The 56,164-nt window shown below is 72.0% G+C and carries 53 protein-coding genes (1 of these 53 only partly in view); 32 read left to right on the top strand and 21 right to left on the bottom strand.

Annotated features, from left to right (window positions below; translation table 11 throughout):
• Positions 1–314, top strand: partial view of an acyl-CoA dehydrogenase family protein gene (locus tag ABZ078_RS16235; RefSeq protein ID WP_356575703.1) — the end only. The gene continues 844 nt to the left of window position 1, outside the view; the window shows 314 of its 1,158 coding nt (coding positions 845–1,158); its start codon lies off the left edge, out of view; it ends in the stop codon at positions 312–314.
• An 8-nt stretch (positions 315–322) separates the two neighbouring features.
• Positions 323–1,114, top strand: a complete 792-nt coding sequence (locus ABZ078_RS16230) for an enoyl-CoA hydratase (RefSeq protein WP_356575701.1) — start codon at positions 323–325, stop codon at positions 1,112–1,114.
• Between the two features lie 51 nt (positions 1,115–1,165).
• Here the strand turns inward: ABZ078_RS16230 and ABZ078_RS16225 are convergent, their stop codons facing one another.
• From ABZ078_RS16225 to ABZ078_RS16215, 3 genes are read right to left on the bottom strand one after another with little or no spacing between them, the layout of a single operon-like run.
• The gene (locus ABZ078_RS16225) at positions 1,166–1,681 is read right to left on the bottom strand and encodes a carboxymuconolactone decarboxylase family protein (RefSeq protein WP_356575699.1); all 516 of its coding nucleotides are present in this window, start codon (positions 1,679–1,681) and stop codon (positions 1,166–1,168) included.
• Positions 1,678–2,397, bottom strand: a complete 720-nt coding sequence (locus ABZ078_RS16220) for an SDR family NAD(P)-dependent oxidoreductase (RefSeq protein WP_356575697.1) — start codon at positions 2,395–2,397, stop codon at positions 1,678–1,680. Before ABZ078_RS16220 ends, ABZ078_RS16225 begins: the two co-directional genes overlap by 4 nt.
• The gene (locus ABZ078_RS16215) at positions 2,394–3,200 is read right to left on the bottom strand and encodes a TauD/TfdA family dioxygenase (RefSeq protein WP_356575696.1); all 807 of its coding nucleotides are present in this window, start codon (positions 3,198–3,200) and stop codon (positions 2,394–2,396) included. The genes ABZ078_RS16220 and ABZ078_RS16215 overlap by 4 nt, the downstream gene beginning before the upstream one ends.
• A gap of 141 nt (positions 3,201–3,341) precedes the next feature.
• Between ABZ078_RS16215 and ABZ078_RS16210 the strand changes: the two genes are divergently transcribed.
• The 14 genes from ABZ078_RS16210 (at position 3,342) to ABZ078_RS16145 (ending at position 17,641) form a co-directional block, all read left to right on the top strand.
• The gene (locus ABZ078_RS16210) at positions 3,342–4,073 is read left to right on the top strand and encodes an SDR family oxidoreductase (protein WP_356575694.1); all 732 of its coding nucleotides are present in this window, start codon (positions 3,342–3,344) and stop codon (positions 4,071–4,073) included.
• On the top strand, positions 4,070–5,536 hold the full coding sequence (locus ABZ078_RS16205; protein WP_356575692.1) for an aldehyde dehydrogenase family protein: 1,467 nt from the start codon (positions 4,070–4,072) through the stop codon (positions 5,534–5,536). The genes ABZ078_RS16210 and ABZ078_RS16205 overlap by 4 nt, the downstream gene beginning before the upstream one ends.
• Entirely contained in the window at positions 5,533–6,738 is a 1,206-nt protein-coding gene (locus tag ABZ078_RS16200; RefSeq protein ID WP_356575690.1) for a CoA transferase, read from the top strand. Before ABZ078_RS16205 ends, ABZ078_RS16200 begins: the two co-directional genes overlap by 4 nt.
• A gap of 57 nt (positions 6,739–6,795) precedes the next feature.
• Positions 6,796–8,172, top strand: a complete 1,377-nt coding sequence (locus ABZ078_RS16195; RefSeq protein ID WP_356575688.1) for an ABC transporter substrate-binding protein — start codon at positions 6,796–6,798, stop codon at positions 8,170–8,172.
• Positions 8,173–8,206: 34 nt separating this feature from the next.
• The gene (locus ABZ078_RS16190) at positions 8,207–8,398 is read left to right on the top strand and encodes a ferredoxin (protein ID WP_356575686.1); all 192 of its coding nucleotides are present in this window, start codon (positions 8,207–8,209) and stop codon (positions 8,396–8,398) included.
• A 31-nt stretch (positions 8,399–8,429) separates the two neighbouring features.
• Entirely contained in the window at positions 8,430–9,797 is a 1,368-nt protein-coding gene (locus ABZ078_RS16185) for a cytochrome P450 (protein ID WP_356575684.1), read from the top strand.
• Complete coding sequence (locus ABZ078_RS16180) at positions 9,794–11,443, top strand: OB-fold domain-containing protein (RefSeq protein ID WP_356575682.1); 1,650 nt, start codon at positions 9,794–9,796, stop codon at positions 11,441–11,443. Before ABZ078_RS16185 ends, ABZ078_RS16180 begins: the two co-directional genes overlap by 4 nt.
• Positions 11,440–12,354 carry an alpha/beta fold hydrolase gene (locus tag ABZ078_RS16175; protein ID WP_356575680.1) on the top strand — a complete coding sequence of 305 codons (915 nt, stop codon included), beginning with the start codon at positions 11,440–11,442 and terminating at the stop codon, positions 12,352–12,354. The genes ABZ078_RS16180 and ABZ078_RS16175 overlap by 4 nt, the downstream gene beginning before the upstream one ends.
• A complete protein-coding gene (locus ABZ078_RS16170; protein WP_356575678.1) occupies positions 12,347–12,847 on the top strand; it encodes a DoxX family protein in 501 nt (166 codons plus the stop codon). The genes ABZ078_RS16175 and ABZ078_RS16170 overlap by 8 nt, the downstream gene beginning before the upstream one ends.
• Before the next feature lie 13 nt (positions 12,848–12,860).
• Complete coding sequence (locus tag ABZ078_RS16165) at positions 12,861–13,685, top strand: NAD(P)-dependent oxidoreductase (protein WP_356575676.1); 825 nt, start codon at positions 12,861–12,863, stop codon at positions 13,683–13,685.
• Between the two features lie 95 nt (positions 13,686–13,780).
• A complete protein-coding gene (locus ABZ078_RS16160) occupies positions 13,781–14,377 on the top strand; it encodes a TetR/AcrR family transcriptional regulator (RefSeq protein ID WP_356575674.1) in 597 nt (198 codons plus the stop codon).
• A 390-nt stretch (positions 14,378–14,767) separates the two neighbouring features.
• Entirely contained in the window at positions 14,768–16,045 is a 1,278-nt protein-coding gene (locus tag ABZ078_RS16155) for an aromatic ring-hydroxylating dioxygenase subunit alpha (RefSeq protein WP_356575672.1), read from the top strand.
• A 16-nt stretch (positions 16,046–16,061) separates the two neighbouring features.
• A complete protein-coding gene (locus ABZ078_RS16150; protein ID WP_356575671.1) occupies positions 16,062–16,391 on the top strand; it encodes a hypothetical protein in 330 nt (109 codons plus the stop codon).
• Positions 16,391–17,641 (top strand): amidohydrolase family protein, encoded by a 1,251-nt coding sequence (locus ABZ078_RS16145; RefSeq protein ID WP_356575669.1) that lies wholly within the window; start codon positions 16,391–16,393, stop codon positions 17,639–17,641. The genes ABZ078_RS16150 and ABZ078_RS16145 overlap by 1 nt, the downstream gene beginning before the upstream one ends.
• Positions 17,642–17,717: 76 nt before the next feature.
• Here ABZ078_RS16145 and ABZ078_RS16140 read toward each other — a convergent pair whose 3' ends face one another.
• From ABZ078_RS16140 to ABZ078_RS16130, 3 genes are read right to left on the bottom strand one after another with little or no spacing between them, the layout of a single operon-like run.
• Positions 17,718–18,452 (bottom strand): alpha/beta hydrolase fold domain-containing protein, encoded by a 735-nt coding sequence (locus ABZ078_RS16140; protein WP_356575667.1) that lies wholly within the window; start codon positions 18,450–18,452, stop codon positions 17,718–17,720.
• Complete coding sequence (locus ABZ078_RS16135; protein WP_356575665.1) at positions 18,442–19,161, bottom strand: enoyl-CoA hydratase/isomerase family protein; 720 nt, start codon at positions 19,159–19,161, stop codon at positions 18,442–18,444. Before ABZ078_RS16135 ends, ABZ078_RS16140 begins: the two co-directional genes overlap by 11 nt.
• 14 nt (positions 19,162–19,175) lie before the next feature.
• Positions 19,176–20,159, bottom strand: a complete 984-nt coding sequence (locus ABZ078_RS16130) for a ferredoxin--NADP reductase (RefSeq protein WP_356575663.1) — start codon at positions 20,157–20,159, stop codon at positions 19,176–19,178.
• A 65-nt stretch (positions 20,160–20,224) separates the two neighbouring features.
• Here ABZ078_RS16130 and ABZ078_RS16125 point away from each other — a divergent pair, with 65 nt between their 5' ends.
• Genes ABZ078_RS16125 through ABZ078_RS16090 form a run of 8 tightly spaced genes read left to right on the top strand, consistent with a single transcriptional unit; the run spans position 20,225 to position 28,645 of the window.
• Positions 20,225–21,787, top strand: a complete 1,563-nt coding sequence (locus tag ABZ078_RS16125; protein WP_356575661.1) for an AMP-binding protein — start codon at positions 20,225–20,227, stop codon at positions 21,785–21,787.
• 35 nt (positions 21,788–21,822) lie between these two features.
• Complete coding sequence (locus ABZ078_RS16120) at positions 21,823–23,001, top strand: amidohydrolase family protein (protein WP_356575659.1); 1,179 nt, start codon at positions 21,823–21,825, stop codon at positions 22,999–23,001.
• Positions 22,998–24,431, top strand: a complete 1,434-nt coding sequence (locus ABZ078_RS16115) for a FadD3 family acyl-CoA ligase (RefSeq protein WP_356575657.1) — start codon at positions 22,998–23,000, stop codon at positions 24,429–24,431. The genes ABZ078_RS16120 and ABZ078_RS16115 overlap by 4 nt, the downstream gene beginning before the upstream one ends.
• The gene (locus ABZ078_RS16110; RefSeq protein WP_356575655.1) at positions 24,428–26,005 is read left to right on the top strand and encodes a methylmalonyl-CoA mutase family protein; all 1,578 of its coding nucleotides are present in this window, start codon (positions 24,428–24,430) and stop codon (positions 26,003–26,005) included. Before ABZ078_RS16115 ends, ABZ078_RS16110 begins: the two co-directional genes overlap by 4 nt.
• Complete coding sequence (locus ABZ078_RS16105) at positions 26,005–26,406, top strand: cobalamin B12-binding domain-containing protein (protein ID WP_356575653.1); 402 nt, start codon at positions 26,005–26,007, stop codon at positions 26,404–26,406. Before ABZ078_RS16110 ends, ABZ078_RS16105 begins: the two co-directional genes overlap by 1 nt.
• Before the next feature lies 1 nt (position 26,407).
• Positions 26,408–27,364: a TIGR03564 family F420-dependent LLM class oxidoreductase gene (locus ABZ078_RS16100; protein ID WP_356575652.1), complete on the top strand. Its 957-nt coding sequence runs from the start codon at positions 26,408–26,410 to the stop codon at positions 27,362–27,364.
• Positions 27,361–28,404 (top strand): CoA transferase, encoded by a 1,044-nt coding sequence (locus ABZ078_RS16095; RefSeq protein ID WP_356575650.1) that lies wholly within the window; start codon positions 27,361–27,363, stop codon positions 28,402–28,404. The genes ABZ078_RS16100 and ABZ078_RS16095 overlap by 4 nt, the downstream gene beginning before the upstream one ends.
• 34 nt (positions 28,405–28,438) lie before the next feature.
• Positions 28,439–28,645 (top strand): hypothetical protein, encoded by a 207-nt coding sequence (locus ABZ078_RS16090; RefSeq protein WP_356575648.1) that lies wholly within the window; start codon positions 28,439–28,441, stop codon positions 28,643–28,645.
• Between the two features lie 82 nt (positions 28,646–28,727).
• Here the strand turns inward: ABZ078_RS16090 and ABZ078_RS16085 are convergent, their stop codons facing one another.
• Complete coding sequence (locus ABZ078_RS16085; RefSeq protein WP_356575647.1) at positions 28,728–30,602, bottom strand: hypothetical protein; 1,875 nt, start codon at positions 30,600–30,602, stop codon at positions 28,728–28,730.
• Positions 30,603–30,710: 108 nt separating this feature from the next.
• Positions 30,711–31,478, bottom strand: a complete 768-nt coding sequence (locus ABZ078_RS16080) for an SDR family oxidoreductase (RefSeq protein WP_356575645.1) — start codon at positions 31,476–31,478, stop codon at positions 30,711–30,713.
• Between the two features lie 54 nt (positions 31,479–31,532).
• Here ABZ078_RS16080 and ABZ078_RS16075 point away from each other — a divergent pair, with 54 nt between their 5' ends.
• Both ABZ078_RS16075 and ABZ078_RS16070 read left to right on the top strand, forming a co-directional pair.
• A complete protein-coding gene (locus tag ABZ078_RS16075) occupies positions 31,533–33,008 on the top strand; it encodes an AMP-binding protein (protein ID WP_356575644.1) in 1,476 nt (491 codons plus the stop codon).
• Complete coding sequence (locus ABZ078_RS16070) at positions 33,001–34,131, top strand: thiolase family protein (RefSeq protein WP_356575642.1); 1,131 nt, start codon at positions 33,001–33,003, stop codon at positions 34,129–34,131. Before ABZ078_RS16075 ends, ABZ078_RS16070 begins: the two co-directional genes overlap by 8 nt.
• Before the next feature lie 19 nt (positions 34,132–34,150).
• Here ABZ078_RS16070 and ABZ078_RS16065 read toward each other — a convergent pair whose 3' ends face one another.
• The 4 genes from ABZ078_RS16065 to ABZ078_RS16050 are packed head-to-tail and all read right to left on the bottom strand — an operon-like array spanning position 34,151 to position 37,273.
• Positions 34,151–34,948 (bottom strand): acyl-CoA thioesterase domain-containing protein, encoded by a 798-nt coding sequence (locus ABZ078_RS16065; protein ID WP_356575640.1) that lies wholly within the window; start codon positions 34,946–34,948, stop codon positions 34,151–34,153.
• Between the two features lie 10 nt (positions 34,949–34,958).
• Entirely contained in the window at positions 34,959–35,756 is a 798-nt protein-coding gene (locus tag ABZ078_RS16060; protein ID WP_356575638.1) for an acyl-CoA dehydrogenase family protein, read from the bottom strand.
• 6 nt (positions 35,757–35,762) lie between these two features.
• Entirely contained in the window at positions 35,763–36,860 is a 1,098-nt protein-coding gene (locus tag ABZ078_RS16055; protein ID WP_356575636.1) for an acyl-CoA dehydrogenase family protein, read from the bottom strand.
• Positions 36,857–37,273, bottom strand: a complete 417-nt coding sequence (locus tag ABZ078_RS16050) for a nuclear transport factor 2 family protein (RefSeq protein ID WP_356575634.1) — start codon at positions 37,271–37,273, stop codon at positions 36,857–36,859. Before ABZ078_RS16050 ends, ABZ078_RS16055 begins: the two co-directional genes overlap by 4 nt.
• A 97-nt stretch (positions 37,274–37,370) precedes the next feature.
• On the opposite strand from ABZ078_RS16050, the gene ABZ078_RS16045 reads away from it, so the two are divergent.
• Genes ABZ078_RS16045 through ABZ078_RS16020 form a run of 6 tightly spaced genes read left to right on the top strand, consistent with a single transcriptional unit; the run spans position 37,371 to position 42,928 of the window.
• Positions 37,371–39,479, top strand: a complete 2,109-nt coding sequence (locus ABZ078_RS16045; protein ID WP_356575632.1) for an ABC transporter permease — start codon at positions 37,371–37,373, stop codon at positions 39,477–39,479.
• Positions 39,460–40,176: an ABC transporter ATP-binding protein gene (locus tag ABZ078_RS16040; protein WP_356575630.1), complete on the top strand. Its 717-nt coding sequence runs from the start codon at positions 39,460–39,462 to the stop codon at positions 40,174–40,176. The genes ABZ078_RS16045 and ABZ078_RS16040 overlap by 20 nt, the downstream gene beginning before the upstream one ends.
• Positions 40,173–40,883, top strand: a complete 711-nt coding sequence (locus tag ABZ078_RS16035; RefSeq protein ID WP_356575629.1) for an ABC transporter ATP-binding protein — start codon at positions 40,173–40,175, stop codon at positions 40,881–40,883. The genes ABZ078_RS16040 and ABZ078_RS16035 overlap by 4 nt, the downstream gene beginning before the upstream one ends.
• On the top strand, positions 40,880–41,317 hold the full coding sequence (locus ABZ078_RS16030) for a hypothetical protein (RefSeq protein ID WP_356575627.1): 438 nt from the start codon (positions 40,880–40,882) through the stop codon (positions 41,315–41,317). The genes ABZ078_RS16035 and ABZ078_RS16030 overlap by 4 nt, the downstream gene beginning before the upstream one ends.
• On the top strand, positions 41,280–41,600 hold the full coding sequence (locus ABZ078_RS16025) for a hypothetical protein (protein WP_356575625.1): 321 nt from the start codon (positions 41,280–41,282) through the stop codon (positions 41,598–41,600). The genes ABZ078_RS16030 and ABZ078_RS16025 overlap by 38 nt, the downstream gene beginning before the upstream one ends.
• Positions 41,601–41,626: 26 nt before the next feature.
• Positions 41,627–42,928: an amidohydrolase family protein gene (locus tag ABZ078_RS16020; RefSeq protein ID WP_356575623.1), complete on the top strand. Its 1,302-nt coding sequence runs from the start codon at positions 41,627–41,629 to the stop codon at positions 42,926–42,928.
• Positions 42,929–43,051: 123 nt separating this feature from the next.
• Here ABZ078_RS16020 and ABZ078_RS16015 read toward each other — a convergent pair whose 3' ends face one another.
• Genes ABZ078_RS16015 through ABZ078_RS15975 form a run of 9 tightly spaced genes read right to left on the bottom strand, consistent with a single transcriptional unit; the run spans position 43,052 to position 56,102 of the window.
• The gene (locus ABZ078_RS16015) at positions 43,052–45,055 is read right to left on the bottom strand and encodes a Tat pathway signal sequence domain protein (protein WP_356575621.1); all 2,004 of its coding nucleotides are present in this window, start codon (positions 45,053–45,055) and stop codon (positions 43,052–43,054) included.
• Positions 45,052–46,878 carry a beta-glucuronidase gene (gene uidA, locus ABZ078_RS16010; protein WP_356575620.1) on the bottom strand — a complete coding sequence of 609 codons (1,827 nt, stop codon included), beginning with the start codon at positions 46,876–46,878 and terminating at the stop codon, positions 45,052–45,054. The genes ABZ078_RS16015 and uidA overlap by 4 nt, the downstream gene beginning before the upstream one ends.
• 23 nt (positions 46,879–46,901) lie before the next feature.
• Positions 46,902–49,280, bottom strand: coding sequence for a glycoside hydrolase family 3 N-terminal domain-containing protein (locus ABZ078_RS16005; RefSeq protein WP_356575618.1), 2,379 nt, complete (start codon positions 49,278–49,280; stop codon positions 46,902–46,904).
• 56 nt (positions 49,281–49,336) lie between these two features.
• Positions 49,337–49,684 (bottom strand): hypothetical protein, encoded by a 348-nt coding sequence (locus ABZ078_RS16000; RefSeq protein ID WP_356575617.1) that lies wholly within the window; start codon positions 49,682–49,684, stop codon positions 49,337–49,339.
• Between the two features lie 5 nt (positions 49,685–49,689).
• Positions 49,690–50,886: a family 1 glycosylhydrolase gene (locus ABZ078_RS15995; RefSeq protein WP_356575616.1), complete on the bottom strand. Its 1,197-nt coding sequence runs from the start codon at positions 50,884–50,886 to the stop codon at positions 49,690–49,692.
• A gap of 29 nt (positions 50,887–50,915) precedes the next feature.
• Entirely contained in the window at positions 50,916–51,764 is an 849-nt protein-coding gene (locus ABZ078_RS15990) for an ATP-binding cassette domain-containing protein (protein ID WP_356575615.1), read from the bottom strand.
• A complete protein-coding gene (locus ABZ078_RS15985; RefSeq protein WP_356575613.1) occupies positions 51,761–53,596 on the bottom strand; it encodes a dipeptide/oligopeptide/nickel ABC transporter permease/ATP-binding protein in 1,836 nt (611 codons plus the stop codon). Before ABZ078_RS15985 ends, ABZ078_RS15990 begins: the two co-directional genes overlap by 4 nt.
• Entirely contained in the window at positions 53,593–54,534 is a 942-nt protein-coding gene (locus tag ABZ078_RS15980) for an ABC transporter permease (RefSeq protein ID WP_356575611.1), read from the bottom strand. The genes ABZ078_RS15985 and ABZ078_RS15980 overlap by 4 nt, the downstream gene beginning before the upstream one ends.
• Positions 54,531–56,102, bottom strand: a complete 1,572-nt coding sequence (locus ABZ078_RS15975) for an ABC transporter substrate-binding protein (RefSeq protein ID WP_356575609.1) — start codon at positions 56,100–56,102, stop codon at positions 54,531–54,533. The genes ABZ078_RS15980 and ABZ078_RS15975 overlap by 4 nt, the downstream gene beginning before the upstream one ends.
• Positions 56,103–56,164 lie beyond the last annotated feature (62 nt).

The raw sequence follows: 56,164 nt of genomic DNA, 5'->3' as shown, positions 1-56,164 counted from the left end.
TGGACCTCCAGGCGTTGCGGCTCCTCGGCTACCGGCAACTCGGCCCGGACCGCGACCCCGCCGAGATCTCCGTGCTCAAGCTGCTCGGCTCCGAGGCGGTCCAGAACGCCTCCCTGCACGCGCTGGAGGCCCACGGTGCCGAGGCGCTGCCGCATCCGGCCCGCACCGGGCCGTACCACCACATGAACAACGAGGACTTCATCTCCAGCTGGTTCGAGCGGTACGCGCGCAGCTTCGCCGGCACGATCGCCGGCGGCACCAGCGAGATCCAGCGGAACATCATCGCCGAGCGCCTCCTCGGCCTGCCCAGGTAGGGAGAGCCATGGACCAGATCCTGTACGAGGCGAAGGACGGCATCGCCACTGTCACCCTCAACCGTCCCGAGGCCGCCAACGCCCAGACCATGGCCCTCCTCGACGACCTGGACGCGGCCTGGACCCGGGCCGCGCGGGACGAGGAGGTGCGGGTGGTCGTGCTGAAGGCGAACGGCCGGCACTTCTCCGCCGGACACGACCTGAAGGACCGCTGGCCCGGCCCCGGCGAGATCACCCTGGAGTGGATCTACGACGCCGAGACGCGCCGCTACCTGGAGTACTCGCTGAAGTGGCGCAACATCCCCAAGCCCACCATCGCGGCCGTCCAGGGAAAGTGCATCGCCGCGGGGCTGATGCTGTGCTGGCCGTGCGATCTGATCGTGGCCGCGGAGAACGCCGAGTTCTCCGATCCGGTGGTGCACATGGGCATCGGCGGGGTCGAGTACCACGGGCACACCTGGGAGCTCGGCCCGCGCAAGGCCAAGGAGATCCTCTTCACCGGCCGGCCGCTGACCGCGCGCGAGGCCGAACAGGTCGGCATGGTCAACAAGGTCGTCCCCCTGGACGAACTCCACGACCACGCCCACGAGTTGGCGGCGCGGATCGCGCGAATGCCGCCCTTCGGGCTGCGCCAGGCCAAGCGCGCCGTCAACCAGACCCTCGACGTCCAGGGCTTCTACGCCGCCCTCCAGGCCGTCTTCGACATCCACCAGACGGGCCACGGCAACGCGCTGAGCGTGGACGGCTTCCCGATCCTGACCCGCCTCGACGAGATGAAGTCCCGCCTGAAGCAGGGCTGAGCCCGCGCCGGAATCGGGCGCGGGCTTCCCGCTTGTCCGTCTGTCCGTCTGCTAGAACCCTCCGTCGTCGAGCCCGGGATCCAGCTCAAGACCGAAGGTGTTGAACGCCATCGCCAGCGTCCCATACGCGCCGACGGTGAACACGAAGTCCAGCAACTGCCGTTCGTCCAGCTCCTTCGCCAGCTCGTCGTACGTCGCGTCGGAGAGCCCGAAGTCGCTGTCCAGCTCGTCGACGGCACGGTTCACCAGGGTGCCGGTGCCCGCCCGCACCTGTGCCAGCTCCTCCTCGGTCACCCCCACCCGCCGGCCGATCAGCACATGCTGCGCCCACTCGTACCGGCACCGGCGCCGCCACGCCACCCGCAGGATCGCCAGCTCGCGCGTCTTCTCCGGCAACGTGTTGCGCGCCAGCAGATGCGTGTTGAAGGTCAGGAACGCCCTGGCGAGAGCCGGATGGCGCACGAGCAGGCCCAGGGCGTTCGACGGGGGCACCCTCCGCCCGCCCGTCAGCGGCCGCAGCGCCTCGGCGTCCCACTCCTCGTACGGCACCGGGGGCAGCCTCGTCATGTGTTGCGGCCCCCGTTCACGCCGATGATCTGGCCGGTGATGTAGCCGGCCTCCTCCGAGACCAGGAACGAGCAGGTCGCGGCGATGTCCTCCGGGTGGCCGACCCGGCGCACCGGTGTGCGGGCGATGTGGTCCTCGATGGTGCCCCCGAGCTGCTCCTTCCGCTCGGCGGCGCGCAGCATCGGGGTGTCGATGAAACCGGGCGGGATCGCGTTGACCGTGATGCCCCGCGGGCCGAGTTCCAGCGCGAGGGACTTGGTCAGCCCGTTCACCGCGGACTTGGCGGCGACGTAGTGCGCCATGAACGGCTGGCCGGCGTGTGTGCTGGAGGAGGAGATGTTGACGATCCGGCCCCAGCGGCCCTCCCACATGTCCGGCAGCGCCGACTGCACGCAGTGGAAGACGCCGTTGAGGTTGATGTCGACGACCCGCTGCCAGTCCTCGAAGGACAGCTTGCCGAAGCGGGTGAAGCCGTCCCGGCCGGCCGCGTTGACCAGCACGGCGACCGGCCCGAGGCGCTCGCGCACCGCGTCCATCGCCTTGTCGACCTGGCCGCGGTCGGTGACGTCGACGCTGAGGCCGTAGCCCTCCTCGACAGGGGCGAGGTCGAACACGGCGACGTTCAGGCCGTCGGCGGCGAGCCGGCCGGCGATCGCCCGTCCGATGCCGGAGGCGCCGCCGGTCACGACCGCCGTCCGTTTCGACGCGGCGCTCATGCGAACGCCTCGTCTCCGACGACGGTGGTGCGGTGCAGCAGCCGCTCGGAGTTCTCGTCGTAGGGCAGGGCCCGGTGCAGGATGCCGGTGTTGTCCCAGACCACCAGGTCGCCGACCTCCCAGTCGTGGGCGTAGCGGAACCGCTCCTGGGTCGTCCAGTCCAGCAGCTCGTCCAGCAGCGCCCGGCTGTCGTCGCGGCCCATGCCGACGACGTGGTCGGCGGTGGTGCCGGTGACCAGGGAGCGGCGGCCGTCCCGGCGGTGCCACACCAGGGACATCTCGTGGGCGGGCTGGGTGCGCCAGGCCGCGAGTTCCTTCTCGCCGGGGTCGGGGTTCACCAGCCGCTGCGCGGCCTCGAAGCTGTGCACCACGCGCAGGTTCTGGTAGCGCTCGCGCTCCTTCTCCGGCAGGTTCTCGTACGCCGCGTAGGTGCTGGCGAACTCGGTGCCGCCGCCCGTCATGGCGACGTGCCGGGCGGTCAGCGTGGTGGCCTTGACCGGCACATCGTCGCTGGTGCCGTCGAGGTGCCAGAAGAACGCCCCCTTGATGTACTTGGCGCTGTCGCTCAGGGCCGGATTGACGGAGATGGGGAAGATCTCCCGGCCGCGCAGCGAGACCACCGCGCCGAGCCGGCGGCTGAAGGCGATCTGCTGCTTGTCGTCGAGGTGCAGCCCGCGCACCAGGAGCACGCCCCGCCACTTGAGGGCCTCGACACAGCGCTGGACGAAGGAGTCGTCGAGCGGGTCGGTGACGCCGGTGAACTCCACCCCGAGAGAGGGACTCAGGGCCTTCGATTCGATCATGGAAACACCTCTTCCGTATGCGAGAACGGTATTCTCGCCCGGCGTGCCAGGGAAGGGTAGAGCATCATGTTCTCCTGTCTGGATCCTTGATTCACGCAAATGGAGAATGTAGTTTCCGAACAGTCGAGCGAGGAGGCTGGTATGCGGTTCAAGGACAAGGTGGCCATCGTCACCGGGGCCGGACAGGGCATCGGTGAGGGCTATGCCAAGGCGCTGGCCGCCGAGGGCGCGCGGGTCGTGGTCGCGGAACTGAACGAGGAGCAGGGGCAGCGGGTCGCCAAGGAGATCGGCGACGCGCTGTTCGTGAAGGTCGACGTCGCCGACCCGGCCTCGGCGCAGGCACTCGTCGACACCGCGATCCGTGAGTTCGGTCGGATCGACTACCTGGTCAACAACGCGGCGATCTTCCACGGCATGCGCCGTGAGGGCCTCGTCACCGTCGACTACGACTACCTCGACCGGTTCCTGAAGGTGAACCTGCTGGGTGCGCTGTACGTCACGCGCGCCGCTCTGCCGCACCTCAAGGAGGGCGCGGCCATCGTCAACCAGTCGTCCACCGCCGCCTGGCAGGCCACCGCCTTCTACGGGCTCGCCAAAGCCGGCATCAACCACCTCACGGCATCCCTCGCCGCCGAGCTCGGCGGCCGCGGCATCCGCGTCAACGCGATCGCGCCCGGTCCGACGGACACCGAGGCGGCCCGCAGCATCATCCCCGAGGAGGTCCGCTCGGCCATGGTGGGGTCCTTCGCCCTCAAGCGCATGGGCACCCCAGCCGACCAGGCGGGCGCCCTGCTGTTCCTGCTCTCCGACGACGCCGCCTGGATCACCGGCCAGGTCGTCGCCGTCGACGGCGGATCGGTGGTGAGGCTGTGAGCGCGCCGGTCGTGAAGTCCCAGCTCGTCGACGGCGAACTCACCGCCGCCGCCGCCACCTTCGCCTCGTACAACCCGGCCACCGGCGAACTCCTCGGCCACGCTCCCGACGCGACGCAGACCGACGCCGAGACGGCGGTCGCCGCCGCCCGCCGCGCCTTCGACACCACCGACTGGTCCACCAACAGGGAGCTGCGGCTGCGCTGCCTGCGCCAGCTGCACGCCGCCCTCGACGAGCACCGCGAGGACCTGCGCGAGCTGACCATCGCCGAGGTCGGCGCACCCCGCCAGCTCACCCACGGCCTGCAGCTCGACGAGCCGATCGGCATCGTGAAGTACTACGCCGACCTGCTGGAGACCTACGAGTTCACCGAGGACCTCGGCGAGACCGAGTCGCGCGGTCGGCGCCACCACCGCTGGGTGGAGAAGGAGGCCGTCGGCGTCGTCGCCGCGATCCTGCCGTACAACTTCCCCAACCAGCTCGCCCTCGCCAAGCTCGCCCCCGCGCTCGCCGCCGGCTGCACGGTCGTCCTCAAGGGCGCCCCGCAGACCCCGCTCACCACCCTCGCGCTCGGCGAACTCATCGCCGGGCACACCGACATCCCGCCCGGCGTCGTCAACATCCTCAGCTCCTCGCGCGCCGAGACCGGCGAGGTCCTCACCACCCACCCCGACGTCGACGCGGTCACCTTCACCGGAGCCACCACGACCGGCCGCCGCATCATGGCCGCCGCGGCCGGCAGCGTGAAGCGGGTCTTCCTCGAACTCGGCGGCAAGTCCGCCATGATCGTGCTGGAGGACGCGGACTTCACCCAGGCCGCCATGTTCGCCGCCTTCACCATCTGCTCCCACTCAGGCCAGGGCTGCGCCCTCACCTCCCGCCTCCTCGTCCCCCGCCAACACCACGACCGGATCGTGCAGTTGGTCGCCGCCGGCATGGAACGCGTCCGCGTCGGCGACCCCACCGACCCGAAGACCGCCATGGGCCCGCTCATCAGCGAGCAGCAGCGCGACAAGGTCGACGGCATGGTGCGCCGCGCCGTCGAGGCGGGGGCGACCCTGGTGCGCGGCGGCAAGCCCGTCGACCCGGGGTTCTTCTACGAGCCCACCCTCCTCGCGCACGTCGACCCCGACAGCGAGATCGCCCAGGAGGAGGTCTTCGGACCCGTCCTCGCGGTGATCCCCTTCGACGACGAGGACGACGCCGTACGCATCGCCAACCACTCGAAGTACGGGCTGTCCGGAGCGGTGCACAGCGCCGACGAGGACCGCGCGATCCGGATCGCCCGCCGCGTCCGCACCGGCACGTTCTCCATCAACGGCGGCAACTACTTCGCGCCGGACGTGCCGTTCGGCGGCTACAAGCAGTCCGGCATCGGCCGGGAGAGCGGCCGCGCCGGATTCGAGGAGTTCCTGGAGGAGAAGGCGTTCGCGCGCGTGGTCGTGCCCCAGGAGCAGCCGTGAGGCCGCTGGAGGGGATCCGCGTCCTGGAGGTCGCCATGTACGGCTTCGTGCCCTCGGCCGGAGCCGTGCTCGCCGACTGGGGCGCCGACGTGGTCAAGGTGGAGCACGCGGTCAACGGCGACCCGCAGCGCGGGCTGCGCCGGACCGGCACGTTCAGGGTGGAGGGCGACCCCAACCCGAACGTCGCCCACGCCAACCGCGGCAAGCGCTCCCTCGGCCTCGACATGGCGACCCCCGAGGGCCGTGAGGTGCTGCACGAACTGGCGAAGGACGCGGACGTGTTCCTCACCAGCTTCCTGCCCGCCGCCCGCGCCCGCTTCGGCATCGACGTCGACGACATCCGCGCCGTCAACCCGCGCATCGTCTACGCCCGCGGCACCGCGCTCGGCCCACGCGGCCCCGAGGCCGGCAAGGGCGGCTACGACATGACCGCCTTCTGGGCCCGCGCCGGCACGGCCGCCAGCATCACCCCGCCCGGCACCGAGGGCCTGATCAGCCCGCCCGGCCCCGCCTACGGCGACACCATCTCCGGCACCAACCTCGCCGGCGGCATCGCGGCCGCGCTGCTGCGCCGCGAACGCACCGGCGAGACGTCCGTGGTGGACGTCTCCCTGCTCGGCAGCGGCCTGTGGGCGATGGGCCACGCCATCGGAGTGTCCCTGCGCCTGGAGCGGCCGTGGGAGGGCGTGGCCCCGAGCGGCCACGGCTCACCCACCAACCCGCTCTCCGGCCTCTACCGCACGGCCGACGACCGGTACGTCTCCTTCGTCATGCTCCAGCCGGCGAAGTTCTGGGCGAACGTGTGCCACTGCCTCGGCCACCCGGAGCTCGCCGACGACCCGCGCTTCGCCACCGCGGAGTCCATCGCCGCGCACACCGACGAGGCGGTGAAGACCCTCCGCGAGATCATCGCGGGCCGCACCCTCGCCGAATGGTCGCGGCGCCTCGCCGCCCTGGACGGCCCCTGGGCGCCGGTCCAGGACACCCTGCAGGCCGCCGCCGACGCCCAGGTGCGGGCCAACGGCTACATCGGCGACGCCGGCGAGCTCGAACTGGTCGCCAGCCCCGTCCAGTTCGACGTCGACGACACCCGCCTCGAACCCGCTCCCGAGTTCGCCGCGCACACCGAGGAGATCCTCACCGAACTCGGCTACGACTGGGACCGCATCCTCGCCCTCAAGGCGAGCGGCGCGGTCACCTGACCCGCACCACTGAAGTCTCCCTCGGACGACGGCGTCCGAGCTCCCCGAGGAGGCACCTTGCGCAGACTGCTGATCGGCACGGTCACCGCGGTCGCGGTGCTGCTCGCCGGCTGTTCCACCCGCTCCGACGACGAGAGCGACACCGCACGGAAGGCGAGCCCCGCCGCCGAGGAGACCGGGACCACGTCGGACTTCGGCACGCTGAAGGACGTGTGCGGGCCGGGCACCGCCAAGCCCTCGACCGTGCGGGGCGTCACCGGCGAGAGGGTCCAGGTCGGCGTCATGACCGACATGGGCTTCAGCAAGAAGTCCGAATTCGTCGACGCCGCCGAGGTGTTCACCTCCTGGTGCAACGACGCGGGCGGCATCAACGGCCGCGAGATCGTCCCCGTGACGCGGGACGCGAAGCTCATGGAGGTCCGACAGCGCACCCTGGAAGCCTGCAAGGCGGACTTCGCACTGGTCGGCGGCGGTGCCGCACTCGACAGCCTGGGCGTCAAGGACCGCCTGAACTGCCTCCTGCCGAACTTCCCCGCCCAGTCCAGCCAGGCCGGCGCCATCGGCTCCGACCTCCAGGTGCTCGCGGCCGGCCCGGTCGCCGGGTACTTCCAGTACTCCGGCTTCTACACCTGGCTGCTGAAGGACAAGTACCCCGACTCGGCACAGAAGGTCGGCGTCATCGCGGGTGACGCCCCCGTCACCAAGGGCATGGCCGCCCAGTTCAAGGAGGCCGTCGCCGGTCTCGGCGGCAAGGTCTCCTACAGCGATCTGTACCCGTCGGCCGGCGTCTCGGACTGGACCCCGTACGCACAGTCGATCAAGAAGGACGGAGTCAGGGGCCTGGTCTTCCTGGGTGACTTCGCGAGCCTCGCCAAGCTGGAGCAGGCCCTGACCAACATCGGCTACGCGCCCGACTGGATCGACGCCAACAGCAACGCCTACGGATCCGCCTTCCCGAAGCTGGCGGGACCGGCCCTGGCCAGGCAGCACAACTACGCCGAACTGTTCGCCACCGCCCCGCTGGAGAGCGCGGCGGACAACTCCGCCACCCAGCAGGTGATCGACCTGTTCGAGAAGTACGCGCCGGGCAAGGAGGTCACGTACCCGGTCCTGCGCGCCTTCTCCGCCTGGCTGATCTTCGCCGTCTCCGCCCGCGACTGCGCCACCCTCACCCGCACCTGCGTCCACGACAACGCGATGAAGCACCAGGAGTGGACCGCGGGAGGTCTGCAGGCCCCGTTCGACCTCACCTCCAAGGAGCCGCCCACGTGCTACTGCGTCGTCGAGGCGACCGCCGAGGGCTGGCGGCCCGCCGACTTCGAGCCGGACAACGGCTCCTTCCGCTGCGACGCCCCCGCCTACAAGTACAAGGGCGACTACGGAAAGCCGGTCACCCTGGCCGACGTCGGCAAGTCCATGTCCGATCTCACCTGATGCCCGGACCTGACCCGAAGGGAAGTTGAAGCACGTGAAGGTACGCGTCGACCCCGAGCGCTGCCAGGGCCACACCCTGTGCGCCATGCGCGCCCCGGAGGTCTTCGAACTGAGCGAGATCGACGGGCACTCCTCGCCGATCACCGAGGAAGTCCCGCAGGCTCAGCAGGACGCGGTGGTCGAAGCCGTCCGGTCCTGCCCCGAACGCGCCATCAGCGTGATCTGAGCGGGCGCGGCAGACCGAGAGGAAGGCAACCATGACCACACCGGACAGCACGGACGACGGGGCCCGCAAGCAGCCCCGCGTCCACTTCGACCGACACGCCCCCGAGTACCGGCACCGGTTCGAGGAGCAGACCCGCGAGTTCCACGCGGGCTGCCCGCTCGCCTGGACCGACACCTACGGCGGGCACTGGGTGGCCGCCGGCAACCGCGAACTGCTCGCCTTCGCCCGGGCCGGCGACAAACTCTCCAACGACCACGACGTGCACGGCGAGCGCCGCGGCTACCAGGGCATCAGCATCCCCGCGCCGCCCCGCGGCAAGGGCCTGCGCGGCGGCTTCCTGGAGATGGACCCGCCCGAGCAGCGCGCCTACCGCACCGCCCTCAACCCCTACCTCTCCCCGGCGGCCGTCAAGCGGTGGATCCCGTTCATCGACGAGGTCGCCCGCGCCTGCCTCGACGAGCGGATCGAGAGCGGCCGGATCGACTTCGTCGACGACCTCGCCAACATCGTCCCGGCCGTCCTCACCCTCGCCATGATGGGCATCCCGCTGAAGAAGTGGGAGCTGTACAACGAGCCCGCCCACGCGGGCGTCTACACCCCGCCGAACTCACCGGAGATGGCCCGCGTGGTGGAGGCGCACATGGCGATGCTCCAGGACATCGCCGCCACCCTCCAGGACGTCCGCGCCCATCCGCGTCCCGGCCTCGTGGACGCCCTCGTCCGCATGGAGATCGACGGAGCAACCCCGCCCGAGGCCGACCTGGTCGGTGCCCTCGCGCTGCTCATCGGCGGCGGCTTCGACACCACCACGGCGCTCACCGCGCACTCCCTGGAGTGGCTCTCCGAGCACCCCGAGGAGCGCGAGCGCATCAGCCGCGAGCGCGACAGCCTGCTCGACCCGGCCACCGAGGAGTTCCTGCGCTACTTCACGCCGGCGCCCGGGGACGGCCGTACCGTCGCGGAGGACTGCGAGATCGCCGGCGTCGAGTTCAAGGAGGGCGACCGGGTGTGGCTGTCCTGGGCCATGGCCAACCGCGACCCGTCCGTCTTCCCCGACCCCGACCGCGTCGATCTCACCCGCGGCGGCAACCGGCACACCGCCTTCGGTCTCGGCATCCACCGCTGCATCGGCTCCAACGTGGCCCGCACGGTCTTCAAGCGGATGCTCGTCCAAGTCCTCGACCGCATCCCGGACTTCGTCTGCGATCCCGAGGGCACCGTCCACTACGAGACCATCGGCGTCATCCAGGGCATGCGCCACCTGCCGGCCGGCTTCACCCCCGGCCGCCGCCTGGGGCCGGGACTGGAGGAGACCCTCGTGACGCTTCAGGAAGCCTGCGACGAACAGGGCCTGGCCGCCCCCGTCACCGTCCGCAAGGCGGAGGCGAAGATCCGTTGAGCAGTACGCCGGCAGCCGTCCGTCCGCAGCCGCGGACCACCCAGGAGACCGAGTTCTTCTGGACGTCCGGCCGCGACGGACGGCTCCGCTTCCAGGCCTGCGCGAGCTGCCGCGCACTGATCCACCCGCCCCGGCCGGTCTGCCGCCACTGCCGGGGGCACGACACGCAGATCCGTGAGGTGTCCGGCCGGGCCACCCTGATCGGCTTCACCGTCAACCACCGCTTCCCGTTCCCCGGCCTGCCCACCCCCTTCGTCGTCGCCCAGGTGGCGATCGAGGAGGACCCCAGGGTGCGGCTGACGACGAACGCCGTCGGCTGCGCGCCGGAGGACCTGAGGCTCGGCATGCGCATGGAGGCGGTGTTCGAGCAGGCGGGCGAGGCATGGCTGCCACTGTTCCGCCCGTGCGCCGAACAACCGCCCGCGGCCCCGCTTCCCGCGGACGAGCCCGTGCGGACGACCACGGCCGCCCCCTCGCGCAGGTTCGAGGAGCGAGCGGTCATCACCGGCGCCGGAGCCTCCCGCATCGGCCGCCGCCTCATGGTCCCGCCCCTCGAACTCACCGTCGAGGCCTGCGAGAAGGCAGTCGCCGACGCCGGACTCACCCTCGACGACATCGACGGCCTGTCCACCTACCCGGGCGGCGGCGCGTACGGCGGTTTCGCCGAGGGCGGGGTGACCGCGCTGGAATCGGCGCTCGGCATCCGCCCGGTCTGGCACAACGGCGCGGCGGAGACCTTCGGACCCGGCGGCTCGGTGATCGCCGCGATGCTCGCCGTCGCGGGCGGCCTGGCCCGGCACGTGCTGTGCTTCCGTACGGTCTGGGAGGCGACGTACGCCGAACTCGTACGGCAGGGAAAGATCCCTATGCCGCGGCCCGCGGGCCCCGACGGCTGGTTCAAGCCGTTCGGCGCCGTCTCACCCGCGATCATGCTGGCGATGAACGCCCAGCGGCACATGCACCGCTACGGCACCACCCGCGAGACCCTCGGCCGGATCGCCCTCAACCAGCGCGCGAACGCCGCCCTCCACCCGGACGCGGTCTACCGGGACCCGCTCACCCTGGACGACTACCTCGCGGCGCGCACCGTCACCACCCCCTTCGGCCTGTACGACTGCGACGTGCCGTGCGACGCCTCGGTGGCCGTCGTCGTCTCCGCCGCCGAGACGGCCCCCGACCTGCCGAAGCGGCCGGTGCGCGTCGAGGCCGTCGGTACGCGCGTCGTGGAGCGCCCGGAGTGGGACCAGGCATCCCTCACCCACGAACCGCAGGTCCTCGGCCAGGCCGCCCACCTGTGGACCCGCACCGATCTGCGCCCCGGCGACGTGGACGTGGCGCTGCTCTACGACGGCTTCACCTTCAACTGCCTGTCCTGGATCGAGGCGCTCGGCTTCTGCGGCATCGGCGAGGCCCGCGACTTCCTGGACGGCGGCAAGAACATCGCCCGCGACGGGACACTGCCGCTCAACCCGCACGGCGGTCAGCTCTCGCACGGCCGCACCCACGGCATGGGCCTGCTGCACGAGGCCGTGCTCCAGCTGCGCGGCGAGGCCGGAGCACGCCAGGTGGCCGGCGCGCGCACCGCGGTGGTCTCCAGCGGCGGGCTCACCCCCAGCGGCGTACTCCTGCTCAGGACGGACGAATGACCTCTCTGGAACCCGAACTCGACGCCGCGGTACGCCGGCAGGAGGCCGACGTACGCGGCATCCCCGCCTCCGCCCTGCTCGCCGAGGCGTCCCGCCCGCAGGCCGTGATCGTCGCCCTGCACGGCGGCGCCACCACCTCCGCCTACTTCGACCACCCGGGCCACCCGAGGCTGTCCCTCCTGCGTACCGCCGCCGCGGCGGGCTTCACCGTCCTCGCCCTGGACCGCCCCGGCTACGGCGGTTCGGCCGGGTACGAGGACCGGTTGCGCACGCCCGAGCAGCGCACCGACTTCGCGTACGAGGCCGTCGAAGCGCTGCTCGACGGGCGCGAGCGCGGTGTCGGCACGTTCCTGTGGGCCCACTCGGCGGGCTGCGAGCTGACCGTGCGGATGGCGAGCGACCCGCGCGGTGCGCGACTGCTGGGCGTGGAGCTGGCCGGGATGGGCCGCGTCCACCACCCGAACGCGCTGCACGCGATGGAGGAGTGGCGGCGCGATCCCGCCCGCCCCCGGCCGAGCCTGCGCCGGACCCTGTGGGACCCGCCGCACGCCTACCCGCCCGACGTGCACGGCGGTCGGCGGATCGGCGCCGCCTCGCCCGCGTACGAGGGGAGCCGGGAGGGCTGGCAGGAGGAGTTCGCCCGGCTCGCGGCGCGCGTCCCGGTGCCGGTGCACATCACCCTGGGCGAGTACGAGCAGGTGTGGGCGAACGGCCCGGACGGACTGGCCGACGTCGCGTCGATGTTCACCGGTTCGCCCCGTGTGGTGCTGCACGAGCAGGCGGGCGGCGGCCACAACACCAGCGTGGGCCGCACCGCCCTCGCCTACCACCTGCACGTGCTGGCCTTCGTCGAGGAGTGCGCGCTCGGCGTGCGGGCCCTGCCCACCGAGAAGGGCGGCCAGGATGGGTGAAGCGGCGGACGCCGGCCTGCTGGCCGTACGGCTCGTGCTCGGCGCGGTCATGGCGGCGCACGGCTGGAACCACTGGCGCGGCGGTGGCGGCATCACCGGCACCGCGGGCTGGTTCGCGGGCCTCGGCCTGACCCGGCCGCGGCTGCAGGCATGGCTGAGCGTGCTGACCGAACTCGGTGCGGGCGCCCTGCTCGTGGCCGGGCTGTTCACTCCGCTGGCCTGCGCCGCCGTCCTCTCGGTGATGCTGGTCGCCGGACTGCTCGCGCACCGCCCCAACGGCTTCTTCGTGTTCAGGGAGGGCTACGAGTACGTCCTCGTCCTGGGCGTGCTCGCGCTGGCGCTCGGCGCCTGGGGGCCAGGGAGGTACGCGCTGGACACGGCCGCGGACATCGCGGTGACCGGATGGGCGGGCGCCGGTGTGGTGCTCGGCGTGGGGGCGGTGGCGACGGCCGGACTGCTCGCCGCGTTCTGGCGCCCGCGGAGGACGACCTGAGGAGGCGGTCCGCGTGCGCGTGGGCTTCATCGGACTGGGCAGCCAAGGCGCACCCATGGCGCGGCGGATCGTCGAGGCGGGCTTCGACACCACCCTGTGGGCCCGGCGGCGTGCCTCACTCGCCCCGTTCGCCGGCACCGCCGCCAAGGCGGCCGGCTCGCCGGCCGAACTGGCCGCCGCCTGCGACGTGGTGTGCCTGTGCGTGGTCGACGACGCCGACGTCGAACAGGTCGCGTACGGACGGGACGGCGTCCTGGCCGGTCTGCGCCGGGGCGGTGTGGTCGTGGTGCACTCCACCGTCCACCCCGACACCTGCCGCCGTCTCGAGGAGCACGCCCGCGTCAAGCGGGTCCCGGTGCTCGACGCGCCGGTCAGCGGGGGAGGGCGAGCCGCCGAACAGGGGTCCCTGCTCGTCATGGTGGGCGGCGACCCCCAGGTCTTCGCCTACTGCCGCCCGGTGTTCGCCGCCTACGGCGACCCGGTCGTCCACCTCGGCGCCACCGGCGCCGGGCAGACCGCCAAACTCCTCAACAACGTCCTGTTCACCGCCCAGTTGGGGCTCGCCGCCGACGCCCTCGCGCTGGGTGCGGCACTCGGCCTGGACCGGGCCGGACTGGGCCGGATCCTGCCGCGCGGCAGCGCGCACAGCTTCGCGCTGGAGCGGGTCGCCGACGCCGGCGGCACCCTGGACCGCATCGCCGCCCACGCGGGCGGACTGCTGGCCAAGGACGTACGGCTGCTGGCGGGGATCGCGGAGAGCGCCGACGCGGCGGGCGTCCGGGACCCGGGGCCGGTCCGGAAGGCCGCCCGCGCCACCCTGGACGCCATGGGGCTGTGACCTCTCGGCGGGAAATCCGTACGCCCCCCTCGCCCTGCCCCGGCGGCCGTACGTACTGTGTGCGGGCACCTGTCCAACGGCGGAAGGGGCGCGACGTGGCGTCGGCACGGCGTGAGGAGATCCTTCAGGCGGCGCTCGACGTCTTCGCCGAGCGTGGTTTCCGGGGCACCTCGATCGACGCGGTAGCGGAGCGCGCCGGTCTCACCCGGCAGGGCGTGCTGCACTACTTCCCCAGCAAGAAGCAGTTGCTGCTGGAGGTCCTGAACTACCGCGAACAGCTCAACCGGGAGCATCTGGCCGGTCGGAAGGCCGGCGAGGACTGGGCCGGAGACTTCGCCGAAGCCGTCGCCTTCGAGCAGGACCATCCCTCACTCGCCACGGTGTACAGCGTGGTCGTGGCCGAGGCGGTCACCGGCCAGGAACCGGCCGCCGGATACGTCAGGGACCGCTGCCGGTCCCTTCAGGAGCACCTCACCGGGCTCCTGACCGAGCGCTACGGGGAGCGGCTGCCGAGCGGCCTGAGCCCGCGGACCGCGGCGACAGCCGTCCTCGCCCTCATCGAGGGTCTCCACCCGATGTGGCTCGTGGACCAGGACGCGGGCCGCTATCCGGAGGTCGTACGGGACGCGCTGTCCGCGCTGCTGGGCACGGACCGCACCCCCGAGGCTCACCTGCCCTCGACGAAGGGGTAGATCCGGGTGAAGTCCGCGCCCGGCTCCTCGGTGGAGAAGGCCTCCCACACCGCCTCCGTGACCGCGGCGACCGCCGCCGCGCCGCCGCCACGCCCACCGTCGAGGTGTCCACGACGTGCGTCACCCGCCGCCCGCGGGCGCCCGCCAGCTCCCGCACCACCTGCCCGCACACCGTCCCGTCGGGCAGGCTGAGCACCACGACGTCCGCGGCCCGCGCCACGTCCCGCGGACCCGGTGCCCAACGGGCACCCAGCGGTGTACGGACCGGCGGCGTCGTACGCCACCCCGCGCCCTGCGTGACGCTCGTTGTGCACTTTGCGGAAATGCTGTTCTCCTCAATTGAGACCACTGTTATCGTGGGTGGTGTCAAACGACCGGAGGTTCCGATCCATGGCGCACTTCCCGAAGCCGCCCGAGGGCAGTTGGACCGAGCACTTCAAGATCGACACGGAGCCGGTCTCCTACGCGGACTCCATCTCGCCGGACTTCTACGAGCTCGAACGAGACGCCATCTTCCGCCGGACCTGGCTGAATGTCGGGCGCGTCGAGCAACTGCCCAGGAAGGGCAGCTACTTCACCAAGGAGCTGGACGCGGCCCGCGCCTCGGTCGTCGTCGTCCGCGGGACCGACGGCGAGGTGCGCGCCTTCCACAACGTGTGCCGGCACCGCGGCAACAAGCTCGTGTGGGACGACTACCCGCGCGAGGAGACCAAGGGCACCTGCCGCGCCTTCACCTGCAAGTACCACGCCTGGCGCTACGACCTGGAGGGCAAGCTCACCTTCGTCCAGCAGGAGTCGGAGTTCTTCGGCGTCGACAAGTCGAAGTACGGGCTGCTCCCGGTGCAGACCGAGGTGTGGGAGGGGTTCGTCTTCGTCAACCTCGACCCGGACAACACCACCCCGCTGCGCGACTACCTCGGCCGGTTCGCGCAGGGCATCGAGGGCTACCCCTTCCACAAGCTGACCCGGGTGCACAAGTACCGCGCCGTGATCGGCAGCAACTGGAAGCTGTTCATCGACGCGTTCGCCGAGTTCTACCACGCCCCGATCCTGCACTCGGGCCAGTACGTGGCCGAAGAGGCCGCCAAGATCAAGAAGTACGGCTACGAGGCGCTGGCGTACGACGTCGACGGCCCGCACAGCATGGTCTCGTCCTGGGGCGGCATCGCTCCGCCGAAGGAGCGGGCCATGGTCAAACCGATCGAACGAGCCCTGCGCAGCGGCCTGTTCGGCCCCTGGGAGGCCCCCGACATCGGCCTGACCACCGAGGAGCTGCCGCCCGCGATCAACCCCACGCGCAGCAGCGTCTGGGGCATGGACACCTTCGTCTTCTTCCCCAACTTCATGCTGCTGATCTGGCGGCCGAACTGGGTGCTGACGTACCACTACTGGCCGACGTCGTACAACACCCACATCTTCGAGGGCACCGCGTACTTCGTGCCGCCGGAGAACGCCTTCCAGCGTCTCCAGCAGGAACTCGCGGTGGTCTCGTTCAAGGAGTACGGCCTGCAGGACGGCAACACCCTGGAGGCCACCCAGACCATGCTCGAAACGCGCACGCTGGACGAGTTCCCGCTCTGCGACCAGGAGGTCCTGCTGCGCCATCTGCACCAGACCGCACGGCAGTACGTGGCCGATCACACGCAGCAGCCGACCACCGCGTCCTGACAGGGAGGTCTCCGACATGGCCAACGTGTTTCCCGCCGAGTTCGCCGCGCTCGAACCGTTCGCGGACTGGGCGCTCCAGGGCGAGCGGGCCCGCTACGCCAAGCGCGTCGCCTCCACCATGGAGGAGTTGCAGGCGTTCTACGACGTGGCGTTCCCGCTGCTGGAGAAGGGCACCGCGTATCTGGAGAAGGTCAGCCTCGACGACATCGGCGACGAGGACAAGCACCTGCTGTGGGCGTTCTGCGCGCTGGTGACCGTCGCCTTCCCGGTGGAGGCATGGGGCCAGCCGCGCGTGCCCGACAGCGGCCCCTCCAGCATCGACGCCGTCGTCGAACCGGCCGTGTGATGGGGGCGCATCCCCCGACACTGCTGCGCGCGGCGCGGCTGCTCGACATCGACAAGGGCGAACTCGTCGAACCCGCCGAGGTGTTGGTGGAAGGCGAGCACATCGCCGAGGTGGGCCGGCCCGCCCGGCTCCCCGAGGGCACGGTCGTGCGCGACCTCGGGGACGTCACCCTGCTGCCGGGCCTGATGGACATGGAGGTCAACCTCTTCCTCGGCGGCCCCGACCACCGCAGCCCGCTGATCCCGGTCCAGGAGGACCCCGCCGTACGCACCCTGCGCGCGGCCGCCAACGCGCGGCGCACGCTCCGGCGCGGCTACACGACCGTACGCAACCTCGGCCTGTTCGTGCAGACCGGGGGAGTGCTGCTGGACGTCGCCCTGAAGAAGGCGATCGACCTCGGGTGGGTCGAGGGGCCGCGGGTGGTGCCCGCCGGGCACGCGATCGCGCCGACCGGCGGACACCTCGACCCGACCATGTTCCAGGCGCTCGCCCCCGGGGTGCTGCCCCTCACCGTGGAGGAGGGCATCGCCAACGGCGTGCCGGAGGTGCGCAAGGCGGTCCGGTACCAGATCAAGTACGGGGCCCGGGTCATCAAGGTGTGCGCCTCCAACGGGGTCATGTCGCACACCGGCCCGGCGGGCGCGCAGCAGTACTCCGACGAGGAGCTGCGGGCCGTCGTCGACGAGGCGCACCGGGCGGGGGTGAAGGTCGCCGCGCACTGCATGGGGGACTCGGCGATCCGGGCCGCCGTGGAGGCCGGCATCGACTGCATCGAGCACGGCTTCCTCGCGAGCGACGCGACCCTCGACCTGATGGTGGAGCGCGGCACCTTCCTGGTCGCCACCACGTATCTGACCGAGGGCATGAACACGCGGCACGCCGACCCCGCCCTGAAGGCCAAGGCCGCCGACGTCTTCCCGCGCGCCCGCGAGTCCACGTCCCGGGCGATCCGGCGCGGCGTCAAGGTCGCCCTCGGCACCGACGCCCCCGCCATCCCGCACGGCAAGGGGGCCCTGGAACTGCTCGCCCTCGTCGACCGGGGCATGCGGCCGCTCCAGGCGCTGCGCGCCGCGACCACCGTCGCCGCCGAGCTGATCGACGCCGACGACCGGGGCCGGCTGCGGGCCGGGCTGCTCGCGGACATCATCGCCGTGCCCGGTGATCCGCTCGCGGACCTGTCGGTCACCGAGCGGGTGTGCTTCGTGATGAAGGGCGGGCAGGTGTACCGGGACGACACCTCTGGATCCTGATGCGTGACGGGATCCTGATACGCCGACGCCCCCCGACCGGGGGGCGTCCGCTGTTCGTGAGGGCGGGCAGGGGAGGTCATCCCCGAGGGGACCCCGCCAGCTCGCTCGGGCACCAGGCGCGCAGGAACTCCGCCATCGCCGCCAACTGCCTGAGCCCCTGAGCCGACGCGTCCTCGTAGATCCGCGCGTCCACCGCCACGCCCGAGTGCGCCGCCCGCGTCGCGAAGGACAGCGTGTCGTCCAGCAGTACCTCCGTACCGGCCGCGTGGAGCTGGAGCGGAGGCAGACCGTGCAGGTTGCCGTGCAGCGGGCTGAGCAGCGGGTGACCGCGTGAGACGGTTCCCGCGTACGCCGCCGCCCGGATCCGCAGGGTCTCGGCGTCCACCGTGCGGTCGGCGGCCGCGTTGAGCAGCAGGCTCGGCGCGTCCAGCGTGAAGTCCAGCACCGGTGAGCACAGCACCGCGCAGGAGGGCGGTGCCGCGTCCTCGTCGCGCAGGCGCAGCAGCAGGCCGGCGGCCAGGGCACCGCCGAGGCGCTTGCCGGCCACGGCCACCGGGCCCCGGCCGTGGCAGTGCTCCCAGGCGGCGTACACGTCGTCGAGCGCCTCGGGGAAGCGCGGGCGGTAACGGGCGCAGACGACCGCGTGCCCGGTGAGCCGGGTCAGTTCGCGGGCGGTCGGCAGGACGTCCTGCGGGGTGCCCGCGAGCCGCGGGTCTCCGTGCAGGTACAGCACCGTCTGCTCCACGGCGCCGTCGTCCGGGAGGACCTCCGGCCCGAACGGGCCTTCCTCGACGCGTACTTCACTTGCCACGGGACATCACCTTCTCCGCCGCCTGCCAGTGGTCCTCGGACACCCACAGCCGGGCGAAGGCCGCGGCGGCCTCGCGGGGCGCGCGGGTCCCGGTGGTGAGGTGCTTGATCTCGCGGGCCTGCGCGGTGGCGAGGCCGCGGGCCACCTCGCGCCAGCCGTCCCGGAACCCGGCGCGGGGCAGCACCAGGTCCACCAGACCCACCCGCTCGGCCTCCCGGGCGTCGAGCACCCGGCCGGTGCCGGCCAGCAGCAGCGCCCGCCCGGGCCCCACCAGCCGGGCCAGCCGCTCGGCCCCGCCCCAGGCGGGCACGATGGCCAGCTTCGTCTGGTTGAAGCCGATACGGATGTCCTCGGCGGCGACGCGGATGTCCGCGGCGACCGCGACCTCCGCCCCGCCGCCCAGCGCGTGCCCGTTGAGCGCGGCCAGTACCGGGCCGGGGAAGGCGGCGATCCGGTCGCACAGCGCCCGCATCCGCAGCGCCATGTCGGACGCCTCCCGCTCGGTCCGCAGCCGCGCCAGCTCCTTGAGGTCCCCGCCGGAGACGAACGCCTTCTCGCCCGCCCCGGTCAGGGCCAGCGCCGTCGCGCCCTCGGCGGCGTCCAGGGCCTTCTCCAGCTCGCCCATGGTCGCCGGGTCGATGGCGTTGCGGGCGTGCGGGCGGTCGATGGTGACGACGGCCAGGCCGTCCTGAAGCTCCAGCTCAACCATGTACGGGCCCTTCGTCAGTCGTCGTACACCACGGTCACGTCGGGTGTGGTGGGCTCGGCCTGGCAGGTGAGCACCCAGCCCTCGGTGACCTCGTCGGGTTCGAGCGCGTTGTTCACCCGCATCTTGGCCTCGCCGTTCGTCAGCCGTGCCATGCACGTGGCGCAGTCCCCGGACTCGCAGGAGAAGGGCGGGGTGAAGCCGGCCCGGCGGGCGCTCTGCAGCAGCGTCTCGCCCGAGCGCTGCGGCACGGTACGGCGATCGCCGCGCAGCTCGACGGTGACGGTGCCTGCGGCGGGTGCGGCGGGTGCCTCCTCGGGCGGCGCCGGCGTGAACCGCTCGACGAGGATCTGTTCCGGTGCCACCCCGTGTGCGACCAGCGTGTTCTCCACCAGTGCCATGAACGGCTCAGGGCCGCAGACGTAGAAGTCCGCCTGCGCGTCGGCGAGGGCCCGTATCTCGTCCGCGGTGACCAGTCCGTCCCGGTCGTCGAGGTGATGGCGTACGTCGAGCCGGCCGGGATGGCGTGCGGCGAGCGCGTCCAGCGCCTCGCGGAAGATGGCCGAGCTCGCGCTCTGATGTGCTGTCAGCAGCCGGACGGTGCGCGACGTCGTCGCCAGAGTGCTCTTGACCAGCGAGAACACTGGCGTGATCCCGCTTCCTCCGGCGTACGCCACCAGTGGCCGGTCCGCCGCGTCCGCACGCAGGCAGAAGGAACCGCTCGGCCGGGTGGCCTGGAGGGTGTCGCCCGGCCGCAGCCGATCGTGCATCCAGCCGGAGACCAGCCCGCCCGGCACCCGCTTCACCGTCACGCACACCTCGCTGTCGGTGTCGGGCGAGGACGACATCGAGTAGCTGCGCAGCGTCCCGGACACCTTGAAGGTCAGGAACTGCCCGGCCCGATAGGGGAACCGCACGTCGAGGGCGAAGGTGCGCGTGTCCGGCGTCTCGTCGACGATCCGAATGATCCGTACCGGATGGAAGCCGTGGTCCCGTGCCATGCATGGAACTTACCTTCTCTCTATGGGAGAGTGCAATTCTCCAACGGCGGGGAGGAGCCTCCGACATGTCGACCATTCCCCCCGGAGCCCTGCGGCCGCTTCCGCCCGAACTGGCCGCGCGCTACGAGGCCGAGGGCTGGTGGACCCGCGAGACCCTCGGCGAGATGCTGGCGAACGGGCTGAGCAGGGCGGGAGGCGTGGAGTTCCGCGTGCACTCCGAGGTGCGGCCCTGGTCGGGGACCTTCGCCGAGGTGGAGCGGGTGGCGCGGCGGCTGGCCGCCGGCCTCCGGGCGCGCGGGGTCGGGCCCGGTGACGTGGTGGTCATGCAACTGCCCAACTGGATGGAGGCGGCCGCCGTGTTCTGGGCCTCGGCCTTCCTCGGCGCCGTCGTCGTCCCGGTCGTCCACTTCTACGGGCCCAAAGAGGTCCGCTACATCCTCCGGGCCGCACGCCCCAAGACGTTCTTCGCCGCCGAGCGCTTCGGCCGGACGGAGTTCCAGGCCGACCTGTGTGCCGACGTGCCCGTCGTCGGCGTCGTCGGCCGCGACTTCGACGCGCTGCTCGCCGACGAGCCGATGCCCGGCGTGCTCCCGGCCGACCCCGCGGCGCCCGCCCTGATCGCCTTCACCTCCGGCACCACCCGCGACCCCAAGGGCGTGGTGCACAGCCACCAGACCCTCGGCTACGAGACCCGCCAGCTGGCGGCGAGCTATCCGCCGGACCGGGGACGGCAGTTCACCGTCGCGCCGATCGGCCACTTCATCGGCATGGTGAACGCCTTCCTCATCCCGGTGCTCGACGGCTCCCCGGTCAACCTCGGCGACACCTGGAACCCCGCCCGGGCCCTCGCGCTCATGCGCTCCGAGGGCCTGACCGTGGGCGGCGGGGCGACCTACTACATGACGAGCCTGCTCGACCACCCCGACTGCACGCCCGAGCACATGGCGCACCTGAAGTACGCCGGCCTGGGCGGCGCGGCCGTGCCCTCCGCCGTGACGACACGGCTGGAGTCCCTCGGCATCACCGTCTTCCGCGCCTACGGTTCCACCGAGCACCCCTCGGTCACCTGCACCCCCTACGACGGCCCCGCCGCCAAGCGCCTGCACACCGACGGACTCCCGCTGCCCGGCGTCGAGGTGAGACTCGCCGAGGACGGTGAGATCCTCACCCGCGGCCCCGACCTGTGCCTCGGGTACACCGACCCGGACCTCACCGCGGCCGTCTTCGACGCCGACGGCTGGTACCGCACCGGCGACATCGGCGCCCTGGACGCCGACGGCTGGCTGACCATCACCGACCGCAAGGCCGACGTCATCATCCGCGGCGGCGAGAACATCAGTGCCCTGGAGGTGGAGGAGGTCCTGCTCTCCCTGCCCGGAGTGGCGGAGGCGGCCGTGGTCGGCGTGCCGGACCCGCGCCTGGGCGAGCGCGCCGCGGCCGTACTGCGCATGCTGCCCGGCTGGACCGTCCCGGTCCTGGCGGAGATGCGGCTGCACCTCGAACGGGCGGGACTGGCCCGGCAGAAATGGCCGGAGCAGGTGCACGCGGTCGACGACTTCCCGCGCACCCCGAGCGGCAAGGTCAAGAAGTTCGTCCTCCGCGGTCGCATTGCCACTCCCTCCAACTGAGAATACGATTCTCCCAATCGGTGAAGGAGGATCTCATGCCCTCTCGCGCACTCGCGTATCCGCTGTTCGACGCGGACAACCACCTCTACGAGACCCAGGAAGCGCTCACCAGATACCTCCCGAAGGAGTACGACGGGGCCATCGAGTACGTGAACGTCCGCGGCCGTACCAAGATCGCGATCCGCGGGCAGATCAGCGAGTACATCCCGAACCCGACCTTCGACGTGGTGGCCCGCCCCGGCGCCATGGAGGAGTACTTCAAGGTCGGCAACCCCAACGGCAAGACCCGCCGGGAGATCTTCGGCGAACCGATGCGCTCCGTCCCCGCCTTCCGCGAACCGGCCCCGCGCCTTGCGCTGATGGACGAACTCGGCATCCAGCGCAGCCTGATGTTCCCGACGCTGGCGAGCCTCATCGAGGAGCGCATGAAGGACGACCCGGAGCTGATCCACGCGGTCATCCACGCCCTCAACGAGTGGCTGCACGAGACCTGGGGCTTCGCCTACAAGGACCGCATCTTCACCGTCCCCGTCATCACCCTGCCGATCGTCGAGAAGGCGATCGAGGAGCTGAACCGGGTCGTGGAGCGCGGAGCGCGGGCCATTCTGGTCCGCCCCGCGCCCGTGCCCGGTTTCGGCGGCACCCGCTCCTTCGCCCTGCCGGAGTTCGACCCGTTCTGGAAGCGGGTCGTCGAGACCGGCGTCCTGGTCGCCTTCCACTCCTCCGACAGCGGCTACGCGAACTACGCCAACGACTGGGAGGGCAACAGGCGCGAGTTCCTGCCGTTCAAGCCGAACGCGTTCCGGCAGGTCAACGAGTGGCGGCCGATCGAGGACGCGGTGTCCTCGCTGATCTGCCACGGCGCGCTGTCCCGCTTCCCCGAGCTGAAGGTCGCCGTCATCGAGAACGGCGCCTCCTGGGTGGAGCCGGTGCTGAACCGGCTCGCCGACGTGTACAAGAAGATGCCGCACGAGTTCCAGGAGGACCCGGTCCAGGTCTTCAAGCGGAACATCCACATCAGCCCGTTCTGGGAGGAGGACATGGCCCAGCTCGGCGACATGATCGGCATCGAGCGCGTCCTGTTCGGCTCCGACTACCCGCACCCCGAGGGCCTCGCCGACCCCATCACCTACGTCGACCACCTCGTGAAGCTCAGCGAGGAGGACAAGGCCAAGGTCATGGGCGGCAACCTGGCCCGGCTGATCGACGCATGACCGGCGCCCGGACCATCCCCGAGCTGGTGCGGAGCGCCGCCGACCGGTTCGGGGACGCGGAGGCCGTGGTCGACGGCGACCTGCGGCTGACCTTCGCCGACCTGGCCGACCGGGTCCGGCGGACCGCGGGGGCGTTCGCCGCGGCGGGCGTCGGGCCGGGCGACCGGGTCGCGGTGTGGGCGCCCAACTCGGCCGAGTGGATCGTCGCCGCGTTCGGGCTGCTCACGGCGGGCGGCGTGCTCGTTCCGGTGAACACGCGGTTCCGTGACGAGGAGGCGCACGACATCGTCGTACGCAGTGGCGCGAAGGCGCTCTGCGTCCAGAACGGCTTCCTGGACCGGGAGTTCACCGGCCCGCCCGGCGTGCCCGTCATCGACCTCAAGAAGGACGGGTTCCTCGCCTCGGGCGAGCCGCTGGAGCGGAAGGCCGGCGAGGACGACCTGGCCGACATCATCTTCACGTCCGGCACGACGGGCCGCCCCAAGGGCGTGATGACCACCCACGGCCAGACTCTGCGCCTGTACGCCGAGTGGTGCGAGCTCGCGGGGCTCCGGCAGGGCGACCGGTATCTGATCGTCAACCCGTTCTTCCACATCTTCGGCTACAAGGCCGGACTCGTCGCCTCGCTGATCCGCGGCGCGGCGGTGCTTCCCGTCGCCGTCTTCGACGTGGACCGGGTCCTGGAACTGGTGGAGCGGGAACGCGTGACGGTCCTGCCCGGCCCGCCGACCCTCTACCACGCGCTGCTGGAGGCGGGCGGCGGCCGGGACCTGTCCTCCCTGCGGGTCGCGGTGACCGGCGCGGCCGACATCCAGGTCGAGCTGGTCCGCCGCATCACCACCGAACTGCCCTTCAGCCACCTCATGACGGGCTACGGCCTCACCGAGGCCGGCACCGTCACCGCCTCCCGCCCGGACGACCCGTACGAGGCCGTCGCCACCACCGTCGGCCGGCCCTGCGAGGGCTTCGAGGTGAGCGTCGCCGACGACAAGGAGGTGCTGGTGCGCGGCTACTCCGTCATGCGCGGCTATCTCGACGATCAGAAGGCCACCGCGGAAGCCATCGACGAGGACGGCTGGCTGCGCACCGGCGACCTGGGGGAACTGGACGACGAAGGGCGGTTGAGGATCGTCGGACGCAAGAAGGACATGTTCATCGTCGGCGGCTTCAACGCCTACCCAGCCGAGATCGAGGGCTTCCTGCTCAAGCACCCGGCTGTCGCCCAGGCCGCCGTGATCGGAGTGGCCGACGCGCGGATGGGACAGGTCGGCAAGGCGTACGTCGTCCCGCGCGGCCGGGTCACGGAGGCGGAGCTGATCGCCTGGGCGAAGGAGCGGATGGCCGGGTTCAAGGTGCCCCGGTACGTCGAGTTCCGCTCCGAGCTGCCGCTGAACGCCACCGGCAAGGTGATGAAGGACCAACTGTCATGACCGACGACGCCCGCACCGCCTCCGGAATCCCCCTCAAGCCGGTCTACGGCCCGCCCGACCGCCGCACCGAACCGCCCGCCCCCGGCACCTTCCCCTTCACACGCGGCAACTACCCCACCGGTTACCGGGGCCGCACCTGGACCCTGCGCCAGTACTCCGGCTTCGGCACCCCCGAGGAGTCCAACCGCCGCTACCGCTACCTCCTCGACCAGGGCGGCACCGGCCTGTCGGTGGCGCTGGACCTGCCCACCCAGTGCGGGTACGACTCCGACGACCCGGAGTACGCCGACGAGGTCGGCCGCGTCGGCGTCGCGCTCGACACCCTCGCCGACGCCGAGATCCTCTTCGACACGATCCCGCTGGACCGGATCAGCACCAGCTTCACCATCAACGGCACGGCGGCGATCCTGCTCGCCTTCTACGTCGCCGCCGCCGAGAGACGCGGCATCCCGCGCGCCAAGCTCACCGGCACCATCCAGAACGACATCCTCAAGGAGTACGCCTCGCGCGGCACCTGGATCTGGCCGCCCGAGCCGTCGCTGCGGCTCATCGCGGACACCATCGAGTTCTGCGCGGCCGAGGTGCCCCGCTTCAACGCGATCTCCGTCGCCGGGGCGCACTTCCGGGACGCGGGCGCCAACGCCGTACAGGAGATGGCGTTCACGCTCGCCGACGGGGTGACGTACTGCGAGACCGTCCTCGAACGCGGCCGGATGACCATCGACGAGTTCGCCCCGCAGATCTCCTTCTTCTTCTACACGCACGGCGATTTCTTCGAGGAGGTCGCCAAGTACCGTGCGGGCCGCAGGCGTTGGGCCACCCTCGTGCGCGAACGCTTCGGCGCGCGGACCGACCGGGCGTGCATGTTCCGCTTCGGGTGCGTGGCCGGCGGGGCCTCGCTGTACGCGCCGCAGGCCCGCAACAACACCGTGCGCGTGGCCTACGAGGCGCTCGCGTCCGTGCTGGGCGGGGTGCAGTCGATGTTCACCGCCGCCTGGGACGAGCCGTTCGCGCTGCCCAGCGAGGAGTCCGCCACCCTCGCCCTGCGCACCCAGCAGATCCTCGCGCACGAGACGGGCGTGGCCCGGGTCGCCGACCCGCTGGGCGGCTCCTACTTCGTGGAGGCGCTCACCGACGCCACCGAGGAACGCATCGTGGAGATCATGGCCGACCTGGAGGCGCACGGCGGCATGGTCCGCTGCATCGAGGACGGCTATCTGCAGGGGCTCATCGCCGACGAGGCGTGGCGGCTGCACCAGGAGACCGACTCCGGTGAGCGGCCGGTCGTCGGCGTCAACCGGTTCACCGCCGACGAGCCCCCGCCCGGCCTCGCCACCTACGAACTCGATGCGGAGGGCCGCGAACGGCAGCTCAAGCGGCTCGCGCGGGTCAAGGCCGAGCGCGGCGCCGCCGCTGTCCGCGCCCGCCTCGCCGACCTGCGACGCGCCGCCGAAGGAGACACCAACCTGATGGAGCCCCTCATCGCCTGCGCCAACGCCTACTGCACGGTCGGCGAGACGGCCGGCGCCCTGCGCGAGGTGTGGGGCGAGTTCCGGCAGCCGGTGGTGTTCTGATGACCGCGCCGGTCCGCGTACTCGTCGCCAAGCCCGGGCTCGACGGGCACGACCGGGGCGCCAAACTGGTAGCCCGCGGACTGCGGGACGCCGGGTTCGAGGTCGTCTTCACCGGCATCCGGCGGCGCGTGGACGACATCGCCGCCACCGCCGTCCAGGAGGACGTGGCCCTGGTCGGCCTGTCCATCCTCTCCGGCGCGCATCTGGCCCTCACCCGCCGGACACTCCAGGCCCTGCGCGCCGCCGGCGCCGACGACATCCCCGTCGTCGTCGGCGGCACCATCCCGGCCGGCGACGTGGCACGGCTGCGCGAGGCCGGAGCCGCCGCCGTGTTCCCGACGGGTACACCGCTGGACGCCATCGTCGCGGACATCCGCGCCCTGACCGCCCTGGAGGAATGACATGCGAGTCGGAGTGATGAGCGGCCCCGAACGGGGCGATGCCGCGCACAAGGCGACACGCATGGCCGACGACGCCCGGTGGGCCGAGGAGGCCGGGTTCGACACGGTGTGGGTGCCGCAGGTACCCACGGACTTCGACGCCCTGACCGCCGTCACCCTGATGGGCCGGGCCACCTCCCGCATCGAGCTGGGCACCGCGGTCGTCCCCGTGCACGCCCAGCACCCGATCGCGCTCGCCCGCCAGGCCATGTCCGCGCACGCGGCGGCGGACGGGCGGCTCGCGCTCGGCGTCGGCGCCTCCCACCACTGGATCGTGCGCGACATGCTCGGCATCCCGTACGAGAAACCCGCCGCGTACAGCCGCGCCTACCTGGACGTGCTCAACAAGGCGCTGAGCGGGGCGAGTTCGGTGGACGTGGAGAACGACGTCTTCCGCGTCCACAACCCGCTCACCCTGACCCCGGTCTCCCCGCTGCCCGTCCTGCTGGCCGCCCTCGGCCCGGTGATGCTGCGGATCGCCGGGGAGCTGACGGGCGGGACCGTGCTGTGGATGGCGGACGAGCGGTCGGTGGCCGAGCACGTCGTGCCGACGATCACCAAGGCGGCGCAGGCGGCCGGCCGTCCGGCACCCCGGATCGTCGCGGGCATCCCGGTGTGCCTGTGCGCCCCGCACGAGGTGGACGCGGCCCGCGAACGCGCCAACCGCATCCTCGGCGAGGCCGAGGTCTCCCCCAACTACCAGCGCCTGCTGGAGTACGGCGACGCACGCGACGTCGGCGACCTGTGCGCGGCCGGCGACGAGGCGGCCATCGCGGCCCGCTTCAAGCGGTTCGCGGACGCGGGCGTCACCGACCTGTCCGTCCGCCTGCTGCCGATCGGCACCGGACGCGACGAACTCGTCGCCTCCAAGCTGCGCACCCGGGACGCGGTCGCGGCGATCGCCGCGGAATTCCGGTGACCGGGCCGGGCCCCCTCGCGGGGCTGCGTGTGCTGGAGGTCGGCCACATCCTGGCCGGGCCGTACGCCACGATGCTGCTCGCCGACCTCGGCGCGCGGGTCACCAAGGTGGAGCCGCCCGGCGGCGACCTCTCCCGCCAGGTCTCCGACGCCTACTTCGCCAGCCTCAACCGGGGCAAGCGCTCGGTCCGCCTCGACCTGTCCGCCCCGGCCGGACAGGACCGCCTGCACGAGCTGGTGCGGGACGCGGACGCCCTCCTGGTCAACCTCAAACCGTCCGCCATCCACCGCTTCGGCCTCACCTACGAGGCGCTGAAGCCGTGGAACGAACGCCTGGTGTGCGTGGCCCTCACCGGCTGGGGCATGGCCGCCGGCGACGAGCCCGCCTTCGACTACGTCGTCCAGGCCGCCACCGGCGTCGCCGCCCTCACCGGCCACCCCGACGGCCCGCCCCTGCTGCCCGGCTACTCCTCGGCCGACAACTCGGCGGGCCTCGCCGCCGCCCTCGGTCTGCTCGCGCAGGTGTTCTCCGGGCGCGGCGGACAGATCGAGGTCTCGCTGCGGGACGTGATGCTCTCCCAGCTCAACTACCACGCCGCCACCTGGCTCAACGACGGCAGGGCCCCACGCCGGCTCGGCGGCGCGCACGCCTACTACGTCCCCGCCCAGCTGTTCCCCACCGCCGACGGCCACCTGGCCCTGTTCATCACCCACGACGGCTTCTGGCGCTCCTTCGCCGCCGAGGCCGGCATCGAGGGCCACGCCACGATGGCCGAGCGCGCGGCTCACCGCGACGAGGTCGTCGCGGCCGTGACGGAGGCGCTCGCCGCGGACACGGCGACCGGCTGGGAGGCCCGCCTGCGCCCGCTGCGGGTGCCCGCGGCGGCCGTACGCACCCTGCCCGAGGCCCTCGCCGAGGCGCCCGACGCGGTGGTGGAGGCGGGCGGTCACCGACTGGTCGGCAGCCCGTTCCGTGTCACCGGGCACGAGCCGGCGTACGGGCCGCCGCCGCGCCTCGGGGAGCACGGCGACATGACCTGAACGGTCTTCCCTCATCCGCCTGAACAGGACGGCGATGCGCGGAACGTGGTCGAGACGTCGTTTCGCCCGGAACGCGGCGGCGGGCACCGCGGTCGTGCTCGGAGCGTCGTCGCACGCGAGCACGAGCGCGTCGGCCGCCCCGCCGCGGCGCGCGGACCCGCCGTACGACCGCCCGGTGATCGACAGCGAGAAGGACCTGACCACGCCGGTGCCGCATCACGTCGTGTCGGGCCATTTCTAGGGCATCGACAAGAGGTTCACCTTCGTTCTCGTCCTGCAGGGGCTATGTGTACGGCGGCACCGGAGGCTCCTACCAGACCAGCTCAGGTCCCGTTCGCCGGCTGGGTGTACGTCCGTCCGCCGACCGTGGTGGTGAGCGTGCCGGTCGCCTGGAAGACCGTCTCCCAGAGGTCGATCGTCAGATGGAAACCGTCGGCACCGGTCTTCTTGGTGGCCAGGACTTTCCCGCTCCGCGTGGTCCGCGTCAGGTCCGAGTACCAGTCGACGGTGTTCAGGGTGGTGCTGCTGACGGTGCGCGTGACGCGCTCAGAGCCGTTGAGGAAGGTCCTGCCGTCGTCCGAGTACCGCTGGTAGCGCACCGACACCGTCTTCACGGCGGTCTTCGCGTCGTCCCACACGATGTCCACCGTCGCGCTGCCGGACGCCCTCCCGCGCAGGGAGTAGGTGCCCTGTGCGGGGTACGGCCGCTGCGGAGCCGGGTCGCCCGCGGTGTACGGCGTGCCCCACGGCACCTCGTCGGACACCGGCTTCACCGGGCGCGTGCGCACCGGCTTCCGGTCCACCAGGTCCGCGACCATCAGCCGGGTGCGCCGCCCGCCCGGCTCCGTGGACTGCGGGCACGGCAGCGGGTTGGCGCCGCCGCAGGAAGGCGCGGAGACCAGCCGCTGCCAGTACGTGATGGCCGTACCGTCCGGCGACCAGCGCGGGTCGGCGCCCGCGTTCCAGTTCGGGTCGCCGATCCCGCCCGGCGAGGTGTCGCCCGCGTTCAGCTGCTGGCCCTGGTAGGAGCCGCGGTCGCCGTACCGGTCGATCAGGTACGGCTGGAAGAAGCGGCGTTGCCCGTTGTTGCGCACGGAGGAGACCGCGGACGTGGTCACCAGGTCGGTGATCGGCGGGATGCCGGTCATGCCGGAGACGAACATCGACCGGTCGGAGCCGCGGGTGTCGAGCGCCACGATCCACCGGTCGTCCGGCGAGGAGTCCACCGGATCCGTGTACTCGGGGTGGGCCGTCATCCGGCGGACCTGACCGGTGGTGAGATCGGCGGCGAACAGATCCATGTTGGACGACTCGGCCGGATGCCCGACGTAGATGACCTCCTTGCCGTCCTTGGTGAAGCCGCGCAGCTCGCCGACGGACGGCACCGAGGAGTCGTACACGAGCTTCGACGGGTTGCCGGGATCGGCATGCACCGGCTGCTCGGTCACGGAGGGGTCGAAGAGGAGGGTGACCTTCTCCAGGTCGTAGCGGGGAGTCCGCGGAGTGCCCGTCGCCGGGGCGGGGTTGAAGCGCAGGCGGGCGAAGTAGCCGTACTGGTCGAGGCGTCCGGCCGTGACCGAGGTGCTGTTGAAGCCGATGTGCACCTGGTCGGGGTGGAGGCGCAGTTCGCGGAGCGGGCCGCCCGGGCCCGAACCGTCCGTCTTCGTGTTCCAGCGGATCGGGTAGATGTGGACGCGGGCCGGAGTGCAGGCGGCCGAGGCGAGCTTGTACGGGCCGCAGTCGAGGATGTTCGACCCGTACAGGACGCGCCTGCCGTCCGCGAAGGGCTGCGGGTAGCTCGTGTACGGGTTTATGCCCTGCTTGTTGGCGGCGGGCGTGCCACAGGTCAGGCACTTCCACGCGTCACCGTTCGGGAAGCGGGTCCCGTCCGTGCGGACCAGGACCAGCTGTTGGCCGCTGTAGACGCTCGCCGGGTCGGGCGCGGCCGGGGCACCGGCGAAGGTCACGAGCGCGGTGACCGTACGGCCGTCCGGGAGGTAGCCGCCGCCCTGGAGGGCGTCCGCCCAGTCGGCGGAGATGCAGCCCGTGTGGTTCGGGTTCACCGCCGGGGTACAGGAACCTGCCTTCTCCGAGGGCGCGGTCGGGGGAAGCGGCAGGTGCCGTACCCGGATCCGCTCGGCGGCCGGCGCAGGGGGGTCCGTCGAGGCGGCCTGCGCGGGCCGCAGGAAGGTGCTCACCGACAACAGGGACGCAAGGATGACAAGGACACGCCAAGTTCGGCCTCGGCTTCTCGTAAGCAAGGTGTGCCTCCTGGTGTGTGTGTGGGGGGTGCGGGGATCGGGGGGCTACTTCGGTGGGAACCTCAACGCTCCGTCCAGGCGGACCACTTCACCGTTGAGGTAGTCGTTCTCGCAGAGGTGCTGGACGAGCGCGGCGTACTCCTCCGGCCGTCCCATCCGCCGCGGGTGCGGTATCTGGGGCCCCCAGTAGGCCTCCAGCTGGTCCGCGGCCTTCCCGTACGCGGGTGTGAGGACCGTGCCGGGCGCGACGGACACGACGCGGATGCCCAGCGGGGACAGATCGCGAGCGGCGACCAGCGTCATCGCGCTCACCCCGCCCTTCGCGGCGGCGTACGGCAGCTGTCCGACCTGCCCTTCGTACGCCGCGATGGACGAGGTCGTGACGATCACGCCCCGACCGCCGTCCTCGCCGGCGGGCGCGGTGCGGGCGATGGCCGCCGCGGCCAGGCGTACGACGTTGAAGACGCCGGTCAGATAGATGTCGACGGTGGTGCGGAATCCGGCGAGGTCCAGGGGCGAGCCGTCCTTGCCGACGAGCCGTCCACCGCTCGCCGGTCCGCCGTGGCAGTCCACCGCGACACGGAACTCGCCCGCGCCCTCGGCCTCCTCGACCGCCGCCGTGACCGAGCCCTCGTCGGTGGCGTCGGTGCGGACGTACCGCACGCCCAGTTCCGCCTCCAGCGCCTTGCCCTTGTCGTCGGCGAGGTCGGCGACCACGACCCGGGCGCCCGCCGCGTGCAGCCGCCGTACCGTCGCCTCGCCCAGCCCGCCCGCGCCGCCGACCACCAGGGCCGCGGAACCTTCGATGCGCACCGTCATTCCCCTCTCTTGCGAGTCTAGATCTGAGTGTAGGAGAATGACGTTCTCATGAATATAGCCGTGATCCTGGAAATGGCCGCCTCCGCCGGGGACCGGCCGGCCGTCACCGAGGGCGGGCGCTCGCTCTCCGCGGCCGAGCTCCAGCGCCTCGCGCGCCACGCGGCCGACCGCTTCCGTGACCGCTCCGCGGTCCTGTTCCTGGGCCCGAACCACCTCGCCCACCCCGTCGCCCTGTTCGGCGCGGCCCTGGCCGGCGTGCCCTTCGTTCCCCTCAACTACCGCCTCGGCGAGGTCCAGTTGGCCTCGCTGATCGACCGGCACCCCGGCGCCGAGGTGCTGCACCCGGACGATCTGGACGCGCTCCTCGCCCCGCCCGGCGAAGCCGAGCGGCAGGCCACCCCGGACGACCGCGACGCCACCGCCGTCGTCCTGTACACCAGCGGCACCACCGCCGCCCCCAAGGCGGCCCTGCTGCGCCACCGCCACCTGCTCGCCTACGTCTTCAACACCCAGGACTTCGGCTCGGCGGAGGCGAGCGACGCGAGCCTGGTGGCGCTTCCGCCGTACCACGTCGCCGGGTTGATGAACCTGCTGACGAACCTCTACGCGGGCCGCCGTGTCGTCTACCAGCCCGCCTTCGACCCGGCGGACTGGCTGGCGACGGTGCGGCGGGAGAGCATCACCCACGCCATGGTCGTACCGACGATGCTCGCCCGGCTCACCACCGAGATCGGCGACGGCAGGGCCGACGCGCCGACCCTGCGCAGCCTCGCCTACGGTGGCGCGCGCTGCCCGCGCCCAGTCGTGGAGCGGGCGCTCCGCCAGTTCCCGGAGACCGGTTTCGTGGGCGCCTACGGGCTCACCGAGACCTCCTCCTCCCTCTGCGTGCTCGGCCCCGACGACCACTGGCGGGCGGTGGCCTCCGCCGATCCGGCGGTGCGGGGGCGGCTCGGCTCGGTGGGACGGCCGCTGCCGGGCGTCGAGGTGGAGATCCGGGACGAGGACGGCAAGGTGCTCGACCCGGGCGCGACGGGGCTGGTCTTCGTACGGGGGGAACAGATCTCCGGCGAGTACGAGGGCGCCGGGGGACTGGACGCGGGCGGCTGGTTCGCCACCCGCGACCGGGGACGGCTCGACGGCGACGGCTACCTGTACATCGAGGGCCGCGCGGACGACACCATCATCCGGGGCGGCGAGAACATCGCCCCCGCCGAGATCGAGGACGTCCTGCTCCGGCACCCGGGCGTGCGGGAAGCGGCCGTCCTCGGGCTGCCCGACCCGGAGTGGGGCCAGCGCCTGGTCGCCGTCCTGGTCGGGTCGGGCGACCCGGAGGAGATCCGCTCCTTCGCCAAGGAGCGCCTGCGCTCCTCCAAGACCCCGGACTCCGTCGTCTTCCGCCCCGAACTGCCCCGCACCCCCACCGGAAAGCTCCTGCGCCGCACCCTCGTCGCCGAACTCGAAGAAGCCGAACTCGAAGAAGCCGGACTCCAAGCCGCCGAACCGGAAGAGGCCGCCGATGTCTGAAGCCGTGCTCGTCGCCGCCCTGCGCACCCCGATCGGCACCGCCTTCAAGGGCAGCCTGCGGGACACGACCGCGTACGACCTGGCCGACCGCGTCGTCACGGCCGTCGCGGAGGGCTTGGACCCCGGGCTCGTCGACGACGTGGTGCTCGCCGAGTCGCACTACGGCGGCGGAGTCGTCGCCCGCCACGCCGCGCTGACCGCCGGACTGCCGCAGGTACCCGGACTCGCCCTGAACCGGCACTGCGCGGCAGGGCTGTCCGCCGTGCAGACCGCCGCCGCCTCGGTCCGGGCCGGCATGGACCGGCTCGTGCTCGCCGGCGGCGTCAACTCCGCGTCCACCGCGCCCAGGCTGTCCTTCGGCGGAGCCGGGAAGTGGGTGCCGCCGAGCCACCCGGACCGCCCCGACGCGCCCAACCTCGACATGTCGATCACCGTCGGCTGGAACACGGCCGTGCGGGCCGGGATCAGCCGGGAGGAGATGGACGCGTGGGCCCTGCGCTCGCACCGCAACGCCGTGCGCGCCCTCGACGAGGGCCGCTTCAAGGCCGAGACCGTGCCCGTCGACACCCCGCACGGGCCCTTCGAGGCCGACGAGCACCCGCGCCGCGACACCAGTGCGGAGAAGCTCGCTGCCCTCAAGCCGCTCCACCCGGAGATCGAGGGCTTCTCCATCACCGCGGGCAACGCCTGCGGGGCGAACGACGCGGCGGCGGCCGTGGCGGTGGCGGACGAGCGGCTGGGACTGCCCGCGCTCGCCACGGTCCGCTCATGGGCGTCGGTCGCGCTGGACCCGGCCGAGACCGGGCTCACGCCGGTGCACGCCATCCCCAAGGCGCTCCAGCGGGCGGGGATGGCGGTGTCCGACGTGGACCTGTTCGAGATCAACGAGGCGTTCGCGTCGGTACCCGTCACGGCGATCCGCCGCCTCGGCCTCGATCCGGAGACGGTGAACGTCAACGGCAGCGGCTGCTCCCTCGGACATCCGGTGGCCGCCACGGGCGCCCGCATGATCGTCACCCTCGTTCACGAACTGCGCCGCAGAGGCGGAGGCGTCGGGGTGGCGTCCATGTGCGCCGGAGGCGGGATGGGCTCCGCCCTGGTACTGGAGGTGCCCGCACCCTGACAGGGGTGCGGGCACGTCGTCACGCGAACCGCAGCAACGCCTCCTGCGCGTACGACGCCACCAACGCCCCCTCCCGGTTCAGCACGTCCCCGCGCCCGAAGCACCGCCCGTGCACGGCGAGGGGACTGTGCTGGCGCAGCAGCAGCCAGTCACCGGTGTCGAGCGGGCGGTGGAACCACACGGTGTGCGCGGTGACGGCCGAGGTGAACGCCCGGCCCGCGTCCGCCTGCGTGACGCCCTCCACGGGCCGCAGCGCGGTCCCGATCGGCGTGAGGTCGGTGGCGTACGCCAGCAGGGCCGGTGCGAGGGCTCGGTGCACCTGCGGGATCCGGGTCCACAGCTCGTGGGCGGGCGGCTCCGACTTCTCGGTGTCCAGGTCGCTCGCCGCTCTCGACTCCCAGGGCAGCAGGCCGAGTTCGAGGGTGCGCTCCGGACCGGGCACCGCCGGGACGGGGTCCGCCGTCTGCCGGTCGGGTCCCCCCTCCCACACGTGCAGGCTCGCGCTCGCGACCGCGACGACCCCCTGCTCCTGGCGGGCGGTGAGGCGTACGGTCGCGAAAGTGCGGCCCTGCTGCGGCACGTCGGTCTCGTAGCGGACCGGCTCCCCGGTGCGGCCCTCGCGCAGGAACTGCGTGTGCAGCGACTTGAGATCCTTGCCGGGGGCGGCGAGAGCGGCGGCCCGGGCGAACTGGGCGAGGAACTGGCCGCCGAACAGCCGGCGGTACTCCAGCCGCTGGGAGCGGCCCTCATAGGTGCCCGCGCCGAGGGGCGTGAGGTCGAGGCAGTCGAGCAGGTCGTTCCAGAGGTCCGCGGTCACGCGTCCTCCCTCACAGGTCGACGAGACGCGGCGCTCGCCCCTCGCGCAGGAGCAGTGCGCCCGCCTCGCGGGTCAGTTGACGGGCCGAACCGAGCAGCCCGTCCAGCACCAGGGCCCGCTTGACGTGCCGGTGCAGATCGTGCTCGGCGGTGAAGCCGATGCCGCCGAGCGCCTGCTGGCAGTGGCGGGCGGCCGTGAGCGCGGCCCGGCCGGCAGCCGCCTTCGCGAGCAGCGCGCCGGTGTCGTCGGTGTCGTCCATGGAGGCTCGGAGGACCGCCTCGGCTCCCTCCAGGGCCACGCACGTCTCGGCGAGCCGGTGCCGCAGCGCCTGGAAGGAGGCGAGCGGGCGCCCGAACTGGTGCCGGTCCAGGACGTGTCGGCGGGCGAGCGCCAGCATGGCGTGTCCGGTGCCGAGGAGCCACCAGCCGAGCGCCCGGCGCCCCGCGGCCAGGGCGACAGCCTCACCCGGTCCGACGCGCCCGAGCGGCAGCCCGCTGTCCAGGGGACTGCCGGACGACGTCTCGTCCCGCCCCCACTCCACCCACGAGCCGCCCGCGTACGGCAGCGCGACCGTGCCCCCGACCGGCCGCCCGGCCGCGTGCAGCAGCACGTCATTGAGGACCGGGGCGTGCGCGCCCGTCTCCCCGAGCAGCCGGAAGACCAGCGGGACAGCGGTGTCCGGCTCCTGCGTCAGCATCTCCGGCCAGCCCAGGTCCGCCAGCGCGACGTCGAGTTCGCGGCCCGGCGCGCTCGTCGTCATCGTCTTGCGCAGCGCCTCTTCCAGCAGTTCGCGTTCGGTGGTGTCCACCTCGCCTCACTCCTTCCCGAGGCCCAGCAGTCGGCGGGCGACGATGTTGCGCTGGATCTCGGCGGTGCCGCCGTAGATGGTCGCGGCCCGCGAGTAGAGGTACTCCGTGCGCCACGCGCCGTCCTCCGACAGCTCCACCGCCCCCGGCAGCAGGTCCCGCGCGGTGTCGAACAGCCGCTGTTCGGCGGTGGCGAGGAGGATCTTGTCGACGGAGGCCTCCGGGCCGAGCCGCCCACCGCGCGCCAGGGTCCGTTGGGTGGCGGCCGAGCGGCAGCGCACGGTGTGCAGGTCGAGCCAGGCGGCGCCGAGCGCGTCGGCGTCGGGCTCGCAGCCGTGGGCCAGGAGGCGGTCGAGGCGGCTGTAGAGGTGGGCGACGCGGTGCCAGAAGCAGGTGGACCGCTCGTGCGGCAGCAGGTCCATGGCCAGCCGCCAGCCGTCGCCCGGGGCGCCCAGCAGGCGCTCGGCGGGCACGCGTACGTCGTCGAGGAACACCTCGGCGAACTCGTCGACGCCGTGCATCGTGCGCAGCGGCCGTACGGTGATGCCGGGGGAGTCCATGTCGACGAAGAAGGCGCTGATGCCGTCGTGCCCGGGGCCGCCGGTGCGGGCCAGCAGGACACAGCGCGCCGCGTACTGGGCGAGGCTCGTCCACACCTTCTGGCCGGTCACCACCCAGGTGTCACCGTCGCGCACCGCGCGCGTGGACAGGGACGCCAGGTCGCTGCCCGAGCCGGGCTCGGAGAAGCCCTGGCACCACTGCTCCCGGCCGCCCAGCAGCCGCGGCACCATCTCGGCGGCGAGCGCGGGCGGCGCGTAGTCGATCAAGGTGGGGACGAGGACCTCGACCATCGACCAGATACCGGGCTCCGCCAGATCGCGACCGGCGACCTCCTCGCCGAGCACCGCCCGCAGCACGCTCGGCCCGCCGAGCCCGCCGACCTCGCGCGGCCACCCGTGCCGCATCCAGCCCGCCTCCCACAACACTCTTCGCACCCGGGCCAGTTGCGCGACCTGTGCATCGAGGCCGTGGCCGTGCCGCTCCGGGGCCAGGTCGTGGGTGTCCAGCCAGGCGCGCAGGCTCTGCCGGAACTCGTCGGTCCTCATGAACGGGTGCGCTGGAACGCGTGCGGGCGCCCCGAGTCGTGGGCGCCGCTGCGACGGATGAAGGTCATGGCCCGGGTACGCAGCCGCCAGCCGTCCGGGGTGCGGGCGTAGGTGTCGTTGTAGTAGCCGATGCGCGTCTCGTGCTCGGAGTGCTCGACGAAGCAGAGCGGCTGGGTTCCCGTGGCGATGTCCCCGGCCAGCTCGATCGCGGGCGTGCCGACGAGGAAGAGGCCCTTGGGGGCGGCGGCGATCAGCGCCGGGAACTCGTCGAGCGGGTAGGTGTCGCCGAAGGCGCTGTAGCTGCCGTCCGGGGTGAAGACGGCGAGTACCCGGTCCACGTCACCGCGGGTCATGGCGACCGCGTAACGGGCCAGGAGCTGCTCGATCTCCACCACGTCGTCGGTGTCACTCAAGGAAGCGCCGTCCTCTCGTTTGAGAATCTCGTTCTCCGTCTTGAGTATGTTGTACGGATGCTTGCTTCTCCAATAGCGAGAAGATAATTTCCACAGCATGGATCAGTTCCTGGCCTTCACGGTGGTGGGTTTGAGCACCGCCGCCATCTACGCCGTGATCGGCAGCGGCCTGGTACTCACCCACACCACGGCCGGCGTGTTCAACTTCGCCCACGGCGCGGCCGGGATGCTCGCCGCCTTCGCCCACTGGCAGCTCGCCGTCGGCTGGGGCCTGCCCGTGCCGCTCGCCCTCGCCGTCGTCCTGCTCGTCCTCGCCCCCGCCTTCGGGCTGTTCGTGGAACGCGTGCTGATACGTCCCGTGCAGGCGCTCGGCGAGGCCGAACGCCTGGTGATGACCGTGGCCCTGCTCACCGGGTGCATCGCGCTCGCCCGCTGGGTGTGGGACCCCAACACACCGCGCCCGCTCGCCCCGTTCCTGGCCGACCGGCCCGCGATCCGCCTCGGCCCGGCGGCCGTCACCTGGCACCAGGCGCTCACCGTGGCGGTGGCCCTCGCGATCGCCGCCGCGCTGTGGTTCCTGCTCCACCGCACCCGCGCCGGCACGGAGATGCGCGCCTCGGTCGACGACCGGGCGCTCGCCGGACTGACGGGCGCCGACCCGCTGCGCGCCGGGCGGCTGGCCTGGGTGCTCGGCATCCAACTCGCCGCCGTCGGCGGCATCCTCATCGCCCCCACCGTCGCGCTCGACGCCCAGCAGTTGTCCCTGCTCATCGTCAGCGCCTACACCGCCGCCGTCTTCGGCCGGCTGCGCAGCCTGCCGCTCACCTTCCTCGGCGCGGTCGTCGTCGGCCTGCTGGAGGCCTACCTCGCCGGCTACCTGCCGCAGAACGACTACCTGCCCGGCCTGCGGCTGGCCGCACCCGCTCTGCTGCTCGTCCTCGCCCTGCTGGCCTTCCCGCACCGGCGGCTGCGCGGCCGCGACCGCACCCTGGTGCGCGTGCCCCTGCCGACCGTGCGCGGCAGCGCGATCTTCGCGGGCTGCGTCCTGGTGTTCGCGCTGGTCCTGGTGACCGTGCTGACCGAGGACGCGGTCATCTCGTACGGCACGATCTTCTCGCTCGGCGTCGTCGCCCTGTCGTACGTCCCCCTCGCCGGATACGCCGGGCAGATCTCGCTGTGCCAACTGTCCATCGCTGGGATCGGCGCGGTGGTCTGGGGCCACCTCGGCGCGCACGGCGAGCTGTGGGCGCTGCCCGTCGCCGTACTGCTGGCGGCGGCCGTCGGCGCGCTGATCGCGCTGCCCGCGCTGCGCCTGTCCGGGATCTACCTCGCCCTGGGCACCGCCGCGTTCGCCGTCGTCCTCGACCGGTGGATCTTCACCCTGCCCGCCTTCGACGTGCTCGGCGTGCGCATCACCCTGTTCGACCAGGGCTCGGTGTCCGTCACCGGACCCGACCTGTTCGGACTGCACCTCACCTCACCGGCCCAACTGCTCCTCCTCGCCGCCGTCTGCCTCGCCCTCGCCTCACTCGGCGTGGCCGCCCTGCGCCGGGGCCGGTTCGGCCGCCGGCTGATCGCCCTGCGCGACAGCGAGGCCGCCTACGCCACCCTCGGCGGGCGCCTGCTCGCCACCAAGGCCGCCGTCTTCGCGCTCTCGGCCGGAATCGCGGGACTGGGCGGCGCCCTGTACGGCATGCAGCTGCAGACCGTCACCGCCGAGCAGTTCAACCTCATCGCCGGGCTGCCCGTCTTCCTGGTCGCGGTCATCGGCGGGCTCGGCACGGTCGGCGCCGGCCTGTTCACCGGCATCGCCTTCGTCGTACCGGCCCAGCTGCTGGACGGACTCGGCACCTGGGCCCATGACCTGACCGCGCTCCTCGTCGCGCTCGCCGGAATGGGCCTCGCGCACAGCCCGAGCGGCGTGCTCACGCGGCTGCGCGCCGAATGGGCGCCGCTCGCCCGGGACCGGACGCCGCTGCCCGCGCTGCTCGGCGTCCTCGCCGTGTGCTGGCTGCTCGCGGCGCTCGGCGCGGCGGACGGCCGGCTGCTCCTCGCCGCGGCCGTCGGCGCGGCGCTCGTCCTACGGGCCCGCGCCACCGCACGGCAACAGCCGCCCGCCGACGTCCCGTTGGAGTGGTGGGGAGTGCGCCGCCCCTGGCGGCCCGAGGACGGGGAGGTGCTGACCCGTGCCACTGCTGCACGCTGAGGACGTGACCGTCGCCTTCGGCGGGCGCCGCGCCCTCGACCGGGTCTCGCTGGCCGCCGAGGCGGGCCGCGTCACCGGCCTCATCGGACCCAACGGGGCGGGCAAGAGCACCCTGTTCGACGTGGTCTGCGGACTGCGCCGCCCGCAGACCGGGCGGATCCGGCTCGACGGCCGGGACATCACCCGCGAAGGCCCCGCCCGCCGCGCCCGCCGCGGGATGTCCCGCACCTTCCAACACCTGGAACTCTTCGGCCGCCTCTCCGTGCGCGACAACCTCCTCGTCGCCGCCGAACTCGGCCCCGAGCGACGCCATGCGGACCGTACGGCGGACGAGGTGCTGGCGAGAACCGGCCTGACGGACGTCGCCGACGACCCCGCCGACGCCCTGCCCACCGGCCTCGCCCGGCTCGTCGAGGTCGGCCGCGCCCTCGTCCTCCGCCCGCGCGTCCTGCTCCTCGACGAGCCCGCCGCCGGACAGGACCCCGAGGAGACCGAACGGTTCGCGGTCCTGCTGCGCTCGCTCGCCGCCGACGGCACCGCGGTCCTGCTCGTCGAGCACGACATGAGCCTGGTGATGACCGTCTGCGACGAGGTGTACGTCCTCGACCTCGGCAAGGTCGTCGCCTGCGGCCCGCCCGCCCGGATCCGGCACGACGAGACGGTCCTCGCGGCCTACCTGGGGGAGGAACGACCATGACCGCCAGGCTGCTGGAACTGTCCGGCATCCGCGCCGCCCACGGCGGCATCACCGTCCTGCACGGCATCGACCTCGCGGTCCGGGCAGGCCAGGTGGTCGCCCTCCTCGGCCCCAACGGGGCCGGCAAGACCACCACCCTCAAGGTCGCCGCCGGCGTGCACCCGCCCACCGGCGGCCGGCTGCTGCTAGGCGGCCGGGACGCCACCGGCATGCCGCCCGGCGACCTCGCCCGCGCCGGCGTCTGCCTCATCCCCGAGGGCCGCGGCGTGTTCCCCAACCTCTCCGTGCGCGACAACCTCCAGATGATGACCTTCACCGGCCGCGCCCGGGAGGAGATCGAGGAGACCGCCTACGCCCGCTTCCCCGCCCTCGGCACCCGGCGCGCCCAGGCGGCGGGCACCCTCTCCGGCGGCGAGCAGCAGATGCTCGCCCTCGCCCGGGGCCTGGCCACCGACCCCGCCGTCCTGCTGCTGGACGAACTGTCGATGGGGCTCGCCCCGCTGGTCGTCGCCGGACTGTACGAGCACGTCGCCGAGATCGCCCGGCAGGGCGTCGCGGTACTGGTGGTCGAGCAGTTCGCCACCGCCGTACTGAAGCTCGCCGACCACGCCGCCGTCCTCGTCCGCGGCCGGATCCGGTGGCAGGGGCACCCCGACAGCTCCCTGCACGCCGAACTCTCCTCCTACTACCTGGGGAGCCCGACATGACCTCTGCCCCCGAGACGCGCGCGGACCGGTTCGTCCGCGAGCTCGCCGAGCTGAAGATCCCCGACCCCGCCGCCGCCCGCACCGCCCTGTGGCTGCGCCTCGGCGGGCTGCTCATGGCCGCGGGCCTGGTACTCGGCGCCCTCGCCTTCCCGCTCGCCCACGCCACCGACAACTCCCTCGCCCAGGGCGACGCCCTGGCCGTCGGCCTGGGCGGGATCGCCGCGGCGGTCGTGGGCGGCGCGCTGTTCCTGCGTTACTCGCTCACCGGCTTCCTGCGCTTCTGGCTCGCCCGCCAGTCGTACGACCTGGACCGGCTGGGGGAGAAGCTCACCGCACCGGCACCGGCACCGGCACCCGGACCCGCACCCGCACCCGCACCCGAAGGAGAACCGCGCAATGGCGTCGTCCCCCGCACCGATCCCGCGCCCCGGTGACCAGCTCGCCTCCGCCACCAGCACCACCCGCGTGATCGTCGTCCGGGCCCCGCAGCAGGCGGCCGGCCCCATCGAGTGCGGCGGCAGCCCGATGATCCCCGCGGCCGACGCCCCCGCCCCGCCCCCGTCCGGCGAGGCGCCGGGCACCCTCATCGGCAAGCGGTACGTGGACGCCGCCGACACCCTCGAACTCCTCTGCACCGCCTCCGGCGCCGGTCACCTCACCTACGGCGGAGAGCCGTTGACCGTCAAGGCGCCCAGGGCGCTGCCCGCTTCGGACTGATTCCCGCCCAAGCCCCAAGGAGCCGCATGCACCGCGACGACATGATCCTGATCAGCGTCGACGACCACATCATCGAGCCGCCCGACCTCTTCGCCCACCATCTGCCGGAGCGGTACAAGAAGGACGCCCCGCGCCTGGTCCACCGCGAGGACGGCAGCGACGTGTGGCAGTTCCGGGACAACAGCGTCGGCAACGCCGCGCTCAACGCGGTCGCCGGCCGCCCCAAGGAGGAGTACGGCATGGAGCCGCAGGGCCTGGACGAGATCAGGCCCGGCTGCTACGACGTCGACGAACGGGTCGCCGACATGAACGCGGGCGGGGTCCTCGCCCAGATGAACTTCCCTTCCTTTCCCGGCTTCTCCGCGCGCATGTTCGCCACCGAGGACTCCGACTTCTCGCTCGCCCTGGTCCGCGCCTACAACGACTGGCACATCGACGAATGGTGCGGGGCCCACCCCGGCCGCTTCATCCCGATGGCACTCCCGGCGATCTGGGACGCCGAGTTGTGCGCCCAGGAGATCAGGCGGGTCGCCGAGAAGGGCTGCCACTCGCTGACCTTCCCCGAGAACCCGGTCCCGCTCGGCTACCCCAGCTTCCACTCCGACTACTGGGACCCGGTATGGCGGGCGCTGACCGACTGCGGCACGGTGATGAACCTGCACATCGGCTCCTCCGGCCGCCTCGCCATCACCGCCGCCGACGCCCCGCCCGACGTGATGATCACCCTCCAGCCGATCAACCTCGTCCAGGCCGCCGCCGACCTGATGTGGTCCCGCGTGCTCAAGGAGTACCCCGACATAAGGATCGCGCTGTCGGAGGGCGGCACCGGCTGGATCCCGTACTTCCTCGAACGCCTCGACCGCACCTACGACATGCACGCCACCTGGACCCTCCAGGACTTCGGCGGGAAGCTGCCGTCCGAGGTGTTCCGCGAGCACTTCCTCACCTGCTTCATCTCCGACCCGATCGGGGTGAGGCTGCGCCACGAGATAGGCGTCGACAACATCTGCTGGGAGGCCGACTACCCGCACAGCGACTCCATGTGGCCCAACGCCCCCGAGGAGCTGCACGACGTCCTCACCTCGAACGACGTGCCGGACGACGAGATCAACAAGATGACCCACGAGAACGCGATGCGCTGGTACTCCTTCGACCCGTTCGCGCACCTCCCGCGCGAGCAGGCCACGGTGGGCGCCCTGCGCGAGGCCGCCGAGGGCCACGACGTGTCCGTGAAGTCCCGCAGCCACCAGATCGTCGCCCCGGCGGACAAGCTCACCGCCTACCGCAGGAAAGCGCAGGCCGCGCTGGCGGCGGCCACCCAGGACTGAGCGATCCGGATCGGAGCGCCCCGGCCCGACAGCCACGATGCCGGGCCGGGGGAAGCGCCATCCGAACGCAGGACGGGGTACCTCGTCGTGGGGCGCGACTCCGTGAGGGATGGACGCCGTAGCTCAGCGGACGACGACGCGTACCCGGGCGAGGTTGTCCAGGCGGGCGAACGGTGTCGCCGGGTCGCCCTCGCGTTGTGCGGAAGCCCGTACGGTGACGAAGTGGGTGCCCGGTACGTCGAACACATGGCGTTGTTCGACCGAGACCCGCCGGGCCGGTTCGATCCGTTCACGCACCGGGAATGTGCCGTCTCCGTCGAGATCCCACGCGAGGGCGACCAACTCGCCCGCACCAGGCGGCACTTCGGCGCTGGCCCGCAGGACGACCGGCTCGCCGGCCGGCACCTCGGCCAGGGCGGCGCCGTTCGCTGTCAGGTGGACGACGGGCTGGACGCCCAGGCGGTCGCGCGCATGCTCGGGCACGCGCACCTGACCCTCGCGGACCGAGTAGACGGAGGAGGCCGCCGGGGGTGTGCCGGCCTCGACCCACGCGCTCAGGTCGCGCAGCGCCTGATGGAGGACGCCGAGGTAGCTCACGGTGCGGGTGGGGTCTTCCTGGCGTTCTTCGTCGCCGTGCAGGGCGTTGTCGACGTACCAGAGGCGGAAGTGGTCGTCGGCCGCGTCGCCGAGGTGCTCGCGGACCTTGGACCGGTACCAGTCCGCCTGCCAGGGGAACGCCTCGCGGTCGAGCAGGCAGGCGACCGTGATCATCTTGCCGGAGACGCGCCCGCTCTGCAGGCTCCCGCCGGCCCCGGCGGCGAACAGCGGCCCGGCGAGGACGGGGCGCTGGGGGTGGAGCGGCGCTCCGTCGGGGCCGCGGAACTGGTCCCAGACGGTGAACTCGGCGGACGGGACCTGATGGCGGTGGTACGTCTGCGCGGCGAGGAAGCCGCTGTTGTCGACCTCGACGGGATCGCCCGGCCGCAGGTGACGGAGGGCGCGGCCGTCGTCCTGTTCGGCGAAGATCGCGAGGTCGCCGCGGACCTCCTTGAGGACGACGGAGGCACCGGCGGCTTCTCCGCCGCGGGCCGTGAGGACCGCTCCCAGGACGTGCTGGGGCACTCGTACCGACAGCCGGACGGCGACCACGTCGTCCTCGCCGGCCTTCGGCCCCTCGAACGCGTGGTCCACACCGCCGGGGGCATCAGCCGCGCCGTCGGCGACGAGCCCCAGCCCGACGCTTTCACGGCGGGTGATCGGGGCGATCACTTCGCAGCTCAGGCGGACACGGTCGCGGTGCACGGAGGACGAAGGGTCGGCACCGAGGTGACCGGGCTCGCGCCAGAAGTCCGCGAAGTACCCCGGATCGAGGGCCACGAGGCCGGGGTAGAGCGCGCTGAACGCGTGCATGCCCATGGTGCGGTGGCCGAACCAGGCCCGGGGCGGGAAACCCATGCGCGTCACCTCGGTGAGCGCCGCACGCTCCTCCTCGTCGAGACCTGCGTACGGGTCGCCGCTGCCGCCGGGTTCGAGCGCGTCGACGATGCGGTCGAACCTGTCCCGCAGGACGCGCAGGGCGTGCATCCGCACGGTGAAGACGCTGGGCATCGCCACCGGGCTGCCGGGAACGTAGGGGACGAAGCCGTCCCACACCCCCTCGGTGTTCTCGGCCGCGGCGATGGTGCGGAAGGCGCCGCCGCTGCCGCCGTAGACATAGCCGTACGGGCGGTGCGGGCGGCCGTAGACCTCCTGGGCCACGACACGCGAGTACTCCGCCGCGGCCGCGTTCGCGCGGTAGGCAGCGATCGTCGGGTCGGCCGGCGTGCCGGGCTGACCGGACGCACCGCCTCCGTTGGTCTCCACGAAGTAGGCGCGGCTGGAGACGGCGAAGCCGATCCGGTCCTCCTGGCCGCGGGCCGCCTGGGCCTGGTGCTCGCTGCCGGGCACCGGTGTGACGTGCTGGAAGAACCGGCCCTCGTAGTGCTCGGGTGGGGGGAAGTAGAGGGAGAACCGGGTGGCGTGGTCCGCGAAGCCACCGTGTACGTAGCGGTGCCGTACCGGAGTGTCGCGCCACTCGTCCACGTCGACGTACGGCGCGCGGAAGTTCTCGTCGGCCGTCGCTGTCACTTGTGGTCCCCCAGGCTCTCGACCGTGTCCCCGGCCGACGGTTTGCGGCCGGCGAGCGGGGTCCAGCGGGCACGTAGCGCGTGTGCGGCGTTCTTGGGGCGGCGGTCGCGGGTGAAGACACCCTTGCGGTTGCCGTCGACGCGGTGGATGCCGTTGGAGGTCTGGAAGTCGGCGAAGTTCCAGACATGTTCGCCGACGACGGCCGCACAGCGGTCGAAGGCACGGTGGTTGGCCTGGAGGTAGGCGAGCTGGTACTCCTCCGTCCAGGGCATGTCCCACACCGAGTGCAGGCCGGGCAGGGCGTCGGCTCCGTATTCGCTCATGAGGATCGGCTTGTCGAACTTCTCGGCCCAGCCGCGCAGTTCGGCGTCCATGTAGGTCTCGGCGGTGGCGAGGTCGCCGGTGGCGACATACCAGCCGTAGTAGCGGTTCAGGCAGACGATGTCGAAGAGGTCGGCGATGCGGTCGTTCTTGAAGGTGGCGAACATGACGGCCGCGTAGCTGACGGGCCGGGTCGGATCCAGCTTGCGGGTGAGTTCGACGAGCGGCTCGAAGTGCTCGCGGGCGCCGTCCTCGTGGGAGGACGGCTCGTTGGCGATGCACCACATCACCACGCTGGGGTGGTTCTTGTCGCGGTCGATCAGCTCCCGGATCGCCTGGGCGTGTGCGGCGCGGGTGTCGTCGTTGAACGTCTCCTGCGAGTAGGTGGGCCTGTGCGGGCGGCCGGCCAGTCCGCCCTCGACGGCCAGGTTCAGGCCGACGGCGGCCGTCTCGTCGATGACGACGATGCCGTGCCGGTCGGCGAACTCCAGCACCTCCTCGGCGTAGGGGTAGTGCGAGGTGCGGAAGGAGTTGGCGCCGATCCACCGCATCAACTGGAAGTCGTGCACCAGGTAGGCGTTGTCGTGGCCCTTGCCGCGTACGGGGGTGTCCTCGTGCTTGCCGAAGCCGGTGAAGTAGAACGGCTCGCCGTTGATGAGGAACTCCCGGCCCCGTATCTCGACCGTGCGCACCCCGAACGGCTGGGTGTAGGTGTCGACCACCGCCTCACCGGCGGCGTCGAGCACCTCCACGACGAGGTCGTAGAGGTAGGCCGCGCCCGGCCGCCACGGGGTCACGTCGTCGACCCGCAGGGTGCCGTTCGCCCCGTCGGCCGCCGCGACCTGTGCGCCGGTGGCGTCCAGCACGCGTACGCGGACGGGCGCGGACGCGCTGGTGTCGACCGAGTAGTCGACCGTGCCGGTGGCTCCGTCGAGCCCGGTCACGATCGTGATGTCGTCGATGTGCACGTCCGGGACACTGTGGAGCCACACCGAGCGGGCCAGGCCGGCGTAGTTGTAGAAGTCGTGCAGGTACTTCTGCTGCCGCCGTCCGTCCGGGGTCCCGGTGATCGTGCCGGGCGGGATCGTGACGTTGGTGAGCTCGTTGCCGACGCCGACGGTGAGCCGGAACTCGCCGCCCGGACGGACGTGTTCGGTGATGTCCGCCTCGAACGGCGTGTAGCCGCCGACGTGGTGCGCCACCAGTTCGTCGTCGACGTACACCTTGCCCTCATGGGTGGCGGCGTCGAGCCGGAGCAGCACGCGCTCGCCGGACCAGCCGCGCGGTACGCGTACCGACCGCTGGTACCAGACCCAGCCGACGTGGTCGCGGATGGCGCTGTCGGTGAACAGGTCGTTGTAGCTGGCCGGCACCGCGGCTTCCAGAGTCGTGTCCAGGGGCCCGGTCCAGGGCCGCGCCCCGGCGGACTCGCCTACGGCGAACCGCCACAGGCCGTCGAGGTTCACCAGTTCGCGGGTGGCGGTGGGTCGCGGTTTCAGCATGCGGGATCTCCTCAAGTGTCTGTTCACTGCGGGGTGTCGACGGCGCTGGGCACTCCGGGCACTTCAGGGACGTGGACGGTCGTGCTGCACCGGATGTCGTCGCTGCTCAGCCCCGCCATCACCGTCACGTCGCCCGCCTCGCAGCCGCGCCGGCCGTCGGGCAGCGTGTAGGACAGCCGCTCGATCGGAGCCTGAAGGACGAGATCCGTCGACTCCCCGGCGGCCAGGGCCACGCGCCGGAACTCCAGCAGCCGGCGCACCGGGCGCACGACGCTCGCGTACTCGTCCCGGGCGTACAGCTGCACGACCGTCTCGCCCTCCGTCGCACCGGTGTTGGAGACCCTGACCGGAGCCCGAAGCACTCCGTCGCGCACATCCGCCTCACCGCCGTACGACACATCGAAGGCCGTGTACGACAGACCGTGCCCGAAGGCGAACAGCGGGCTCGGGTCGGCCAGGTCCCCGTAGGTGTAGGTGTCGCCGGTCGGGTGGTCGTAGCCGCTGCCGTGCCGGTGGCCGTGGTAGGCGGGGAGCTGGCCGAGGTGGCGGGGGAACGTGGCGGGCAGCTTGCCGCTGGGGTTGGTCCGGCCCAGCAGGGCCGACGCGATCGCGGTGCCGGCCGCCTCGCCGAGCAGCGGGGCGAGCAGGACGGCGGCGGAGGCACGGGTCACCCGCTCCAGGAGCAGCGGACGCCCGGAGACCACCACGGTGATCACCGGCCTGCCGGTCGCGGCCAGCAGGTCGACGAGCTCCTCCTGGTCGCCCGGGAGCGACGGTGACACGCTGGAGCGGCCCTCCCCGGCGGTGTTGCCGCCGACGCGCCCGGTGCGCTCACCGACGACCGCCACGACCACGTCGGCTCCGGACACCGCCGCCTTCACCGCCGACGCGTCGAGCCGCTCGTCCGCTGCCGGGGCGAAGGAACCGAGCGGCACGTGGTCGGTCTTCGCGTCGGACTCCCGCAGGGCCTCCAGCACCGTGAGCGCTTCGGGGTGGAGGGCGCGGGCCATCTCCTCGAACCGGGGCTGGAGTCCGGGCAGCGGGGTGGTGACGATGTCGGTGGCGGCGAACGTCGCCGGGTCGACGCCGGGGACCTGGCCGGTGCGTACCGCCTTGATGGCGGTGGGCATCTCGGCGGCGGCCACGGAGGTGTAGGCCCCGAAGTGGATGCGCAGTTCGTCGGCGGCCGGACCGGTCACGACGATACGGCGCTCTCCCTCGGTGAGCGGGAGGGCGCCGTCGTTGTGCAGGAGCACCAGGCCCCGCTCGGCGATCGACCGACGGACCCCGGCGGCGGCCCTGAGGTCGGGGCGCGGTAGCGGCGCCGGGCGCGGAGTGCCGCAGCCGGGGATGAGACCGGTCCTGGCCTTGATGGTGAGGACGCGGGTCACCGCCTGGTCGATCACCTTCTCGTCCAGGCGGCCGGCGGTCACCTCCTCCACCAGATGCGGGTAGTTCAGCGCCTGCGGCAGCTCGGCGTCCAGGCCCGCCGCGACCGCCTGCGCGGCCGCCGCGCCGCGGGAGGCGGCCGTGCGGTAGCGGGTCCGCAGCATGTCGACGGACTCGTAGTCGCTGACGGTCATGCCGGTGAAGCCGAGTTCGTGGCGGAGCAGTTGGGTCAGCAGCCAGTGGTTGGCCGCCGCCGGTATGCCGTCGATCTCGTTGTAGGAGTTCATGACCAGCGACAGCCCGGCCTCGGCGATGGCCCGGCGGAACGGCTCGGCGTACTCGTCGACGAGGGTGCGCCGCCCCAGCTGGGTGGTGGCCATGTTGAGGCCGCCTTCGGAGGCGCCGAAGCCCAGGAAGTGCTTGCCGGTGGCGAGCAGCCCGGTGTCCGCCCTCTCGCCCCGCACCCTCTGGATTCCCTGGACGAAGGCGACGGCGCATCGGGCGGCCAGCTCCGGGTCCTCGCCGTACGTCTCGTGGACCCGTCCCCAGCGCGGGTCCCTGCTGAGGTCCATCACCGGGGCGAAGAGGAGCTGGACGCCCAGGTCGCGCATGTGCGCCGCGGTGATCGACGAAGCCTGCCGGACCAGCTCCGGGTCCCAGGTCGCCGCCTGCGCCCAGGCCGTGGGGAACTGCTCTCCGGCAGCGTGCAGGAAGCCGTTGATCCCCTCGAAGTGGACCAGCCCGCCGATGCCGAAGGGTGACACCTCGCGCACCGCTCGCTGGACCTCGGCGAGCGCGTCGCGCAGGCTGTCGCCGTCCTGGGCGAGGAACCAGCCCAGCGACAGGTGGCCCACGCCGTGCGGGCACAGCTCCGCGACCCGGCCGGAGGCGAGTTCCATTCCTCCGGCGCCGTGGGCGAGCAGGCCCGGCAGGGCGAGTCCGCCGAGCTGGGCCACCTTCTGCTCCAGGGTGAGCCGGCCGACCAGGCCGGTGATGGTGTCAGGGGTGGTCATACGGTTCCTCCTGCGGGTGGTGGTTCGTCATGGCCTCGGCGACTGGCCGATGTCCGTCACTTCGTGGGCGCCTTCGCGGGCGTGAAGCCGTCGCCCGGAGGTGCGGTCAGCGCATCGCCGTCGGCGCCACGTCCGAGGGAGCCCGGAAGTTTCTGGGACAGGGTGACGATCGCTATGCCGAGGATGTAGCCGACGACGGCCTCGTTGCCCGGGGCCAGTTGGTCGACCGGCAAGGCGAGCGAGTAGGCCATCGGCACGATGACCGCCATCGACACGCCGAAGTTGGCCGCCACCAGGAGGGTGATGTGCGCACCGGGCATCTCGGAGCGGTCCGCGGGGGTGCGGGGCGGATGGGTGCCGTCCGTGTCGTCGGCGCGGGCTTCTTCGGCGGAGTCGGTGGACATCGACGTCATGGCCGCCCGCGCCGCGCGGCCTCGCCCAGCCACTTCAGGCTCGGCTTCGGCCGCCGCTCGAACGTCTCCCGGTCCACGGCGATCAGCCCGAACGTCGGCTCCCAGTGCCCCCATTCGAAGTTGTCCAGGGCGCTCCAGTGGAGGTAGCCGCGCACGTCGACGCCCTCGTCGACCGCCTGGAGGAGGTGGTCCAGCGCTTCGGAGGTGTAGGCGATGCGCCGCTCGTCGTCGGCGGTGGCGATGCCGTTCTCGGTGACGAGGACCGGCGTGTGGTCCGTCGCCGCCCACGCGTGGCGGACGGCGAGGCCGAGCGCGTCCGGGCGGTACGCGTTCCCGGTCAGGGTGTTGTCGGGGCTCACCGGGTGGGGGACGACGCCGTTCTCGTCGACGGCCTGGCCGGAGTAGGACTGGACGCCGATGAAGTCGTCGTCACGTGCGGCTTCCAGGTAGAGGTCTTCGCGCACGTACCGCACCTCGCGCAGTTTCACCTCGTTGCCCGGCGTGGCCGTGAGCGCCTGGCAGGCCACGGTCCAGCCGACGTTCGCGCCGGTGTGCCGCCGGAGGATGTCCCGGGCGGCGTGGTGTGCCTCGGCCAGTCGGCGCCCGATCGCCGGGTCCGGGTCCGGAAGCACCGGGCGGGCGGCGCCCTCGACGGTCGGGCTCGTCCACTTCTTCGCCGCGCCCGTCCGCGCGGCGTGACTCATCATCACCATCAGGGCCAGCATGTTGGGCTCGTTGATCGTGCAGACCCACTCGACGCCGTCCAGGACGGAGACCGCCGTGCGCATGTACGCCTCGAAGCGCTCGATCGCCCGGTCGTTCATCCAGCCGCCGTCCTCGGCGAACCAGCGCGGGTGGGTGAAGTGGTGCAGAGTGACGACCGGGGTGAGACCCAGGCCGACGGCCGTGTCGACCATCCGTCGGTAGTGGGCGAGTTCAGCGCGTGAGACGTGCCCCTCGGCCGGCTCGACACGCGCCCACTCGATGCCGAAGCGGTAGGCGTTCAGACCGGCGTCGGCCAGCAGCCGCATGTCCTCGGCGTAGCGGTGGTAGCTGTCGCAGGCGTCGCCGCTGCGCTCCATCCCGGGGGCGCGCTGCTCGCGTACCCACCAGTCGCTGTTGACGTTGTTTCCCTCGACCTGGTGCGGCGCGGTCGCCGCGCCCCAGAGGAAGCCGGGGGCGAGTTGCGTCATCGTCGGAATCCCTTTCTGGTGCGGTGAGGTCAGCCGCGGGGCCCGGCGGTGGGCGTGGCCGCCAGGCGCCGCCGTTCCTCCCGTCGTTGTCGCTGCCGGAGGGGATCGGCTACCGGCGCGGCAAGCAGCAGCCGTTGGGTGTAGGGGTGTTCGGGGGTGGAGGTGACGCGGTCGGCCGGGCCGGTCTCGACGATGTCGCCCCGGTACAGGACGGTGACCCGGTGGCTGACGTGCCGGATGACCGTGAGGTCGTGCGAGACGAACAGGTACGCCACTCCCGTACGGCGCTGGATGTCCACGAACAGGTCGAGCACGCGCGCCTGGGTCGACAGGTCCAGAGCGGAGACCGGTTCGTCGCAGACGATGAGCCTCGGTCGCGGGGCGAGCGCACGGGCGATCGCGACGCGCTGGCGCTGACCGCCGCTGAACTCCCGAGGCAGCCGCTCGGACGCGTCCGCGGGCAGGCCCACCTGGTCGAGCAGTTCCCGGACGCGGGCGCGCGCGTCGGCGGGGCTCGCCCCCTGCACCACCAGCGGTTCACTGAGGATGTCGCCGATGGTGAGGGACGGGTTCAGCGAGGTGTAGGGGTCCTGGAACACCACCTGGATGTCCCGGGCGAGGATCCGGCGCACCCTCGCCGGGGCGTGGGTGATGTCCTGCCCGTGGAAGTGGATCCGTCCGCCGTCGGCCTTGACCAGTCCGAGCACGGCGCGTCCGATGGTCGTCTTGCCCGACCCGGACTCGCCGACGAGCCCGAGGGTCTCGCCCTCGCGCACGCTCAGCGACACACCGTGCAGCACCTCGTGCGGGCGGGCGCGGAAACCGCGACCCGGATAGCTGACGCGCAGGTCGCCCACGTCGAGCAGGGGCGTGGTCATGACGCCTCCGTTTCGAGGGCCGCGTTCTTCCGGGGGGCCTCGGGCTCGGTCGTGGACGCGTCGGTCGCCGACCCGTCGGTGCGCACGGCGGTGTCGTCGAGGATGGAGTCGAGCAGCATCCGGGTGTAGGGGTGCTCCGGCGCGCGGAACAGATCGAGGGCCTGGCCCGTCTCCACGACCCTGCCCTCACGCATGACCGCGATGCGGTCACAACTGTCGGCGACCACGCCGAAGTTGTGGGTGACCAACAGGACGGCCATGTTGAGTTCCTTCCGCAGGTCGCGCAGCAGGTCGAGGATCTCCGCCTGCACGGTGACGTCGAGCGCGGTGGTCGGCTCGTCGGCGATGAGGAGCAGCGGCCGGCTCGCGACGGCGCCCGCGATGAGCACGCGCTGGGCCATGCCGCCGGAGATCTGGTGCGGGTACGACGCGAAGGTGCGCTTCGGGTCGGGGATGCCGACGCGGCCCAGCAGGGCGAGGACGCGCTCGCGTGCCTCGCGTCGCGACAGGGCCGTGGCCGCGCGGACGCCCTCGACGAGCTGCGCGCCCACGGTGAACGACGGGTCGAGGTTGGACATGGGCTCCTGCGGGACGTACGCGAGGGACGTGCCGCGTATCGCGCGCAGTTGACGCTCCGTCAGCCCCAGGAGTTCACGCCCGTCGAGCCGGATCGAGCCCCGGGTGACGACCGCTTCCGGGGGCAGGACGCCGAGCGCGGCGAACGCGGTCTGGGTCTTCCCGGAGCCGGACTCGCCGACGAGCCCGAGCGTCTCGCCGGCCTCCAGCGTGAGACTGACCCCGCTGACGACCTCCTTGAGCTCACCCGTCGGTGTCGGATAGGCGATGGCGAGGTCCTCGACGACCAGCAGTCCCGCTGTGCCACCGCCGGCCGGAGCCGTGCCGTCAGGCGTGGCAGCCGGCCGGCGCTCGGGCGCGGTGATCCGCGAGGCTTTGGGCCGTCCGCCCTCCAACGCGTCCCGCAGCGCGTTGCCGAGCAGCACCAGGGAAGCGGTCATGATGCCGAGCAGGAGGCTGGGCCAGAGGAACTGGAGGGGCTCCTCGTAGAGGTTGGTGAAGCCGTCGGCGACCATCGCGCCGAAGCTGGCCACCGAGCTCGACCCGATGCCTAGGAACGCCAGCCCGGACTGCACCGCGATGGACGAACCGGCGAGGAACGCGGTGGCGATGACGATCGGCCCGCGGACGACGAAGAGGACGTGCCGGCGCAGGATGCGCCGGTCGGGCAGCCCGGAGACGCGGGCCGCGTCGACGAACAGCTCGCTGCGGACGCCGACGACGAGATTGCGCACCAGGCGGTAGACACCGGGGGAGAGCAGCACCCCGAAGATCATCATGGTCACCCGGTAGTCGCCCTTGGTCACCGGCAGCAGCACGATGAGCAGCAGCAGCCCCGGGAAGGTCATGACGAGGCTGAACAGCCACTCGGTGACGCCCCGGACGCGGCGGTCGAAGTAGCCGCCGATCAGGCCGAAGGTGACCCCGATGGCCAGGGCGATGCTGGTACCGATCAGGGCGGAGACGACGCTGGTGTTGATGGAGTTGAGCAGCCGCGCGAAGATGTCACGCCCGCTCTTGTCCCCGCCCAGCGGGTAACCGGGCGTTCCGGGGCCGGCGTTGACCGCGTCGAGCGAGGACTCGTCGGGACCGTGCGCGGTGAGCAGCGGGGTCAGCAGGCCCAGCAGAACCACGACCAGCAGGATGCCCGCGCTGACGACGGCCTGGGGGTCCCGCCGCAGGGTGCGCAGGGGCGAGCGCCGGCCGGCCGCGGCCGACACCCGAGACGCGTCGGACGTGTTCGGCGCACTGCTCAATGGATCCTCGCCTTCGGGTTGAGCCAGCCGTTGAGAAGGTCGACGACCAGGTTCACGCACACCACGAGCAGCACGCCGAAGAGGCTGATGCCCATGATGATCGGGACGTCGCCCTGCAGGGACGCGTCGAAGGCGTAACTGCCGAAACCCGGCAGCGCGAACACCTTCTCGATCACCAGGGCCCCGCCGAGCATCTGGACGAACTCCAGGGACAGCACGGTGAGCGCCGGACCCGCGGCGTTGCGCAGGGCGTGCCGCAGCACGATCGAACGGGTCGGAATGCCGCGCGTGCGCAGAGTGCGGACGTAGTCCTTGCGCAGCTCGCCGATCATGGCGCCCCGGATCTGCGCCGTCAGACTGGCGATGCCCGGGACCATCAGGGCGAGCACCGGGATGGTGATCGTCGCCGCCCACCGCACCGGGTCCTCGGCGAGCGGTGTGTAGCCGGTGGCCGGCAACCAGCCCAGCTCGATGGCGAGCAGGTAGACGAGGGCGACGGCGATCAGCAGGTTCGGCACGAGGAAGCCGACCAGCGAGGCACCCTGGGCGACACGGTCCACGACACCGCCACGGGAAGCCGCGAGCACGCCCAGCACCACGCTGACCACGGCGGTGAGCAGGAGAGCGGCCAGCACCACCGACAGCGTGACACCGAGCCGGGCGGCGATGGCCGACCGGACGGGTTCGGCGGTGAAGTACGAGGAGCCGAGGTCGCCGCGTACCGCGTGGGACAGCCAGTCGAGGTACTGGATGACGAGCGGGCGGTCGAGCCCCATCCGGGCCTGCTGCTCCTGGACGCGTTCCTCGGTCGCCCCGCTGCCGAGGAGGGCCGCGGCGACGTCGTCGAAGGCCGTGCCCAGCAGCAGAAACGTGATCATGGTGACGAGTACGGCCAGGACCAGGCCCGCGCCCAGCCGGCGCAGCACGTAAGGAATCACGGTGAGTCCTCCGGGGCCTGGTCCGCGATGCCGAACTGGCGGATGCTGCTGAAGGTCGAGGACCCGTCACCGAGGTACGCGATGCCCTTCTTCGTCACCCAGTCGGTGCCGACCTGGAACACGGGCGCGTTCCACGCGTTCTCGACGGCGAAGGTGTTGATCTCCTTGTACGCCTTCGCGGCCTCGGCAGGATCGAGCGCGCTGTTGGCCTTGCTCAGCAGCTTGTCGAGGCGCGGGTCGGTGGAGTGGAAGACATTGCGGTAGCCGTTCGGGCTGAAGAAGTTCCGCACCTCCATCGGGGTGGGGCCCAGCCCGTCCGCCACGAAGAACATCGGGTACTTCTTCGACATCAGAGCCGAGACGCTCTGCTGCGCGGGCACCGTGTCCCACTTCACCTTGATTCCGATGTCGGCCAGCGCCTGGGCGATCGTCGGTTCGAAGGGCTTGGTGAAGAACAGGCTCGGCATGGTCACGGAGAACCCGTTCGAGTATCCCGCCTCGGCCAGCAGCTTCCTGGCCTCGGCCGGATCGTGGGTGTACGTCTTCTCCAGGGCGGGGTCGTACGCGTCGCCCTTGGGGTTGAACATCTGCACCGTCGGCCCGCCGGAGCCGCGCAGGATCCGCTGGGCGATCTTCTCGCGGTCGAAGGCCATGTTGATCGCCTTGCGGACCCGCACGTCCTTCAGCGGCTCCAGCACCGTGCCCGCACGGTCCGCCAGCACCAGGGTGCCCGCCGAGGTCGCCCGCACGTGCTCGACGTCGAACCCGGCCGACTTGAGCGTGCCCACCTGCTCCGCCCCCACGCTGCCGGCGTTGATCTCGCCGGCCTTCAGCGCGTTGACGGCGGCGGTGTGGTCGGCGATCACCCGGATCTTCACGGTCTCGAACGGGTAGGTCTTCTTGTTCCAGTGGTCGTCGCGTCGCTTGAGGACGTAGACCGAGCCGTTCACCGTCGTGCCCTTGTCGAGGGTGTAGGGCCCCGACCCGACCGGGTCGAGCGCGGCGATCTTCGAGGTCATGGTCTTCGGGTCGCCGATGACACCGGCGGCGGCCGACAGAGCGGACAGCAAGGCACCGTCCGGCTGCTTGAGCTTGAGGACCACGGTGTGGTCGTCGGGTGCCGTGACCGTCGAGACGGCCGCGAGTTGCACCTGGGTCGGGCCGGACGCCGTCCTGGTCCGGTCCAGGGTCGCCTTCACCGCGGCCGACGTGACCGGTGCTCCTGAACTGAAGGTCATGCCGTGGCGCAGCTTCAGTGTCAGCGTGCGCGCGTCGGCCGAGTACTTCCAGCTCTCCGCCGCGCCCGGGCGCAGTTCGCCCTTGTTGTCCAGTTGGAGCAGCGTGTCGTAGAGCGACTCCCATATGTAGGCCTGTTGGCCCTCGCTGAGCTGCGTGGGATCGAACGAGTTCGGGCTGCCCAGGATGGCCAGGGACAGCGTCGAGGTCGTGCCCGACGACGCCTCGGCCGGCTGGCCGTCGCATGCCGTCGTCGCCAGCAGAGCCGCGGCGGCGACCGTGGCGGGCAGGCCCCGCGACCACGGTCGAAGGTGCGGGAAACGGGTGCGCATGAGGCGGTCTCCTTCGGCTGCGGGATGTCCGTGGGGACGTGGTGCTGGAGAAGAACGGTGGA

The sequence above is a fragment of the Streptomyces sp. NPDC006385 genome (assembly GCF_040612485.1).
Taxonomy (GTDB): domain Bacteria; phylum Actinomycetota; class Actinomycetes; order Streptomycetales; family Streptomycetaceae; genus Streptomyces.
This window is presented reverse-complemented; position numbering and strand designations above follow the sequence as displayed.

Coding starts and splice junctions, on each gene's coding strand:
- ABZ078_RS16025 (WP_356575625.1), top strand. CDS start 41,280: ATGGCGTCGTCCCCCGCACCGATCCCGCGCCCCGGTGACCAGCTCGCC.
- ABZ078_RS16130 (WP_356575663.1), bottom strand. CDS start 20,159: ATGGCACGGGACCACGGCTTCCATCCGGTACGGATCATTCGGATCGTC.
- ABZ078_RS15990 (WP_356575615.1), bottom strand. CDS start 51,764: ATGACCACGCCCCTGCTCGACGTGGGCGACCTGCGCGTCAGCTATCCG.
- ABZ078_RS16115 (WP_356575657.1), top strand. CDS start 22,998: ATGACCGGCGCCCGGACCATCCCCGAGCTGGTGCGGAGCGCCGCCGAC.
- ABZ078_RS16030 (WP_356575627.1), top strand. CDS start 40,880: ATGACCTCTGCCCCCGAGACGCGCGCGGACCGGTTCGTCCGCGAGCTC.
- ABZ078_RS16070 (WP_356575642.1), top strand. CDS start 33,001: ATGTCTGAAGCCGTGCTCGTCGCCGCCCTGCGCACCCCGATCGGCACC.
- ABZ078_RS16125 (WP_356575661.1), top strand. CDS start 20,225: ATGTCGACCATTCCCCCCGGAGCCCTGCGGCCGCTTCCGCCCGAACTG.
- ABZ078_RS16185 (WP_356575684.1), top strand. CDS start 8,430: ATGACCACACCGGACAGCACGGACGACGGGGCCCGCAAGCAGCCCCGC.
- ABZ078_RS16155 (WP_356575672.1), top strand. CDS start 14,768: ATGGCGCACTTCCCGAAGCCGCCCGAGGGCAGTTGGACCGAGCACTTC.
- ABZ078_RS16105 (WP_356575653.1), top strand. CDS start 26,005: ATGACCGCGCCGGTCCGCGTACTCGTCGCCAAGCCCGGGCTCGACGGG.
- ABZ078_RS16090 (WP_356575648.1), top strand. CDS start 28,439: ATGCGCGGAACGTGGTCGAGACGTCGTTTCGCCCGGAACGCGGCGGCG.
- ABZ078_RS16220 (WP_356575697.1), bottom strand. CDS start 2,397: ATGAGCGCCGCGTCGAAACGGACGGCGGTCGTGACCGGCGGCGCCTCC.
- ABZ078_RS16035 (WP_356575629.1), top strand. CDS start 40,173: ATGACCGCCAGGCTGCTGGAACTGTCCGGCATCCGCGCCGCCCACGGC.
- ABZ078_RS15995 (WP_356575616.1), bottom strand. CDS start 50,886: ATGACGCAACTCGCCCCCGGCTTCCTCTGGGGCGCGGCGACCGCGCCG.
- ABZ078_RS16150 (WP_356575671.1), top strand. CDS start 16,062: ATGGCCAACGTGTTTCCCGCCGAGTTCGCCGCGCTCGAACCGTTCGCG.
- ABZ078_RS16005 (WP_356575618.1), bottom strand. CDS start 49,280: ATGACCACCCCTGACACCATCACCGGCCTGGTCGGCCGGCTCACCCTG.
- ABZ078_RS16145 (WP_356575669.1), top strand. CDS start 16,391: ATGGGGGCGCATCCCCCGACACTGCTGCGCGCGGCGCGGCTGCTCGAC.
- ABZ078_RS16045 (WP_356575632.1), top strand. CDS start 37,371: ATGGATCAGTTCCTGGCCTTCACGGTGGTGGGTTTGAGCACCGCCGCC.
- ABZ078_RS16175 (WP_356575680.1), top strand. CDS start 11,440: ATGACCTCTCTGGAACCCGAACTCGACGCCGCGGTACGCCGGCAGGAG.
- ABZ078_RS16120 (WP_356575659.1), top strand. CDS start 21,823: ATGCCCTCTCGCGCACTCGCGTATCCGCTGTTCGACGCGGACAACCAC.
- ABZ078_RS16210 (WP_356575694.1), top strand. CDS start 3,342: ATGCGGTTCAAGGACAAGGTGGCCATCGTCACCGGGGCCGGACAGGGC.
- ABZ078_RS16230 (WP_356575701.1), top strand. CDS start 323: ATGGACCAGATCCTGTACGAGGCGAAGGACGGCATCGCCACTGTCACC.
- ABZ078_RS16020 (WP_356575623.1), top strand. CDS start 41,627: ATGCACCGCGACGACATGATCCTGATCAGCGTCGACGACCACATCATC.
- ABZ078_RS16100 (WP_356575652.1), top strand. CDS start 26,408: ATGCGAGTCGGAGTGATGAGCGGCCCCGAACGGGGCGATGCCGCGCAC.
- uidA (WP_356575620.1), bottom strand. CDS start 46,878: ATGCTGAAACCGCGACCCACCGCCACCCGCGAACTGGTGAACCTCGAC.
- ABZ078_RS16135 (WP_356575665.1), bottom strand. CDS start 19,161: ATGGTTGAGCTGGAGCTTCAGGACGGCCTGGCCGTCGTCACCATCGAC.
- ABZ078_RS16170 (WP_356575678.1), top strand. CDS start 12,347: ATGGGTGAAGCGGCGGACGCCGGCCTGCTGGCCGTACGGCTCGTGCTC.
- ABZ078_RS16225 (WP_356575699.1), bottom strand. CDS start 1,681: ATGACGAGGCTGCCCCCGGTGCCGTACGAGGAGTGGGACGCCGAGGCG.
- ABZ078_RS16075 (WP_356575644.1), top strand. CDS start 31,533: ATGAATATAGCCGTGATCCTGGAAATGGCCGCCTCCGCCGGGGACCGG.
- ABZ078_RS16215 (WP_356575696.1), bottom strand. CDS start 3,200: ATGATCGAATCGAAGGCCCTGAGTCCCTCTCTCGGGGTGGAGTTCACC.
- ABZ078_RS15975 (WP_356575609.1), bottom strand. CDS start 56,102: ATGCGCACCCGTTTCCCGCACCTTCGACCGTGGTCGCGGGGCCTGCCC.
- ABZ078_RS16000 (WP_356575617.1), bottom strand. CDS start 49,684: ATGTCCACCGACTCCGCCGAAGAAGCCCGCGCCGACGACACGGACGGC.
- ABZ078_RS16110 (WP_356575655.1), top strand. CDS start 24,428: ATGACCGACGACGCCCGCACCGCCTCCGGAATCCCCCTCAAGCCGGTC.
- ABZ078_RS16055 (WP_356575636.1), bottom strand. CDS start 36,860: ATGAGGACCGACGAGTTCCGGCAGAGCCTGCGCGCCTGGCTGGACACC.